54 protein-coding genes and 1 pseudogene (1 of these 55 running past the window's edge) are annotated in these 54866 nt (G+C 67.0%); 35 read left to right on the plus strand and 20 right to left on the minus strand.

Annotated features, from left to right (window positions below; all coding sequences use genetic code 11):
* Positions 1 to 175: 175 nt before the first annotated feature.
* Positions 176 to 550, plus strand: coding sequence for a VOC family protein (locus AC1Q7H_RS33375; RefSeq protein WP_013952250.1), 375 nt, complete (start codon positions 176 to 178; stop codon positions 548 to 550).
* A 19-nt stretch (positions 551 to 569) separates the two neighbouring features.
* On the opposite strand, the gene AC1Q7H_RS33380 is transcribed toward AC1Q7H_RS33375, so the two are convergent.
* Positions 570 to 1280: a DUF899 domain-containing protein gene (locus AC1Q7H_RS33380; protein ID WP_013952251.1), complete on the minus strand. Its 711-nt coding sequence runs from the start codon at positions 1278 to 1280 to the stop codon at positions 570 to 572.
* 341 nt (positions 1281 to 1621) lie between these two features.
* Here AC1Q7H_RS33380 and AC1Q7H_RS33385 point away from each other — a divergent pair, with 341 nt between their 5' ends.
* Both AC1Q7H_RS33385 and AC1Q7H_RS33390 read left to right on the plus strand, forming a co-directional pair.
* Positions 1622 to 2578: a D-2-hydroxyacid dehydrogenase gene (locus tag AC1Q7H_RS33385; RefSeq protein ID WP_013952252.1), complete on the plus strand. Its 957-nt coding sequence runs from the start codon at positions 1622 to 1624 to the stop codon at positions 2576 to 2578.
* A 31-nt stretch (positions 2579 to 2609) separates the two neighbouring features.
* Positions 2610 to 3764 carry a glycerate kinase gene (locus AC1Q7H_RS33390; RefSeq protein WP_211979682.1) on the plus strand — a complete coding sequence of 385 codons (1155 nt, stop codon included), beginning with the start codon at positions 2610 to 2612 and terminating at the stop codon, positions 3762 to 3764.
* Between the two features lie 47 nt (positions 3765 to 3811).
* On the opposite strand, the gene AC1Q7H_RS33395 is transcribed toward AC1Q7H_RS33390, so the two are convergent.
* The 4 genes from AC1Q7H_RS33395 to AC1Q7H_RS33410 are packed head-to-tail and all read right to left on the minus strand — an operon-like array spanning position 3812 to position 7394.
* On the minus strand, positions 3812 to 4780 hold the full coding sequence (locus AC1Q7H_RS33395) for a Bug family tripartite tricarboxylate transporter substrate binding protein (protein ID WP_013952255.1): 969 nt from the start codon (positions 4778 to 4780) through the stop codon (positions 3812 to 3814).
* Between the two features lie 38 nt (positions 4781 to 4818).
* Positions 4819 to 5205 carry a VOC family protein gene (locus tag AC1Q7H_RS33400; RefSeq protein WP_153953858.1) on the minus strand — a complete coding sequence of 129 codons (387 nt, stop codon included), beginning with the start codon at positions 5203 to 5205 and terminating at the stop codon, positions 4819 to 4821.
* Positions 5206 to 5224: 19 nt separating this feature from the next.
* Entirely contained in the window at positions 5225 to 6178 is a 954-nt protein-coding gene (locus AC1Q7H_RS33405; RefSeq protein WP_013952257.1) for a hydroxymethylglutaryl-CoA lyase, read from the minus strand.
* A gap of 13 nt (positions 6179 to 6191) precedes the next feature.
* Positions 6192 to 7394 carry a CaiB/BaiF CoA transferase family protein gene (locus tag AC1Q7H_RS33410; protein WP_013952258.1) on the minus strand — a complete coding sequence of 401 codons (1203 nt, stop codon included), beginning with the start codon at positions 7392 to 7394 and terminating at the stop codon, positions 6192 to 6194.
* Positions 7395 to 7673: 279 nt separating this feature from the next.
* Here AC1Q7H_RS33410 and AC1Q7H_RS33415 point away from each other — a divergent pair, with 279 nt between their 5' ends.
* A complete protein-coding gene (locus AC1Q7H_RS33415; protein WP_492382194.1) occupies positions 7674 to 8591 on the plus strand; it encodes a LysR family transcriptional regulator in 918 nt (305 codons plus the stop codon).
* A gap of 98 nt (positions 8592 to 8689) precedes the next feature.
* Here AC1Q7H_RS33415 and AC1Q7H_RS33420 read toward each other — a convergent pair whose 3' ends face one another.
* Positions 8690 to 9601, minus strand: coding sequence for a LysR family transcriptional regulator (locus AC1Q7H_RS33420; RefSeq protein ID WP_013952260.1), 912 nt, complete (start codon positions 9599 to 9601; stop codon positions 8690 to 8692).
* A 57-nt stretch (positions 9602 to 9658) separates the two neighbouring features.
* Here AC1Q7H_RS33420 and AC1Q7H_RS33425 point away from each other — a divergent pair, with 57 nt between their 5' ends.
* A complete protein-coding gene (locus tag AC1Q7H_RS33425; RefSeq protein ID WP_492382195.1) occupies positions 9659 to 10714 on the plus strand; it encodes a Bug family tripartite tricarboxylate transporter substrate binding protein in 1056 nt (351 codons plus the stop codon).
* A gap of 7 nt (positions 10715 to 10721) precedes the next feature.
* Complete coding sequence (locus AC1Q7H_RS33430) at positions 10722 to 11897, plus strand: M20 aminoacylase family protein (RefSeq protein ID WP_013952262.1); 1176 nt, start codon at positions 10722 to 10724, stop codon at positions 11895 to 11897.
* Positions 11898 to 11976: 79 nt separating this feature from the next.
* Here the strand turns inward: AC1Q7H_RS33430 and glnA are convergent, their stop codons facing one another.
* A complete protein-coding gene (gene glnA, locus AC1Q7H_RS33435; protein ID WP_013952263.1) occupies positions 11977 to 13452 on the minus strand; it encodes a type I glutamate--ammonia ligase in 1476 nt (491 codons plus the stop codon).
* Between the two features lie 150 nt (positions 13453 to 13602).
* Positions 13603 to 14082 (minus strand): PaaI family thioesterase, encoded by a 480-nt coding sequence (locus AC1Q7H_RS33440; protein ID WP_041228554.1) that lies wholly within the window; start codon positions 14080 to 14082, stop codon positions 13603 to 13605.
* Positions 14083 to 14150: 68 nt separating this feature from the next.
* Here AC1Q7H_RS33440 and AC1Q7H_RS33445 point away from each other — a divergent pair, with 68 nt between their 5' ends.
* Together AC1Q7H_RS33445 and AC1Q7H_RS33450 are read left to right on the plus strand one after the other, a co-directional pair.
* Positions 14151 to 14609 (plus strand): MarR family winged helix-turn-helix transcriptional regulator, encoded by a 459-nt coding sequence (locus AC1Q7H_RS33445; RefSeq protein ID WP_211979685.1) that lies wholly within the window; start codon positions 14151 to 14153, stop codon positions 14607 to 14609.
* A 79-nt stretch (positions 14610 to 14688) separates the two neighbouring features.
* Positions 14689 to 14979, plus strand: coding sequence for an excalibur calcium-binding domain-containing protein (locus AC1Q7H_RS33450; protein ID WP_041228555.1), 291 nt, complete (start codon positions 14689 to 14691; stop codon positions 14977 to 14979).
* Positions 14980 to 15074: 95 nt separating this feature from the next.
* On the opposite strand, the gene AC1Q7H_RS33455 is transcribed toward AC1Q7H_RS33450, so the two are convergent.
* On the minus strand, positions 15075 to 16043 hold the full coding sequence (locus AC1Q7H_RS33455; protein ID WP_013952265.1) for a bifunctional helix-turn-helix transcriptional regulator/GNAT family N-acetyltransferase: 969 nt from the start codon (positions 16041 to 16043) through the stop codon (positions 15075 to 15077).
* A gap of 227 nt (positions 16044 to 16270) precedes the next feature.
* On the opposite strand from AC1Q7H_RS33455, the gene AC1Q7H_RS33460 reads away from it, so the two are divergent.
* The gene (locus tag AC1Q7H_RS33460) at positions 16271 to 16873 is read left to right on the plus strand and encodes a cysteine hydrolase family protein (RefSeq protein WP_041228556.1); all 603 of its coding nucleotides are present in this window, start codon (positions 16271 to 16273) and stop codon (positions 16871 to 16873) included.
* A 45-nt stretch (positions 16874 to 16918) separates the two neighbouring features.
* Here the strand turns inward: AC1Q7H_RS33460 and AC1Q7H_RS33465 are convergent, their stop codons facing one another.
* From AC1Q7H_RS33465 to cysD, 4 genes are all read right to left on the minus strand, one after another.
* The gene (locus AC1Q7H_RS33465; RefSeq protein WP_013952267.1) at positions 16919 to 17359 is read right to left on the minus strand and encodes a nuclear transport factor 2 family protein; all 441 of its coding nucleotides are present in this window, start codon (positions 17357 to 17359) and stop codon (positions 16919 to 16921) included.
* Positions 17360 to 17437: 78 nt separating this feature from the next.
* Positions 17438 to 18577: a helix-turn-helix transcriptional regulator gene (locus AC1Q7H_RS33470; RefSeq protein WP_041228557.1), complete on the minus strand. Its 1140-nt coding sequence runs from the start codon at positions 18575 to 18577 to the stop codon at positions 17438 to 17440.
* Between the two features lie 253 nt (positions 18578 to 18830).
* Entirely contained in the window at positions 18831 to 20765 is a 1935-nt protein-coding gene (cysN, locus tag AC1Q7H_RS33475; protein WP_013952269.1) for a sulfate adenylyltransferase subunit CysN, read from the minus strand.
* Positions 20765 to 21661, minus strand: coding sequence for a sulfate adenylyltransferase subunit CysD (gene cysD, locus AC1Q7H_RS33480; protein WP_010814009.1), 897 nt, complete (start codon positions 21659 to 21661; stop codon positions 20765 to 20767). Before cysD ends, cysN begins: the two co-directional genes overlap by 1 nt.
* Before the next feature lie 212 nt (positions 21662 to 21873).
* Here cysD and AC1Q7H_RS33485 point away from each other — a divergent pair, with 212 nt between their 5' ends.
* The 4 genes from AC1Q7H_RS33485 to AC1Q7H_RS33500 are packed head-to-tail and all read left to right on the plus strand — an operon-like array spanning position 21874 to position 25991.
* Complete coding sequence (locus AC1Q7H_RS33485; RefSeq protein ID WP_211979686.1) at positions 21874 to 22992, plus strand: DUF1214 domain-containing protein; 1119 nt, start codon at positions 21874 to 21876, stop codon at positions 22990 to 22992.
* Entirely contained in the window at positions 22989 to 24182 is a 1194-nt protein-coding gene (locus tag AC1Q7H_RS33490) for a sulfotransferase family protein (protein WP_492382196.1), read from the plus strand. Before AC1Q7H_RS33485 ends, AC1Q7H_RS33490 begins: the two co-directional genes overlap by 4 nt.
* Positions 24183 to 24215: 33 nt before the next feature.
* Positions 24216 to 25007, plus strand: a complete 792-nt coding sequence (locus AC1Q7H_RS33495) for an SDR family oxidoreductase (protein WP_153953847.1) — start codon at positions 24216 to 24218, stop codon at positions 25005 to 25007.
* An 18-nt stretch (positions 25008 to 25025) separates the two neighbouring features.
* The gene (locus AC1Q7H_RS33500; RefSeq protein WP_013952273.1) at positions 25026 to 25991 is read left to right on the plus strand and encodes a hypothetical protein; all 966 of its coding nucleotides are present in this window, start codon (positions 25026 to 25028) and stop codon (positions 25989 to 25991) included.
* A gap of 4 nt (positions 25992 to 25995) precedes the next feature.
* On the opposite strand, the gene AC1Q7H_RS33505 is transcribed toward AC1Q7H_RS33500, so the two are convergent.
* The 3 genes and pseudogenes from AC1Q7H_RS33505 to AC1Q7H_RS33515 form a co-directional block, all read right to left on the minus strand.
* Complete coding sequence (locus AC1Q7H_RS33505; protein ID WP_153953845.1) at positions 25996 to 27096, minus strand: 3,4-dihydroxy-2-butanone-4-phosphate synthase; 1101 nt, start codon at positions 27094 to 27096, stop codon at positions 25996 to 25998.
* 15 nt (positions 27097 to 27111) lie between these two features.
* Positions 27112 to 28044: pseudogene (gene lipP1, locus AC1Q7H_RS33510) on the minus strand (LipP1 family hormone-sensitive lipase); the annotation flags it as partial.
* Positions 28045 to 28077: 33 nt separating this feature from the next.
* Positions 28078 to 28887 (minus strand): SDR family NAD(P)-dependent oxidoreductase, encoded by an 810-nt coding sequence (locus AC1Q7H_RS33515; protein ID WP_041228802.1) that lies wholly within the window; start codon positions 28885 to 28887, stop codon positions 28078 to 28080.
* Between the two features lie 399 nt (positions 28888 to 29286).
* On the opposite strand from AC1Q7H_RS33515, the gene AC1Q7H_RS33520 reads away from it, so the two are divergent.
* Complete coding sequence (locus tag AC1Q7H_RS33520) at positions 29287 to 30471, plus strand: helix-turn-helix transcriptional regulator (protein ID WP_153953843.1); 1185 nt, start codon at positions 29287 to 29289, stop codon at positions 30469 to 30471.
* A gap of 15 nt (positions 30472 to 30486) precedes the next feature.
* On the opposite strand, the gene AC1Q7H_RS33525 is transcribed toward AC1Q7H_RS33520, so the two are convergent.
* Complete coding sequence (locus tag AC1Q7H_RS33525; RefSeq protein WP_211979688.1) at positions 30487 to 30831, minus strand: VOC family protein; 345 nt, start codon at positions 30829 to 30831, stop codon at positions 30487 to 30489.
* A gap of 211 nt (positions 30832 to 31042) precedes the next feature.
* Between AC1Q7H_RS33525 and AC1Q7H_RS33530 the strand changes: the two genes are divergently transcribed.
* The 9 genes from AC1Q7H_RS33530 to AC1Q7H_RS33570 all read left to right on the plus strand — a co-directional run bounded on the left by AC1Q7H_RS33530 (position 31043) and on the right by AC1Q7H_RS33570 (position 41634).
* On the plus strand, positions 31043 to 32194 hold the full coding sequence (locus AC1Q7H_RS33530; protein WP_013952279.1) for an LLM class flavin-dependent oxidoreductase: 1152 nt from the start codon (positions 31043 to 31045) through the stop codon (positions 32192 to 32194).
* A gap of 275 nt (positions 32195 to 32469) precedes the next feature.
* Positions 32470 to 33663: an acyl-CoA dehydrogenase family protein gene (locus AC1Q7H_RS33535; RefSeq protein ID WP_211979689.1), complete on the plus strand. Its 1194-nt coding sequence runs from the start codon at positions 32470 to 32472 to the stop codon at positions 33661 to 33663.
* A 26-nt stretch (positions 33664 to 33689) separates the two neighbouring features.
* Complete coding sequence (locus AC1Q7H_RS33540; RefSeq protein ID WP_013952281.1) at positions 33690 to 35444, plus strand: FAD-dependent oxidoreductase; 1755 nt, start codon at positions 33690 to 33692, stop codon at positions 35442 to 35444.
* Entirely contained in the window at positions 35441 to 35965 is a 525-nt protein-coding gene (locus AC1Q7H_RS33545) for a flavin reductase family protein (protein ID WP_013952282.1), read from the plus strand. The genes AC1Q7H_RS33540 and AC1Q7H_RS33545 overlap by 4 nt, the downstream gene beginning before the upstream one ends.
* Positions 35966 to 35984: 19 nt before the next feature.
* A complete protein-coding gene (locus AC1Q7H_RS33550; protein ID WP_211979690.1) occupies positions 35985 to 37691 on the plus strand; it encodes an FAD-binding protein in 1707 nt (568 codons plus the stop codon).
* On the plus strand, positions 37675 to 38439 hold the full coding sequence (locus AC1Q7H_RS33555; RefSeq protein ID WP_211979691.1) for an SDR family oxidoreductase: 765 nt from the start codon (positions 37675 to 37677) through the stop codon (positions 38437 to 38439). The genes AC1Q7H_RS33550 and AC1Q7H_RS33555 overlap by 17 nt, the downstream gene beginning before the upstream one ends.
* A gap of 27 nt (positions 38440 to 38466) precedes the next feature.
* On the plus strand, positions 38467 to 39534 hold the full coding sequence (locus AC1Q7H_RS33560) for a ferredoxin--NADP reductase (protein WP_211979692.1): 1068 nt from the start codon (positions 38467 to 38469) through the stop codon (positions 39532 to 39534).
* A 1-nt stretch (position 39535) separates the two neighbouring features.
* Positions 39536 to 41170 (plus strand): FadD3 family acyl-CoA ligase, encoded by a 1635-nt coding sequence (locus tag AC1Q7H_RS33565; protein WP_492382197.1) that lies wholly within the window; start codon positions 39536 to 39538, stop codon positions 41168 to 41170.
* Entirely contained in the window at positions 41170 to 41634 is a 465-nt protein-coding gene (locus AC1Q7H_RS33570; protein WP_013952287.1) for a nuclear transport factor 2 family protein, read from the plus strand. Before AC1Q7H_RS33565 ends, AC1Q7H_RS33570 begins: the two co-directional genes overlap by 1 nt.
* 97 nt (positions 41635 to 41731) lie before the next feature.
* Here the strand turns inward: AC1Q7H_RS33570 and AC1Q7H_RS33575 are convergent, their stop codons facing one another.
* Positions 41732 to 42598: an SDR family NAD(P)-dependent oxidoreductase gene (locus AC1Q7H_RS33575; RefSeq protein ID WP_211979694.1), complete on the minus strand. Its 867-nt coding sequence runs from the start codon at positions 42596 to 42598 to the stop codon at positions 41732 to 41734.
* 208 nt (positions 42599 to 42806) lie between these two features.
* Here AC1Q7H_RS33575 and AC1Q7H_RS33580 point away from each other — a divergent pair, with 208 nt between their 5' ends.
* From AC1Q7H_RS33580 to AC1Q7H_RS33590, 3 genes are read left to right on the plus strand one after another with little or no spacing between them, the layout of a single operon-like run.
* A complete protein-coding gene (locus tag AC1Q7H_RS33580; protein ID WP_013952288.1) occupies positions 42807 to 43226 on the plus strand; it encodes a nuclear transport factor 2 family protein in 420 nt (139 codons plus the stop codon).
* On the plus strand, positions 43223 to 44077 hold the full coding sequence (locus tag AC1Q7H_RS33585) for an SDR family NAD(P)-dependent oxidoreductase (RefSeq protein ID WP_371827368.1): 855 nt from the start codon (positions 43223 to 43225) through the stop codon (positions 44075 to 44077). Before AC1Q7H_RS33580 ends, AC1Q7H_RS33585 begins: the two co-directional genes overlap by 4 nt.
* 25 nt (positions 44078 to 44102) lie before the next feature.
* Positions 44103 to 44861: an SDR family oxidoreductase gene (locus tag AC1Q7H_RS33590; RefSeq protein WP_153953835.1), complete on the plus strand. Its 759-nt coding sequence runs from the start codon at positions 44103 to 44105 to the stop codon at positions 44859 to 44861.
* A 45-nt stretch (positions 44862 to 44906) separates the two neighbouring features.
* Here AC1Q7H_RS33590 and AC1Q7H_RS33595 read toward each other — a convergent pair whose 3' ends face one another.
* A complete protein-coding gene (locus tag AC1Q7H_RS33595) occupies positions 44907 to 45806 on the minus strand; it encodes an NAD-dependent epimerase/dehydratase family protein (RefSeq protein ID WP_013952292.1) in 900 nt (299 codons plus the stop codon).
* A 43-nt stretch (positions 45807 to 45849) separates the two neighbouring features.
* Positions 45850 to 46680, minus strand: coding sequence for an SDR family NAD(P)-dependent oxidoreductase (locus AC1Q7H_RS33600; protein WP_492378311.1), 831 nt, complete (start codon positions 46678 to 46680; stop codon positions 45850 to 45852).
* Between the two features lie 232 nt (positions 46681 to 46912).
* Here AC1Q7H_RS33600 and AC1Q7H_RS33605 point away from each other — a divergent pair, with 232 nt between their 5' ends.
* The 9 genes from AC1Q7H_RS33605 to AC1Q7H_RS33645 all read left to right on the plus strand — a co-directional run.
* Positions 46913 to 48100: a helix-turn-helix transcriptional regulator gene (locus AC1Q7H_RS33605; RefSeq protein WP_013952294.1), complete on the plus strand. Its 1188-nt coding sequence runs from the start codon at positions 46913 to 46915 to the stop codon at positions 48098 to 48100.
* A gap of 256 nt (positions 48101 to 48356) precedes the next feature.
* Positions 48357 to 49073, plus strand: coding sequence for an EthD domain-containing protein (locus AC1Q7H_RS33610; RefSeq protein WP_013952295.1), 717 nt, complete (start codon positions 48357 to 48359; stop codon positions 49071 to 49073).
* Between the two features lie 105 nt (positions 49074 to 49178).
* Positions 49179 to 50075: a VOC family protein gene (locus AC1Q7H_RS33615; RefSeq protein ID WP_013952296.1), complete on the plus strand. Its 897-nt coding sequence runs from the start codon at positions 49179 to 49181 to the stop codon at positions 50073 to 50075.
* A 7-nt stretch (positions 50076 to 50082) separates the two neighbouring features.
* Positions 50083 to 50973: a CoA transferase subunit A gene (locus AC1Q7H_RS33620; RefSeq protein WP_492382198.1), complete on the plus strand. Its 891-nt coding sequence runs from the start codon at positions 50083 to 50085 to the stop codon at positions 50971 to 50973.
* A gap of 23 nt (positions 50974 to 50996) precedes the next feature.
* A complete protein-coding gene (locus tag AC1Q7H_RS33625) occupies positions 50997 to 51797 on the plus strand; it encodes a CoA-transferase subunit beta (RefSeq protein ID WP_013952298.1) in 801 nt (266 codons plus the stop codon).
* A 7-nt stretch (positions 51798 to 51804) separates the two neighbouring features.
* Positions 51805 to 52695: an enoyl-CoA hydratase gene (locus AC1Q7H_RS33630; protein WP_013952299.1), complete on the plus strand. Its 891-nt coding sequence runs from the start codon at positions 51805 to 51807 to the stop codon at positions 52693 to 52695.
* Positions 52692 to 53774 (plus strand): NAD(P)H-dependent flavin oxidoreductase, encoded by a 1083-nt coding sequence (locus AC1Q7H_RS33635; protein WP_013952300.1) that lies wholly within the window; start codon positions 52692 to 52694, stop codon positions 53772 to 53774. The genes AC1Q7H_RS33630 and AC1Q7H_RS33635 overlap by 4 nt, the downstream gene beginning before the upstream one ends.
* A 19-nt stretch (positions 53775 to 53793) precedes the next feature.
* Complete coding sequence (locus tag AC1Q7H_RS33640) at positions 53794 to 54585, plus strand: enoyl-CoA hydratase family protein (RefSeq protein ID WP_013952301.1); 792 nt, start codon at positions 53794 to 53796, stop codon at positions 54583 to 54585.
* Positions 54575 to 54866, plus strand: partial view of an acyl-CoA dehydrogenase family protein gene (locus tag AC1Q7H_RS33645; protein ID WP_013952302.1) — the beginning only. The gene runs 875 nt beyond the window's last position; the window shows 292 of its 1167 coding nt (coding positions 1–292); its start codon is at positions 54575 to 54577; its stop codon lies off the right edge, out of view. Before AC1Q7H_RS33640 ends, AC1Q7H_RS33645 begins: the two co-directional genes overlap by 11 nt.

Here is a 54866-nt window from a genome sequence, read left to right on the forward strand (position 1 = left end):
CATGAACCGCCGTATGCGGAACCGCACGTACGGTGGTGTGAGAGGGCTGAGGGGGTGACCCCTCACCCTACTCGATTTCAACGCCAAACTCCGGGGTGGCGGCGCGGACCTTGAGGAAGAGCAGTCTCTCGCAAACGTCGGGCCGCGCGCAGGCCTACATACTTCAGGAGAACTCATGTTTGACCACGTCAAATTCGGAGTCAGCGACTATGCAGCGAGCAAGGCGTTCTTCCTCAAGGCACTCGAACCGCTCGGCGTAGCTGTTGCCTCGGAGGGGCCGCCAACGTATGGTGTCGAGCTTTGCCCAAAGGGGAAGGCTTCATTGTGCTTGTTCCAGACCGAGGAGAAGCCGGCGCATCTACACCTGGCGTTCACGGCCGAGAATCGCCAGCAAGTCGAAGCTTTCCATCGCGCGGCCCTGGAGGCGGGTGCCAAAGACAATGGTGCGCCTGGTCTGCGCCCGCACTACCACGCCAACTACTACGCAGCGTTCGTCATTGGTCCGGACGGGCACAACATCGAAGTGGTTTGCCACCAACCCGAAGCCTGACCCTTCCATCGAGGGACGATTATTTCCCTTCCGGGTATCCCAGCTTCGGATACCAGTCCGCCCCCCGGCCTTCCGGCGTGGTGTCCAGCAGGGTCCACAGCGGATCCAGGTCCGGCGCGCCGCGCGGGTCCTGACCCGGGTCGGCCGAGAGGGCGTACATCTCGCTGCTCCAGAAATGGCGGATCTTGCCGTCCCGGCGCGTAAAGACCGAGTAGGCGGGGACGTCGGCATCCTCGGCGCTGACATAGTCGCGGGTGAAATCGCCATCCACGTCCGCATAGACCTTCAGCTTGGTCCAGCCTCGTGCCTTCTTGGCGGCGACAAGGCGATCGATGGGTGAGCGGGCGATCATCGCCAGCGCCACGCGCTGCTCGATGTCCGGAACCTTGTGATCCCACGACGCCATCACCGATGTGCACATGGGGCAAGGCTGTTCCCGCTGCGGTCCGAACATATAGCTGTAGATGACCAGGGTGTCCTTGTCGCCGAACAGTTCGGCCAGCGTGACCGGACCGCGTTCTCCCTGGAAGGTATAGCGCTTTGCGACCTCGCCGCCCGCGGGCAGGCCGCGGCGCTGTTCGGCCACGCGCTCGATGTGGCGCCGCAGCTCGATCTCCTCCGCAAGCAACGCATTGCGCGCCTTGCGGTACTCCGCGCTTTCATTGGGAAACCGGACGGGGTTTTGTTGCGCCAGCTCTGTTGAGGGAATGAGTTTTGCAGTGGTGTTCATTTCGGTCCCCCTGCCAGGATAGCTACCGCGAATGGCCAGGAAATGTGATGCCGTCGCGCTGCTACGACATTTCCGCGGCCCTCTCGTAGTTCGTGTCAGCCCGGGCCGAAATGTTCCGCGCCATGCAGGGCCGATGCTGCCTGTCCCTTTCCATTTGAGAAAGGACGGTGGAGAAAGCCGCGATTCCAGCCCGGCCTGCCTTCCCCTCATCATGTCTGTGGCGCAATAGCGCGGCAGATGCCTGCCGCCCTTCGACCGCAGCCCGTCCTTACGCGCCAGTGCGATGAGCCGTGCCTCACATCGGCACGCTGCGGCCGACCCGCAAACCTGGAAGCCATGCAATGAAGATCGTATTCCTGGACCGTTCCACCATCTCGCCGCAGACCACGCTGCGAGCGCTGCCGTTCCCGCATGAGCTTGAACTCTACGGGGAAACGGCTGACGAGGACGTCGCCGCGCGCATTGCCGCCGCGGACGTGGTCATCATCAACAAGGTGAAGCTGGATGCCCGGCAGCTTGAGCAGGCACCGAACCTGAAGCTCATCGCCATCGCGGCAACCGGCACCGATGTCGTCGACCTGCAAGCCTGTGCCGCCCGCGGCATCGTCGTCTCCAACATCCGCAACTATGCCGTCCATACGGTGCCGGAACATACCTTTGCCCTGATCTTCGCGCTGCGGCGAAGCCTGGCCGCCTACCACGATGCGGTCCGGCGCGGCCGCTGGCAGGAATCCGGATCCTTCTGCTTCTTTGACTACACGATCAAGGACTTGCACGGGTCGGTGCTTGGCATCATCGGCGACGGCGTGCTCGGCCAATCGGTGGCCAGGATGGCGAGTGCGCTGGGCATGCGACCGCTGTTTGCGGCCCACAAGGGACGCGAGGGCATGGGCCCGCTCTACACGCCTTTCGACGAGGTGCTGCGTCGTAGCGACATCATCACCTTGCATTGCCCGCTGGTGGCGCAGACACGCAACCTGATCGACGCCGCTGAGTTCTCGAAGATGGAACGGCGTCCGTTGCTGATCAACACCGCCCGAGGCGGGCTGGTCAATGAAGCGGCGCTGGTGGAAGCGCTGCAATCCGGAATGGTGGCCGGGGCCGGCTTTGACGTTGCGACGCAGGAGCCGCCCGGCGCGGAACACCCGTTCCATCAGTTGAAGGATGCGCCGAACTTCATCCTGACCCCGCACGTTGCATGGGCCAGCGACGAGGCCGTGCAAGGCCTGGCCGACCAGCTTATCGACAATATCTGTGCCTTCGCGCAAGGAGCGCCCAGGAACGTGGTGGGCGGATGAGGTGCCCCGCCAACGATGGATGGAGCCCAAAATGAAATCAGCAGGACTCAAGGTGCTGGTTGCGCCTGACTCGTTCAAAGGCAGCCTCTGCGCGACTGAGGTGGCGGATTGCATCCGCGCCGGCATCCGGCGCGCGGTGCCTGGTGCGGATGTCACCGTGGCACCGATTGCCGATGGCGGCGAAGGGACCGCCGAAGTCCTGGCGGCCTCGCTTGTGGGCGTGTGGCAGGAGGTGGTTGCCACCGATGCCAATGGCGTGCCAAAGCCGGTGCGGTACTTCCGCGGCCGGACGCAGGAGTTTGGCGAGCTCGCGATCGTCGAGGTGGCTGAGATTGTCGGCCTTCCGCACGCCCTGGTGGCGCCGGGGCAACGCACGACCAGGGGAATCGGTCATGTCATCCGCGCGATCGCTGAGCAGGGTGTCGATACCATCGTGATCGGACTGGGCGGATCTTCCACCAATGACGCAGGGGCCGGCCTGCTGGCGGAAACCGGTTTTTGCTTTACCGATGCGCAGGGCAACGCATTGTGGCCAACCCTGGATACGCTGGACGCGATCTGCGCCGCAACGTATCTGCAGCCTGCGCAGCTTGGCCGAGTCCGGCTGCTGGGCCTGTCCGACGTCAACAATCCGCTCTGCGGGCCAAACGGTGCGACCTTTGTCTTCGGCCCGCAGAAGGGCGTGCAAGACCTGGCCGCTGCGGATGCCCGGCTGGAGCGGTTTGCAAAGCGATGTGCGGCCGTCGTCGGGCAGGATGTTGCCGATGCGCAAGGCAGCGGCGCTGCCGGCGGCATCGGCTTTTCGTTGCGCCTGCTCGGCGCCGAGATCGTTCCCGGCGCGGACTTTGTGCTGGGAGCTGCCGGCCTCGATGCCGGACTCGGCGCCTTCGACTGGGTCATTACCGGCGAGGGACGGTCCGATGCGCAGACCATGATGGGAAAAGGTCCTGCCATGATCGCGCGCATGGCGCGCCAGGCGGGTGTGCCGGTGACGCTGCTCTCGGGGGCCGTCGAGCCCGATGCCGGGCTGGCCGACGCCTTCGACGGGTGCATCTCGATCCAGCAGGGGCCGGTATCGATCCGCTTTGCGATGGAGCATGCGGCGGCATTGCTTGAGGATGCTGCGTGCCAGCTTGCCCGCCTTTACCTCGCGGCCAGCCGCCAGGAAAACCGCCCGGGCGTATAGCAAAAAAGTCTCCCCACCTGGGGAGACCTTCCACGCATCGACGATACTTAGTCCGCGCGAATATTCGATGCCTTGACCACACGCGACCAGGATGCCAGTTCCTGATCGATGAACTTGCCCAGCTCCTGCGGCCCCATGTAGGCAGCGAAGGCGCCTTGTTCCTCGATCTTCTTCCTGTACGTGTCGCTGGCCACGATCTTCTTCACCTCCTGGGACAAGCGCTCGACGATGGCCGGCGGGGTATTCGCCGGCGCAAACAGTGCAAACCAGGACTCCACCTCATACCCTGGCAGGCCAGCCTCCGCGGTGGTCGGCACATTGGGCATGGAGGGATGGCGCTTCGGTCCGGCATAGGCAAGCGCCTTGATCTTGCCCGCTTGCACATGCCCGATCACGCTGGGCGGGGTCGTGATGAACATGTCGACCTGCCCGCTGATCAGGTCGGTGATCACGGGCCCGGCGCCCTTGTACGGTACGTGCGTCATCGGCACCCTGGTCTGCCGCGCCAGCATCTCGCCGGCGATATGCTGGATCGAACCATTGCCGGACGAGGCATAGAACAGGCCTTTGCCATTGCTTTTGCCGTAGGCGACCAGTTCGGCTATCGATGTCACGGGCAGCTTGCCGCTGACGGCGATGACGTGCGGCGCGCGCATGACCAGCGCCACCGGGACGAAGTTGGACGGCTTCCAGCGGATCTGCGGGAACAGCGCCGGATTGCCGACGTGGTAGCCGGAATACTGGAGCAGCAGCGTATAGCCGTCCGGCGCGGCCCGCGCCACGGCTTCGGTGCCGATATTGCCGCTGGCACCGGGCTTGTTGTCCACCACCACGGGTTGGCCAAGTGCGGCCTGCAGTTGTTCGCCAACCAGGCGGGCCACGATATCGGTGGATCCGGCCGGTGCGCTGGGCACCACCAGGGTGACCGGCTTGCTGGGGTAGGCGTTGGCGCTATGGGCCGGGGCGGCCGCAGCCAGGGCTGCCAGGGCGGCCGCGGCGATCGTCATGCGTTTCATGGGGGTCTCCTCCATCGATTTGTCGGGTTGGCCGATCTTCAGTCGACCAGTTCTGATATCTCGATCAGGTTCAGGTCCGGATCGCGCACGTAGACCGAGCGGATCTTCTGCGTGGCGCCGGTGCGCGCCACAGGTCCTTCGACAATGGGCCACTGGCATCGCTGAAGATGGGCGATGACGCCGTCGAGCGGGACCGAAGCGATAAAGCAGAGATCGAGTGCGCCGGGAACGGGCAGGTGTGCCTTGGGCTCGAACTCGGCGCCGCGCTGGTGGAGATTGATCTTCTGGTTGCCGAAGCGGAAAGCCAGGCGACCGTTGCCGAAGGTTTCAGGCTGCATCTGCATGACTTCGGTATAGAAGTGCCGCGTGGCTTCGAGGTCAACACAGGTGAGCACCAGATGGTCAAGATGATCGATCAGGGACATGATGGTTTCCAGGCAGGTGTCAGGGTTGGAAAGCCCGCTGTTCGGGGATCGCGTCGGCGGCAGGCATCGGATGCAGGTCGAGGCGGCGGCCGGCCTTCAGCAGCTGGCTTGGGACGTCATGGCCGATCAGGCCTGGCAAGCGCGCGGCGGCATCGAGGATGGCCGCCAGGTCGACGCCGGTGTCATAGCCGTCCAGTTCAAGCATATGGACGAGTTCTTCGGTGCAGACATTGCCGGTCGCGCCCGGCGCATACGGGCAGCCACCGAGGCCGCCCAGCGAAGCGTCGAAGCGGTCGATGCCCTGGTCCAGCGCGGCGAGCGTGTTGGCCAGCGCCAGGCCCCGGGTATTGTGGAAATGCAGGGTCAGCGCCAGGCTGGGGAACTGCCGCCGCGCGGCTTCGCACAGCCTGGCGACCTGGGACGGAAACGCCATGCCGGTGGTGTCGCACAGCGTCACGCCGTGAGCCCCCAGGTCAGCGAAGCGCTGCATCCAGCCCAGCACGTTTTCCAGCGGCACGTCGCCTTCCATCGGGCAACCCATTGCGGTCGACAGCGAGATGTTGATCGCGGTCGGCGTCTCCCTCACCACGCGGATGACGTCGGCAAGCTGGGCAAACGATTGCTCGCGCGACATGCGCAGGTTGGTGCGGTTGTGGCTTTCGCTGACCGACATCACCAGGTTGACCTCGTCCACCTGGCAGGAAAGCGCGCGCTCGGCGCCGCGCACATTCGGCACCAGCACCGTGTAGACCACACCCTCGCGCCGCGCGATGCGATGCATCACCGCTTCTGCGTCGCGCAGCGCGGGAATCGCCCTAGGCGAGGTGAAGGAAGTCACCTCGATCCTGGCATAGCCGCATGCGCTCAGGGCGTCGATCAGGGCGACCTTGTCATCGGTCTCGACAAAGCGGGCCTCGTTCTGGAAGCCGTCTCGCGTGGCGACTTCATGTATGTAAACCTTTCTGGCAGTCATGCCGGTCTCCTTGTCAGATAATCCCTGCCGCGCGCCATGCCTCGCGCTGCGCCGCGCCGATGCCAAGGCCTTCCAGCACCGCGTCGGTATGCTGGCCAAGCGCGGGGGCGGGGTTGGGCAGTGCGCCGGGGGTGGCGCTCAGCTTCGGTACGATGCCGGGCAACTGGACGGGTGTGCCGTCCGGCAATTGCGCGTCCAGGATCATGTCGCGCGCGCGGTAGTGCGGATCGCTGGCGATATCGGCGATGTCGTAGATCTTGCCCGCGGGGATGCGGGCGCCATTGAGGGCGTCGAGGGCCGCTTCGAGGCTGCGCTGTGCCGCCCATTCGCCAATGGCGGCGTCGAGCATCGCAACCTGGCTGACCCGGCCGTCGTTGTGGGCCAGGGCCGGGTCGTCGCGCAGGTCGGGGCGCTCGATCATATCCATCAGCCGCCTGAAGATGCCATCGCCATTGCCGGCGATCAGCACGTACTTGCCGTCGGCACAGCGGTACGCATTGGTGGGCGCGATGCCGGGAAGACTGCTGCCGGCCGCTTGCCGCACGGTGCCGAACACCGAGTATTCCGGCAACAGGCTCTCCATCATGCTGAACACCGACTCGTACAAGGCCACATCCACGACCTGGCCCTGGCCGCCGTTCTGCTCCCGGTGCCGCAACGCCAGCAGGATGCCGATCACACCGTGCAGGGCGGACAGGGAGTCGCCGATCGATACCCCCACGCGCACCGGGGTGCGGCCCGGCTCGCCGCTCAGGTGGCGCAAGCCGCCCATCGCTTCGCCAATGACGCCGAAGCCCGGCCGGTCGCGATAGGGCCCGGTCTGGCCATAGCCGGACACGCGCAGCATCACCAGCCCGGGGTTGGCCGCCCGCAGGCTGTCCCAGCCCAGGCCCCAGTTTTCCAGCGTGCCCGGGCGGAAGTTCTCGATCAGCACGTCGCTTTGCGCGGCCAGCTTGCGCACGACTTCCTGGCCTTGCGCCGTGCGCAGGTCCAGCGTGACGGACTGCTTGTCGCGGGACTGTGCCTCCCACCAGACCGAGGTGCCTTCATGCAACAGCCGCCACTTGCGCAGCGGATCGCCCGTGCCGGGCGGCTCGACCTTGATGACTTCCGCGCCGAACGCCGCCAGCATGCGCGCGGCAAACGGCCCGGCGATCAGTTGCCCCAGTTCCAGGACGCGTACGCCGGCAAGGGGCTTTGACTTGCTTGTTTCCATCTCCATAGCTCCTGCTGTGTGCTGGAGATAGTGGGTCAAAAGCCGTTGCCTGGTAATCGATGGATTCTCAACCGTCCTTTCCTTGCAGGAAAAGGTGGCCCGTGTTGCCGCTAGGGAGCCCCGCGACCGGCACAACCCGCCGCTTTGCCAGCTATCCCAGGCGGATCAAGGCTTGCATTGAGATGCCGGGGGGCGGGCGTGCCATTTGACAAGGCGCGATCGGCTTACTAGCCTTTCCTGACTTTCAACCCGGTCAGCGCGCTTCGCCAGTGCAATACGATGATCAATCCTGCCCATTTCGATCTCCAGTCCCTGCGTGTCTTCCAGCTGGTAGCCCAGTGCGGCGGGCTGACGCAGGCGGCGAACAAGTCACACATGACGCTCTCGGCCCTGAGCAAACGGATCGCGGACCTTGAGCGCACGGTGGGATGCGCACTGTTCCTGCGCGTTCGGCGTCGGCTTGAGCTGACGCCCGCTGGCCATGAGCTGGTCCAGCATGCGCGCATGGTGCTCGACAAGGTCAACCAGATGGCGGGCGAGATGAGCGACTTCGCCACCGGCGTGCGCGGACACGTCAAGGTCTGGGCCAATACGTCAGCCGTGATCCAGTTTCTTCCGCACGACCTGGCAAGCTTCCTCGTCTCGCAGCCGCTGATCAGGATCAGCCTGGAGGAGCGCCTGAGCCAGGACGTGGTGGTGGCGCTACTGTCCGGTGAAACCGATATCGGCGTGTTCGCCGACAACGTGCCGGCTTATGACATCAGGAAGTCCGTCTATCGGCGCGACCGCCTGGTCGTCCTGGTGCCTGCCGGACATCCGCTGGCCGGGCGCTCGGAAGTGAGTTTCGACGAAACCCTGGAGTACGACTTTGTCGGCCTCAACCAGGGCAGCTCGCTGCTGCAGCGTCTGACCGCCGCTGCATCGGCACTGGACAAGGTCGTGCGGCTGAGGATCCAGGTCAGCAGCTTCGATGCGATCTGCCGGATGATCGAGGCGGGGTTGGGCATCGGCGTCCTGCCAGATGGCGCGGTCCGGCCCGAACTGCTGGGTGCCGGGCTGCATGCCGTCTACCTGTCCGACGCCTGGGCATCACGCATTCTCTGGCTGGGCGTGAGGGACGAAGCGGGTCTCCTGCCGGAGGCAAGGACGCTCCTGGAGCATCTGCGCGCAGCGGGGTCGGCCAGCGCGAGTTGTTGATGACATGGATGTGCCGTGATGCCGGTCACCGACGGCCCACAGGACGCATTTCACCGTCAGCACGGCCTGCCAGGAGATGACGGTGCGCCTAGCGGCGGCTAGTCACGCAAATGCTCGTCCATGAATTTCCGGAATATTTCCATGCTCGGTGCCTCGGTTCGCCCCGCCAGGGTGAAAAAGGCATAGCGGGGGCCGTCATCGACCGCTGGGGTAGTGTCCAGTTCGCATAGTTTTCCTGCGGCAATCTCCGCACGCACTGCCGCGACGATGCTGAACAGTATCGCGTCGGAATCCAGCACAGCTTCGACCAGGCTCCGGACATTCTCGCACCTGAGGCTCAGGCAATGCTCCGGATCGGCGCGCGGTCCGAAGCGCTTCACGAGGTTGCGCGCGACTTCCGTGCTGAGCGGGGCGGAAGCCAGCGGATAACGCATGACATCGTCAAACGTCACAGCGTCTCCGCCGGCGGCCTGTTGCACAAGCGGATGTCCTGTGCGGCAGATAAAGCGACCCTGCAACGCGTTCAGCAACTCGTGGCGAAGGTCCGTTGCTGGCGCCACGCTGCTCACCTCCACGACGACTGCATCAAGCGATCGCTGACGCAGTTGGATCATCAGCGCATCGGAAGTACCAAGCGACACGCTGACCTGTATGCCGGGATGGTGCCTGGCCATGAATCGCAGAAACGGCGTCGCCAGCACTGCGCCCGGCCCGGCGCCCAGGCCGACGCGGATGGCACCCAGGTGGTGGTGGTGGAACAGTTCGACGCTGCGATGCAGTTCCGCTTCCTCGAACACGATGCGCCGGGCCCGGTTGGCAATCAGCTCCCCCAATGGGGTCAGCACATTGCGCTTGCCGTGCCGGTCGATCAGGCGGCCTCCCAGTTCATCCTCCAACGTCTGGATGCTCCGGCTCAGCGCGGACTGGGTCAGGTGCAGGCGTTGCGCCGCCTGGCTGAAGGATGCCATATCCGCCACCATCAGCAGATGCTTGAGATGTTTGAGATGCATTGCGCACTTTGTAATGAGATTTTTGAATAAATTTTAGACTGATAATGCATTGGACGCATGATGGATGGCACTTTACGATCCGATTCCACAAGAACACGGATTGAGGAGACAGCCATGACCCGATTCAAGAACGTCGGCCGCCGTTGGCTCGGCGGCTTGGTTGCAGCACTGCTTTTTGCCGGCCTGGCGCCGGCACACGGCTTTCCTGACCGGCCGGTAACGCTGATGGTGCCGTTCCCGGCGGGCGGCCTCTCCGACGTTGTTGCCCGGAACCTGAACGGGCCCCTCGCCCGGCAGTTCGGGCAGCCGGTCATCGTCGAAAACCTCGGGGGAGCTGGTGGAGCAATTGCCGCGCAGAAGGTCCTTCACGCACCGGCCGACGGCCATTTGCTATTGCAGGCAGGGCCCGGCGAACTCATCACTACGCCGCTGGCCAATGCCGCAATCAAATTCAGGAGCGAGGATTTCCGGCTGGTGCATATGGTCGGCGCTGTCGATCTTGCCATCCTGGTGCGCAGGGACCTGCCGGTAAAGGATGTCGACGAACTGGCCGCCTATGCCGCGCAGGCAGCCAAGGCCGGCAAACCACTGACGTACGCGAGCGTCGGCATCGGCTCGCTCTATCACCTCCTGGGGGCGCATATGTCCCAAACCATCGGAGCGCCGATGACTCACGTGCCATACAAGGGCGGCGCGCCCGTGATCCAGGACCTCGTTGGCGGAATCGTCGATATCTTTATCTCGCCGTTTGGCAAGCCTGATATCGAACGCATGCGCACCGGCCAGGTCAGGATGCCGGCGGTCCTGTCGCCCACACGCGTGGATGCAGTGAAGTCGGTGCCCAGCGTCAATGAAAGCAAGGCGCTGCGGGGCTTCAACTATTCAACCTGGGCCGGGATCTTCGTGAAGAAGGACACTGCCGAGCCGGTTGTGCAAGCAGTGCACAACGCGATTGTGCATACGCTGGCCGACCCCTCGGTGCGTGCCAGCCTGGATACCGCGAACCTGCCTGCGTCCAAGCCGGTGTCGCTTGCAGAAAGTCAGAAGGCCTATCAGCAGAGCATCGAACAATACCGCGGCATTGCCCGCGCCATCGGCTTGCAGCCGCAATAAGGACGCCATGCATCCCATCCTGGCCGCGCTGCGGGACAGCGCCGAAGAGTTCGTAGCAGTTCGCCGTGACCTGCACCGGCATCCGGAACTCGGCTTCGAGGAACATCGCACCAGCGACATCGTGGCCAGCCTGCTCGCCGAATGGGGCTATGAGGTCGAGCGCGGGCTGGGGACAACGGGTGTCGTCGCCCGCCTTCGACGCGGTACGGGCAACCGCAGCCTTGGCATCCGCGCCGACATGGATGCCTTGCCGATAGAAGAGGCCACAGGGCTCCCCTATGCCAGTTGCCATCCCGGCGTAATGCACGCCTGCGGGCATGATGGGCATACCACCATGATACTTTGCGCAGCAAAGTATCTCGCCCGGCGCGGCGGTTTCAGTGGAACCCTGAACCTTATCTTCCAGCCGGCAGAGGAGGGGTTGGGCGGTGCAAAGAAGATGATGGAGGACGGACTGTTCAGGAAGTACCCTTGCGATGCCGTCTTCGCCATGCACAATGTACCGGGCACCGCATCGGGCCGTCTGCTCTTGCGTGAGGGCGCGGCGCAGGCTTCGGCCGACAACGTGACCATTACGCTGGAAGGCGTCGGTGGCCATGCAGCGATCCCACACCACGCGGCCGATCCTGTCGTGGCCGGCGCCTCCATCGTGATGGCCTTGCAGACCATCGTGGCGCGCAATGTCGATCCGCTGCAAGCGGCGGTCATTACCGTGGGCGCGTTCCAGGCCGGTACCGTCTCCAATATCATTCCCTCGCATGCCGTGCTCAGGCTGAGTGTCCGCGCACTGGACCGCGATGTGCGAGAGCAGATCGAACAGCGTGTCAGGGATCTGGTATCGGCGCAGGCGCAGAGCTATGGCGTCACGGCGCAGGTCGATTATCAGCGCGGGTACCCAGTCCTGGTGAATACGCCGGCTGAAACGGCGTTCGCGAGCCAGGTCGCCCTGGAGTTACTGGGCCCGAGCCACGTCAATTGCCAGGCGTCGCCCATTGCCGCCAGTGAGGACTTTGCCTTCATGCTGGATGCCGTGCCCGGCTGCTACCTGTGGATTGGAAACGGCGAAGGCGGAAAGGTCGGAGGCTGCTCGGTCCACAATCCCGGCTACGACTTCAATGACGGGAACATTGCTGTCGGTGCGGCGTATTGGGCCCTGCTATGCGAACGTTTCCTCGTGGACTAACGATCGGCCGGCGGGATGCACAGTCTTCCATCACCGGCTGGGCCGCCAGCGTTCGTCGTCCCAGCGCCACCTACGGTGATCAAATGTCGAAGTAGAGTTGGAATTCCCACGGGTGCGGCCGCACCTTCAATGTATCGATCTCGCGCGTGCGCTTGTAGTCAATCCAGGTGCTGATCAGGTCTTCAGTGAAAACATCACCTTTTCGCAGGAACGCTGAGTCGGCTTCCAGCGCACAAAGCGACTCTTCGAGGGAGCCTGGTACCTGCCGGATGCGGGCGGCTTCCTCCGGTGGCAGATCATAGATGTTCTTGTCGAGCGGGTCGCCGGGGTCCGTCTGGTTTTCAATGCCGTCCAGGCCGGCGAGCAGCATTGCCGAGAAGGCGAGGTAGGCATTGGCCGACGGGTCAGGACAGCGAAATTCAACGCGCCTGGCGCTCGGGGAATCCGAAACCATTGGAATCCTGGCCGCGGCGGATCGGTTGCGCTGCGACATGGCCAGATTGACAGGCGCCTCGTATCCGGGCACCAGTCGCTTATAGGAGTTTGTGCTCGGTGCGCAGAAAGCCATCAGCGCGGGGGCGTGGCTGAGCAAGCCGCCTATATACCAACGGCACATCTGGGACGTCTGCGCCCAACCGTTCTTGTCATAGAAGAGGTTCTCGGCGTCGCGCCAGAGGCTCTGGTGGCAATGCATGCCGCTCGCGTTGTCGGCAAACAGGGGCTTGGGCATGAAGGTGGCGACCTTGCCGTGGCGGCGCGCAACGTTCTTGCAGATGTACTTGTACATCATCACGTTGTCTGCCATGCGCATCAGTGGCGCAAAGCGCATGTCGATTTCGTTCTGGCCGGCCGTGGCGACCTCATGGTGATGCACCTCGACCTGGATGCCGGCCTGCATCAGCGCGAGCACGATTTCGGAGCGGATGTCCTGCAGCGTATCGCTCGGCGGCACGGGAAAATACCCTCCCTTGTAGCGCTGCTTGTAGCCGAGATTGCCGCCACCATAGGCGCCTTCGTCACGGCCCGAGGTCCATTCGCCTTCGGCGGATTCGACATGGTAGTAGCCAGAGTGCTGGTCCTGTCCGAAGCGGATGGAGTCGAAAATAAAGAATTCCAGTTCGGGGCCAAGGTAGCAAACCGTGGCAAGACCGGTTTGCCGGAGATACAACTCTGCCTTGCGTGCGATGTGGCGCGGATCGCGTGAGTACGGCTGGTGCAGGACAGGGTCCAGCACGTCGCAGATCAGCGCCAGCGTTGGTGCTGCGCAAAACGGATCGATGAATGCCGTGGCCGGGTCAGGCCTGACTAGCATGTCGGACTCATGGATTTCCTGGAACCCGCGAATGGAAGACCCGTCGAAGCCGATGCCGGCCGAGAACAAGTCGTCGTTGACTTCCGGCAGCGTGATCGAGAAGTGCTGCCACACGCCGGGCAAGTCGGTGAACCTGAGGTCAACGACCTGGATTGCGTGCGTCCGGATCAGATCGATGACTTCGCCGGGATTTTGCGGCGGCGCAACGTGATAGCTGCCGGGTTCTATTGAGACCATGCCCATATCCGCCTCCATCGTCCGCCAGCAACATCATTCAACATTAGCCTGTCAGATTCCGAATGGAAAGCGCCTCACCAACCTGCAGCCATTGCCGAATGGCTGTGGTCGCCAGCCTGACTCAAGCCGGCTTCCCCAGACTTTCGTTTGGTTCGCCTATTGTTCCCGCGCAGGCGATAGCACGAGTAGCGTAGACGTGCCATGGGCCAGGACGCGCCCGTCCCTCGCAAGCACGCGAGCTTCCGCGGTAATGATTTGACGGCCGTGGCTGACAACGCGGCCTTCGACACGGACCCTGCCTGTATCAGGCTTGATCGGCCGGGAGAAATTTCCCTTGGTTTCGACAGTGGTGTAACCAGTGCCGGCGGGAAGAAGGGAGTTGGCTGCGCACGCGGCTGCGCTGTCAATCAGCGTCAGAGGCCATCCGCCGTGCACCGAACCCATTGGATTGAGCAGTCTGGACGACGGCTCGCCTTCGAACGCGGCGAATCCGTCGCCGACCTCAACTAACCAGAAGTCGAGGACCTGTGAGATAGGCGGCTGTGGCAGGTGACCGTCCACAATGGCTTGAAGAATTGCCCGGCCGTTCATGTTTGCGACGTCGGCGGGTGAGGCAAGGCCATATCGATATTCCATCTCGTCAGATCTCCTCTTCGTTGGTATTATATGCAGATACAAACAATGCATCTGCATATAGTATCGACATGGAAAAGCGAAGGCAAGGAGCCAGGAGCCTGCGCGCAGACGCCGCTGCGGTTCTCGATGTCGATCTCGGCTGGTGGTCGCGCCTGTTGGCGCGCAGAATTACAGCGGAGCTGGATGAGGCCCTGGCTTCGTCTGGCCTGTCCAGCACGCAATTTGGATTGATGTGCCTGATCGCGTCAGCAACAGACGACACCCTTGGCTCGTTGGCGCAACGAGCCGGACTGAATCAATCGACAATGTCGAGGAATGTGGATCAGCTTGTCAGCACGGGGCTGGTGGAAGTCGTCACGTCCGAAGCGGATCGCCGCCGCCGCGCGGTGTGGTTGACAGAGGCCGGCGCCTTTAAGTTGCAGCAGGCTCTGGCGCTGTGGCAGCCCGCCCACCGCGCGTTGCAGCAAAAGCTGGGCTCAGAGTTGCACGACATGGTAGGCGAGGTCGCGGCAAGGCTGGCAGAGTAGCGGCAGGGCGCCTGACCGACAACGACGCTGTTGTGGCATCCTTCCATTTCCAAAAAGAAAAAGAAGGATAGGGGTCAACATGTATAAGGGCTTGCTGGTAGTTGCGACCGTCGCGGCCGCCTTCATCTATTACAAAACGCACGCGCCTCTGGTAAATCCCGTTGCCCAGGCCGAGCCACAGCAGATCGAGGTTTCAGCCGTGGCAGCCACGGCGGAACCGGCATTTCGCTGCGAGGGCAAACAGCACTGCAGCCAGATGGCATCCTGCGCGGAAGCGCGCTTCTATCTGAAAAACTGCCCGGCGGTAAAGATGGATGGGGATGGCGACGGTATTCCATGTGAGACGCCACCCCTCCAGTGTATGTTTTGACGCGCCGTTGCCGGGCCACGCTCTGCGGCTCACGCCTGCACGGCGACATTACTCATGAAGACAAGGGCAGGTCAGCGGTCGCATCAAGGCTGGGCTCATGCCAGGCAACGGCTAAACCGTTGCTCGGTGACCCGGGTTCCCCATTGCGTCCCCTCGGATTCGTCCACCAATTGAAAACCAAATGACTCGTATAGATGGCGTGCCGCATCCAATCCCTTGAACGTCCATAGGTAGGTCTCGCGATATCGCTCGTCGACAAATTTCATCGCGTGTGACATCAGTTGCCGTCCGACACCGGAACCACGCAATGTGTCATCCACAATGAACCAGCGCAAATGGGCGATGCCCTGTTCATCATCCCCGTCGATTGCGAGCGAGGCGAGCGACCGGCCGTTTTCGGCGTAGAGCCACAGGGCCTTATCATCGGCTGGCATCTTGCCGATAAACTCGGCAAGCTCTGTCGCTACCTTCTTTTCGAAGAACGCGCCGAAGCCCCAATGCTCCGAGTAAAACCGGGCGTGCAAGCTTGCCACGTCACCAATGCAGCCGGGTTGGTAGCCCTCCAGGATCCGTCCGGGCACGGCATCTGCGGGGGCGGTCTTGACCGCGTTGCCTTGCGTAAGTGCGTCGGCGTACAGCGCGAGAGAGCGGACCAGGGCCTGCTGGTCAGCCGGAACCATCCGCCGAAGCGCGTTGGACACCTGATCCGTTGCGAAGCGGTCGATCTTCTTTCTAAGCTTCTGCCCGGCCTCGGTCAGGTACAGCTCGGATGAACGTGCATCTTCGCTTGCGGTCTTGCGCTCCACGAGTCCGCCAGCCTCCAGCCTTGCGACCTGCCTGCTCGTGTTCGATTTGTCCAGGCGCAGGATGTTGCCCAAATCCTTTGCGCTGATCCCTGGCTGCGCCCCGATTTCCATGATCGCGTGAACCGCCGACGGGGCAAGGTCGCTATCGGCCAGGGTGGCTCGCATGAAACCGAGCTCGCGAACCAGTCTTCGGGAAAAGTCGCGAAGTTCGAGAATCGTCGCTTCTCGAGACTTGGCTGGAATATCGACAAGGTCCACCGGCGCCCTCCTATGAGTTGCGTTTCGCAACCAATATAGTTGTGAGTCGCAACTTAATCAAGGTCTTGGCTTGCCCGATCATCGATCACCTGCTGGAGCGCTTCAGGGAGACCCGGAACGGCCAACCGATTGGTCGTGGTAGAGTCGATCATCATTCCTTATCGCGCAGCCATATGTCGCCACCCGTTGAACATGGACCCGTCGGTTCAGCAGGCCATCAACAGGGCATGGAAAGCGCCGCTGATGCGCACAGCGTGACCATGCAGATTCCGGCAATCGTTCCAGCGAAAACTGCGCTGGTGGTCATGCATTACCAGACCGACATCCTGGCGTTATTTCCCTCGGTCGCGCCCGCTTTGCTCTCCAATACGCGCAAGCTGTGTGACGCTGCACGTGCCCGGGGCGTCAGCGTCTATTTCGCCAAGATCCACTTTGCTCCAGGCTATCCGGAAGTCAGTCCGTTGAACAGGAACGGGCAGGGAATCAAGCAGCTTGGTCTTTTCGTCGACGACCAGATCTCGCCGGAACTCGGCCAGCAGGCCACTGAGCCGCTCATCATCGCGCATCGTGCCAGCGTGTTCTTTGGTACCGACCTGCAGGTGCGGCTTTCCGCGCAGGGTATCGATACCCTGCTTATGGTGGGCATTGCGTCGACCGGTGTGGTGCTGTCGTCGGTCGCGTACGCGAGCGATGCGGACTTCCGTTTATTCACGGTCAAGGATTGCTGCTCCGACCCGGATCAGGTCGTGCACGATCATCTCTTTTCAACCGCGTTCGATTCGCGCACAACGGTGCTCTCGCTCGCTGATGCCTTGCGGTTGCTTGCCTAGCATTTGCTGGCATTTCGTCCTGCCCGGAATGCCGCCGTGCATCCCTCAGGCGGACGGCACGAGCAGATGATCGGTCAGGTTACCCCTCAGATCGAGCACCGCATAATTGCGGCGACTGAAGCGCCAGCGTCCCTCGACCTTTTCGAAGGCGTCATGATAGCGACCGGCCGCGATCACCTGCAGCGCGATACGGTCGGTTGCCTGAAGGACCGTATAGTACGATCTGACGGTCGCTGTCAGGCGGTCCGGAGCAATCTCAATGATCGGATTGCTGATGACATGCCTGGTTCTGGGCGTTCCATCTGCGTGCAATTTCACATAGGCTTGCCAGAGCTTCAGCATGGCCGCGGAACCTCGCTGCACGGCATCTCCGGTTTCGATCTCTGCGTGTTCGAACAGTGCAGCGACCCCGGGCAGATCACCGGCGTCCATGCGCTCGGCATAGATGTAGAGGAGATTGGCAAGCTGCACTGCATCGTCGGTCATCGACTTGTCTCCGGTAGATTGGGAGAATTAAAGCAGTCCGGCGATATTCCGGCATCGTCCGCTTGGAGTAAGAAGCCCTCACCCCATCCCCACCACACTGGACAGCAACATCTTCACCAGCACCGCCTGCCGCGTTGCCCCGGTCTTGGCAAAGATGCCCCGCAGGTGTGCCCGCGCCGTGTTCTTCTTGACGCCAAGCCGCATCGCGGCTTCATCCAGCGTTAGCCCGTCGACCATCAGTAAAGCCAGTTCGATCTCGGTCGGGGTCAGGTGGAACAGCTTGCGCAGGTTGGCGTGGGTGTTGCGCGGCGATCCTGCCGGGTCGCGGATGAACACCGCCACTGCGGGTCGGCGTGACTTGTCTTCGCTGCGATAGCTGAGCGGGATCGGCCGCACCAGCACGCTCAGGGGCGTGGGCGCGGCGGGCCGGCTCAGCGTGGTGACTTCGCTGCGCGGTGCGGCCAGCGCGTGGGCCTGGGCAGCGCCTTCCAGGATCTTGCGGAACCTGCGGTTTTCCACCGGGCAGTGCGCGTGCAGCGCGCCGTCTGACAGGTAGAGGCCGTCGCGCGCCTGCAGCAGGCGGCCGGCGACGTCGTTGGTCCGGATGGTCCTGCCGTGCTCGTCCAGGATCACAGTGCCGACCTGCAGCCGGTCGACGGCATCCGCGTACAGGGACCGTTCAGAAGCAAGAACGTCGAGCGCGGCATGCAGGTCCACTGCGCGCTTCAGGTGCGGCAGCAGGCCGTGCAGCAGTGCCTTGTCGGCCTCGCCGAAGTCCTGTCCCGCGTCGGTGCGGCTGATGAACAGCGCGCACTCCACGCCGTCGGGCGTGACCAGGTTGGCCGCCAGGATATAGCGCAGGCCCAGTGGTTGAAGGTATTGAGTGTAGAACGGATGCGCCAGCCAGCCGGCTTCGCCAAACAGTTCGTCGGCGCTGAAGAGCCGGTCCGGGTGCAGGTCCAGGAAGGGGCACAGCGCGTAGTACTGCTCGCTGTATGAGGGCTCGCCCGGCAGGTGCGGGCCGTAGTCGGAGGCATTGACGATCAGGCCCGGCCGGTCGGTGGCCGGGTGGCGCAGCACCAGCGTGACGAAGGTGGCGCCCAGGCGCTGGCGCACGCTTTCCAGGAAGCCGGCCCAGGGCACGGCTTCGGTCGGGCCCTGGTAGAGCTGGGCGAGCAGGGCGCTCAGCTCGGCGGCCGGCAGGGGGTCTGGCAGCATGATGGCGGTGCGACGGTTTGCTCCCCTCTCCCGCATGCGGGAGAGGGGCAGGGGGTGAGGGCCGGCGGTGGCATACCACCAGCCCGATCGTGGACATTCCCGCCCTCACCCCAACCCTCTCCCGCAAACGGGAGAGGGAGCATCCAATCGGTCATGCAAAGGCAATGACTTGCGCCAGACGTGGCGGCAGTCCAGGGCAGGAATCCCTGTCCCATCGTACCGACCCCGTCCGTCGCCTCATCGTCCGTTCGGCCTAGGGTTTCTCCCGCAGCCACGCCACGATCCGCTCCGCCGCCTGCTCCGCCGTGTCGACGGTGGTGTCGATGCGGATCTCGGGCCGCTCGGGCGGCTGGTACGGCGAGTCGATGCCGGTGAAGTTCTTCAGCTCGCCGCGCCGCGCCTTGCGATACAGGCCCTTGGGGTCGCGTTGCTCAGCCACCGCCAGCGGCGTGTCGATGAAGACTTCGACGAAATCGCCGTTGCCGGCGAGCGCGCGCGCCATGTCGCGCTCCGAGCGGAACGGCGAGATGAAGGACACCAGCACGATCAGGCCCGCATCGAGCATCAGCCTTGCCACTTCCGCCACGCGCCGGATATTCTCGACGCGGTCGGCCTCGGCGAAGCCCAGGTCCTTGTTCAGGCCGTGGCGCACGTTGTCGCCGTCGAGCAGGTAGGTGTGGTGGCCCAGCGTGTGCAGGCGCTTTTCCACCAGGTTGGCGATGGTGGACTTGCCTGCGCCGGAGAGCCCGGTGAACCAGACGATGCGCGGCGACTGGTGCTTGAGCGCGGCATGGGCGCGGCGGTCCACGTCGATGGCCTGCCAGTGCACGTTCTGCGCCCTGCGCAGCGCAAAGCGCAGCATGCCGGCGCCGACCGTGTTGTTGCTGAGGCGGTCGATGATGATGAAGCCGCCCAGCTCGCGGTTGCGCGCGTAGGGATCGAAGGCCACCGGCTGGTCCAGATGCAGGTTGCACACGCCGATCTCGTTCAGCTCCAGCGTGCGCGCGGCCAGGTGTTCGAGCGTGTTGACATTGACCTTGTACTTGGGCTGCGCCACGGTCACGCCCACGGTGCGTGTGCCGAGCTTGAGCAGGTAGGGGCGCCCGGGCAGCATGGCGTCCTCGTTCATCCACACCAGCGTGGCCTCGAACTGGTCGGCCACCGCCGGCGGGTCTTCCGGGCAGGCCAGCACGTCGCCGCGGCTGATGTCGATCTCGTCCTCCAGCGTCAGCGTCACCGCCTGGCCGCGCATGGCGTGCTCGCACGCGCCGGCGGCGCCAACGATGCCGGCCACGCGGCTCTCGCGGCCCGAGGGCAGCGCGCGCACGCGGTCGCCGCGGCGGATCTCGCCGGCGCTGACGGTGCCGGCAAAACCGCGGAAGTCCAGGTTGGGCCGGTTGACCCACTGCACCGGCAGCCGGAACGATTCGCCCTGCACGGGCGCATTGTCGATCGGCACGTTCTCCAGGTGGGCCATCAGCGTCGGGCCGTGGTACCACGGGGTATTGGCGCTGGGCTCGGTGATGTTGTCGCCGCGCAGGGCCGACATCGGAATGCAGGTGATATCGGTCAGGCCGATCTGCCGGGCAAACTCCCGGTACTCGTTCTCGATGCGCGTATGGACCTCGCGCGAGTAGTCGACCATGTCCAGCTTGTTGACCGCCAGCACCACGCGGCGGATGCCAAGCGTCGCCACCAGGTAGCTGTGGCGGCGCGTCTGGGTCTGCACTCCGCGGCGCGCATCCACCAGCAGGATGGCCAGGTCGGCGGTGGAAGCGCCGGTGACCATGTTGCGCGTGTACTGTTCGTGCCCCGGCGTGTCGGCCACGATGAACTTGCGCTTGTCGGTGGCGAAGAAGCGGTAGGCCACGTCGATGGTGATGCCTTGTTCGCGCTCCGCGGCCAGGCCGTCCACCAGCAGCGCGAAGTCGAGGTTCTGGCCCTGCGTGCCCATCTTCTTCGAGTCGGCTTCCAGCTGGGCGAGCTGGTCTTCGAACAGCATCTTCGATTCATACAGCAGCCGGCCGATCAGCGTGCTCTTGCCGTCGTCGACGCTGCCGCAGGTGATGAAGCGCAGCAGGCTCTTGCTTTGCTGGGCGCGCAGGTAGTGGGCGATCTCGCCCGAGGTGCCGGTGGCTTGCGCGGCGTCTTGCGCAAGCGCGGGCGCGGTGTCGATCAGGGTTTCCATCAGAAGTATCCCTCCTGCTTCTTCTTTTCCATCGAACCGGCTGAGTCGCTGTCGATCAACCGTCCCTGGCGCTCCGAGGTGGTCGCCAGCAGCATTTCCTGGATGATGCCGCCGAGGGTGTCGGCCTCGCTCTCGATCGCGCCGGTGAGCGGGTAGCAGCCCAGCGTGCGGAAGCGCACCTTGCGCAGCTGCGGCGTTTCTCCGGGGCGCAGCGGCAGGCGCTCATCGTCGACCATGATCAGCGTGCCGTCGCGCTCCACCACCGGGCGCTCCTTGGCGTAGTAGAGCGGCACGATGGGAATGTCGTTCAGGTAGATGTATTGCCAGATGTCCAGCTCGGTCCAGTTGGACAGCGGGAACACGCGCAGGCTTTCGCCCTTGCGCTTGCGGGTGTTGTACTGGCGCCAGAGCTCGGGCCGCTGCATCTTCGGGTCCCAGCGGTGCTGGGCGGTGCGTACCGAGAACACGCGCTCCTTGGCACGCGACTTTTCCTCGTCGCGGCGCGCGCCGCCGAAGGCGGCGTCAAAGCCGTAGTGGTCCAGCGCCTGCTTCAGGCCCTGGGTCTTCCACACGTCGGTATGGACGGCGGAGCCGTGCTCGTGCGGGCTGATATTGCGTGCCAGCCCCTCGGGGTTGACATGCACGCGCAGGTCCAGGCCAAGGCGCGCGGCGGTCTGGTCGCGGAATGCGATCATCTCGCCGAACTTCCACGTGGTATCGACGTGCAGCAGCGGGAACGGCGGCCGCGCGGGGTGGAAGGCCTTCATGGCAAGGTGCAGCATCACGGCGCTGTCCTTGCCGATGGAATAGAGCATGACGGGGTTTTCGCATTCCGCCACCACCTCCCGCATGATGTGGATGCTCTCCGCCTCCAGTTGCTCCAGGTGGGTCAACATCGGGATCTCCTCTTGGTTTGCCGGCGCCGTGCAGGGATGTCGCGGCGGTCAGGCATGGACACAAGGTAGCGAGCCGGGGCCCTTCGCCACTTCGTCCGGGCGGACTAAGAAATGGCGGGACACGGCGCGCATTTCCTAGTCCACCCGGACGAGGCTGGGGCGGCCCCGCGCTGGGTATCGTTGCTTCGCCGACGAACCACGGGAGCAGGCAGATGGCGAACTCCGCCGAAGAACAATTGCTGTGCGGCCAGACCTGGGCCGAGTTTTGCGAGGTCCTTAAGCGCAGCGGGCGGCAGATCCTGCGCCCGGAGGCGCCGGCGGACGCGCTCACGCGCGCCGAGGGCTTCCGCTACCTGAGCCGCCTGCTGCGCATTGCGCTGGAGATGCATGTGGAATTCGCCGATCCGGCGTTTCCCGACTTCTTCTCACCGTCGCACGAAACCGCCAAGATCGGCGCGGACAATCCGGACAATCTCTATCGCTACGCACGCCTGGACGGCGGTGCCGAGTACCGCATCCGCGGCCGGCGCGGCACGGTGGCCTACCTGAGTTTCGGTACGCAGAAGGGCGGCTACGAAACCGACGGGCGCATGGTCCAGACCGGCTTTCTCGACAGCAACAAGCTGGCAGTGGCGGCGGATGGCAGTTTCGAAATCGTCCTCAGCGCGCGCCAGCACGAAGGCAACTGGGTGCGCATGGAGCCGGGCACCAATGCGCTGGTGGTGCGGCAGACCTTTATGGACCGCAAGGCTGAGACCCCGGCCGAACTGCACATCGAGCGCCTCAGTGGCAGCGACAAGCCGCCCGTGCTCGATGCCGAGCGCCTGCACGGCGGCCTGCTGCGCGCCGCGGGCTTTGTCGAGGGCACCGCGCGCATCTTCGCCGACTGGGCGCAGGGCTATGGCGGCCATGTCAACGCACTGCCGCCCGCCGATCAGGCCGTATGCCAGGCCGCAGGCGGCGATCCCAACATCTTCTACTACCACTCCTGCTGGGCGCTGGCGGACGACGAAGCGCTGGTGGTCGAGGTGGACCGGGTGCCGGCCTGCGATTTCTGGAATTTCCAGATCAACAACTACTGGATGGAGTCGCTCGACTACCGCTACCACGACATCTGCCTGAACAAGCACAGTGCCCGGCTGGATGCCAGCGGCGGCGTCACCGTCATCCTCAGCGCGCGCGATCCTGGCCTGCCCAACTGGCTGGAGACCGCGGGCCACCGCAACGGCACCATGTGCTGGCGCTGGGTGGGGGCGGCGCAGCCGGTGCATCCACGCACGCGCGTGGTCAAGCTTGAATCGCTCAGGAATGAATGCAGGGAGAACGTATGAACACCATCGCATCCGAACACACCACGGTGCTTGACGTGGAGCGCTTGCTGGCACAGGCCAGCGAACAGGCCGGCGGACTGACTGACTTTGGCCCGGGCGACTACCGCGAGGCGCTGGAGGTGCTGTCCGACTCGCTTGCACGCGAAGCCGGGCTGTCGCCGCAGGGCGCGCAGATGCTGCAAGGCAAGCTGCAGGCGCAACTGGTGAACCGGCTGGTGATCCAGGACTACTGCCGGCGCCATCCCGAGATCCTGGAAGAGGGCGTCGACGATCCGCTGGTGATCGTCGGCCTGCCGCGCACCGGCACCACGCTGCTGCAGCGCATGCTGGCCACGGACGCGCGCTTCCACTCGGCGGCGTGGTGGGAAACGCGCTACCCGGCGCCGCTGCCCGGCGAGGACGTGCGCGACGCCGGCCGGCGCATCGGGCTGGCGCGCGAGGAAGTGGCGCAGATGATCCGCTTTATCCCGGACATCCTCGCCATCCATCCGCTCGACGCCATGGCGGCCGACGAGGAATTCATGCTGATGGAGCATTCCTTCCTGTGCGCGATGGATTCCTACGCCAACGTGCCGTCCTATACCGACTGGCTGGCGCGGCAGGACCGCACCCAGGTCTATGCCTACCTGAAGACCATGCTGCAGTTCCTGCAGTGGCAGAAGCGGCAGCGCGGCGAGGCGCCGGCGCAGCGGTGGGTGCTGAAGACGCCGCAGCACCTGCATACGCTGGAAATCCTGTTCCGGGTCTTCCCCGGCGCGCAGGTCGTGCTGACCCATCGCGACCCCGCCCAGACCATTCCGTCGATGGCCAGCATGGCGCATACGCTGTGGAAGCTATACGCCGATGCGCCCGACGCCGTCACGGTGGGGCGGCAGTGGGGCGGGCAGATGCAGCGCGCCACCGCCCATGCCATGACGGTGCGCGACAGTCTGCCTGCCGACCGCTTCCTCGACGTGCGCTTCGAGGATACGGTGAGCGATCCCTTCGGCGTGGCGCAGGCGGTCTACCGCTTTGCCGGCATGCCGCTGACCGAGTCCGCCCGCGCCGGCATCTGGGCATGGATGGAGGGCAACCCGCGCAACCAGCGCGCGGCGCACGCTTATACGCTGGAGCAGTTCGGCCTGAGCCAGGAACAACTGGAACGCGATTTCGCCGGCTACCGCGCGCGGCACATCCTGAAGCAAAACTAAGACAGCGCACTGCGCATCACAGGAGACAACACCATGCTGTTGAAGGACAAGATCGTCATCGTATCCGGCATCGGCCCCGGGCTGGGCGTCAAGCTGGCCGTGGAGGCGGCGCGCGAAGGCGCCCGCGCCGTTGCCATCGCCGCGCGCACCGCGGCGAAACTGGACGACGCCCAGGCCCGCATCGACGCACTGGGCGCCGACTGCGAAGTGCTCAAGGTGGTGACCGACATCACCGACCGGGCCCAGTCCCGGCATCTGGCCGGCGAGACCATGCGCCGCTTCGGCCGCATCGACGCGCTGGTCAACAGCGCCTTCCAGCACGGCAACTTCCCCGAGCCGGTGGAAGCGGCCGACCTGGATGTCTGGCGCCAGGTGTTCGACACCAACGTGTTCGGCACCATGACCCTGACGCAGGAGGTGGCGGCGCTGATGAAGCCGCAGGGCGGCGGCGCCATTGTCATGATCAACACCCAGGCCACGCGCAAGCCGATGCCCGGCGAATCGGGCTACGCGGCGTCCAAGGGCGCGCTGGCAGTGGCGGTCAAGTACCTGGCGCGCGAACTGGGCCCGCATGGCATCCGCGCCAACAGCATCTTCATGGGCTGGATGTGGGGGGAGCCGGTGCAGGGCTATGTGCGCCACGCCGCGGCCGAGCAGGGCGTGAGCGAGGACACCGTGATCGCGCCGGTGGCCGCGCAGATTGCGCTGGGCCGCATGCCGACCGACGACGACTGCGCGCGCGCGGCGCTGTTTCTCGTGTCAGACTACGCTAGGGCCATCACCGGCGCTTCGCTGGATGCCAACGGCGGCGATTTCATGCCCTGAGTCCTGACCACACCTGCCATGACACGCTACTTTGCCTTCAACGGCGATGCCGACGGCCTGTGCGCCCTGCAGCAGCTGCGCCTGGCGGATGCCGGCGACGCCACGCTGGTCACCGGCGTCAAGCGCGATATCCGGCTGCTCGAGCGCATCGACGCCGGGCCGGGCGACACCGTGACCGCGCTGGACATCTCGCTCGAGCAGAACCGCGATGGCCTGATGCGGCTGCTCGGCGCCGGTGCGCGGGTGGACTACTTCGACCACCACCATGCCGGCGAACTGCCCGGGCATGCCGGCCTGCGCGCGCATATCGACGAGGGGCCGGAGGTCTGCACCAGTATCCTGGTCGACCGCCACCTGGACGGCTGCCACCGGCGCTGGGCGATCACCGCCGCGTTCGGCGACAACCTGGGCGGCGTGGCGCGCGCGCTGGCGGCGCAGGCGGGGTTGGGCGAGTGCGAAACCGCGGTGCTGGAACAGCTGGGCACGTGCCTGAACTACAACGCCTATGGCGAGTGCGTGGCGGACCTGCATTTCGATCCCGCCGAGCTGGCGCGGCACATGCTGCCGTTTGCCGACCCGCTGGCGTTCGCCGCGCAATGCGGGGCCTATGCGGTGCTGTGCGAGGGCTATGAGGACGACATGGCCCGCGGGCGCTGCCTGGCGCCCGCGCACGAAGTGCCCGGCGCCGCGCTGCTGGTGCTGCCGGACGCGCCGTGGGCGCGGCGCGCGATCGGCGTGCTGGCCAATGAACTGGTGCGCGGCCGGCCCGGCGACGCCATCGGCCTGCTCTCGCCGAAGTCCGGCGGCGGCTTTGCCGTCAGCGTGCGGGTGCCCGCGCACAGCGCCACCGGGGCGGCCGATTTCTGCCGCGGCTTCGAGACCGGCGGCGGCCGGCGCCTGGCAGGCGGCATCAACCACCTGCCAGACGCCGAAGTGGAGCGCTTCACGCGCAGCTTTGCCGATTGCTTCGGCTGCCGTTCCTGACAGTTCAGCACGGCGGCACGAACTCGGTGACCTCCAGGTCGAAGCCGGTGACGGCGCGATACGGCACCGGATGGCTGAGCAGGCGCAGCTTGTGCGCCCCCACATCGCGCAGGATCTGCGCCCCGACCCCCAGCGCGCGTTGCGCGAAGGCCGGCGCCGGCGAGGCGGCGGCCGGCGCTGCCAGCCGGTCCAGCCGCTGCTGCGGCGATTCACGTTCATCCAGCAGCACCAGCACCCCGCAACCTTCGGCGCCGATGCGCGCGAGCGAGCGCTCCAGGTTCCACGCGGGCTGGGCCGGCGTGCCGAAGCCCAGCACGTCGCGCTGCATTTCCACGGTCTGAACGCGTGTCAGCACCGGCTGCCCAGGATCGGGCTGGCCCAGCACCAGCGCCAGATGGAGCGCATCGACCGGCGTGTCATGGTAGGCGTGCACGGTGAAGCATCCGTAGGGCGTGGCCAGTTCCGTCGAATGCGTGCGGCGCAGTGCGCTTTCGGTCAGCAGCCGGTGGTGGATCAGCCCGCTGATCGAAACCGCCGGCAGGCCATGGTGCCGCGCGAAGGCTAGCAGCGCGGGGCCGCGCAGCAGGTCGCCATCGTCATCGAGCAGCATCGCATAGGCGCCGGCGGCGACGCGCCCGGCCAGCGCCGGCAGGTCGGAGCAGGCCTCGGCAAAGCCCGCGCGGCGCAGCACGCCGTCGGGCTGCGCCACCACCGGGAAGATGTGGCCGGGCTGGACCAGGTCATGCGGCTGCGCGCGCGCTGCCGCCGCCACGCGCAGCGTGAGCGCGCGGTCGGCGGCGGAAATGCCGGTGCTGACGCCGCTGGCCGCTTCGATCGACACCGTGTAGCGCTCGCGCTGGCGGTGGTTTGCGGCCATCGGCGGCAACTGCAGCAGCGCGCGGCGCGCCTCGGTGATCGCCATGCAGACCAGGCCGCGCGCCTCGGCGGCCATGAAGTTGACATCGGCCTCGCTGGCGCGTTCCGCGGCAACCAGGACGCAGCCAGTGGCTTCGTCGGTCTCGTCTTCGATCACCAGCACACGCTGGCCCGCGACCAGCGCCGCGAGCACGTCGGCCATCGGCGGCAGGGGGGTGGCGGGGCTCATGCTGCCTCCTGTCGGGCCACCAAAGGCCTGGCGCAGCGACGTAGCGGCCGCATCCAGCGCATCGCTGGCGGCATCGATCATCCCTTGCATGCTGATAAAACCGTGGAACTGGCCCGGCCAGCGGCGCACGGCGCCGCCGCCGCCCGCGCGCTGCAGGGCCTCGCCATAGGCCTCGCCCTGGTCGCGCAGCGGGTCGTATTCCGCGGTGATGATGGTGGCCGGCGGCAGGCCATGCAGCTCGCGCTGGTGCAGCGGGCTGGCGCGCACATCGGTGGCGTCGGCCGGATTGGCCAAGTACTGGGCGCGATACCAGTCAAGTTCCGCGGCGCCGAGGAAGTAGCCCTGCGCGCATTCGCGATAGCTGGCGCTGGCGGCCGCGGCGTCGCTGCAGTCCAGGTAGGGGTAGAGCAGCAGCTGGTGCCGCAGCGCGATGCCGCTGCCGCGCAACTGCTGGCAGGCCACGGCGGCAAGGTTGCCGCCGGCACTGTCGCCAGCCACAGCCAGCCGGGCCGGGTCGGCGCCCAGTTGCGCCGCATGCGCGGCGGCCCAGCGCACGGCCGCGACGGCGTCGTCGGCGGCGGCGGGGAAGCGTGCTTCCGGCGCGAGCCGGTAGTCGACCGACAGCACCAGCGCGACGCTGCGGCGCGCCAGGCTGCGGCAGATGTTGTCGTGCGAATCGAGGCCGCAGAGGACAAAGCCGCCGCCATGGAAATAGACCACGAGCGGCAGTGCCGTGCTGTCGTCGGGCCGGTACAGGCGGGCCTGCAGCGGGCCTGCGGCGCCAACGATGGTGAGGTCCTGCTGCGTGGCGACGGTGTCGCCGGGCGCGAACGCGGGCATGGCCGCCAGCGCGGCGCGGTAGTCGGCGGCGCGCAGGGTGGAAAAGTCGGGGCTGGGCATGGCGGCCATGGCTTCAAGCACGGCGCGGGCCTGGGGATCGAGCGGCATGGGGTCTCCTGGATTGCAGTGGGGAAATCGGTGTCAGAGCGCGAACGCCGGCGGGGTGCCGGCGGCAATGCCTTGCGCGCGCGCCAGCGCCGCTTGCACGGCCTGCTCGTGCGGCAGGATCCAGAACCGGCCGGCCGAGACCCCGTCCAGAATGTAGCGCGCGACCGCGTCCGGCGTCATGCCGGCGGCAATGCCGCTGCGCAGCGCGCCGTTCATCTGGTCCACCTCCTGCGGCCCGCCGCCGTCCAGGCCGGCCGCGATGCCGGTGGCCACCGGACCGGGGCAGACCACGGACACGCCCAGCGGCAGGCCCGCAGCCTGCAGCTCCAGCGCGAGCCCTTCGCTGAGCGCCACCACCGCTTGCTTGGACAGCGTGTAGGGGGCCAGCCAAGGCCCCACGGCGAGGCCGGCCATCGAGGCCACGTTGACGATATGGCCGGCGCCTTGCGCCGCCATGCGCGGCACGAAGCAGCGCAGCGCGTGCAGCACGCTCCACAGGTTGACGCGCATCACGTGGTCGAACACCTCCGGCGGCAGCTCCCAGCAGCGGCCGGTGGCGAGCACGCCGGCGTTGTTGACCAGCAGGTCGACACGGCCCAGGCGCAGGAAACTTTCCTCGCACAGGTGCTCGATCTGCCGCACGTCGCAGACATCGGTAGGCACGGCGATGACGTTTGCCCCCTGGCCGGCAAGCGTCTCGCGCACCGCTTCAAGCGCGCGGGCGTCGATATCGGCCAGCGCCAGCGCGTAGCCTTGCGCTGCCAGGGCCTGCGCGAGCGCGCGGCCGATGCCGCTGGCCGCTCCGGTGATCACTGCGGCCTGCTGCCGCGGGTCTGCCGCCATGGTCATGGTTCTCCGTGAAAAGAAGGCGGCGGGGATCGCCGCGCATGGCTGACTTGTAGCGGCAGCGCGGCGGCACGGCATCGTCTGTTTGGGTAGGAGGGCGGCGTCACATGGTGTCTAGGGGTTTGCCCTTGAACGCCCTGGATGGGTCTGTCCTTAGTCTGTTTGGAGTATGTGTTCGGCCCGCCGGCGCGTGAGGATTGGCCTGTCCCGCAAGACTAGTCCGGCCAGCGTTTGTAGCCGGTCTTGACTAGGGCAAACCATGAAGGCGGGGGCAAGCCGCGACCCCTATGCCGTCCCTATAATCAGGGCACAAAAAAGGGCCACAGAGCCCGTAGCAGGCCAGCGCCGACCCGGCAAGTCCGAAGCGCTGAGCACGCCACAATGGAGACAGAGGAAATGCTGATGGAGGTTAGCCAGAACCAGGCGACCGCACACCTGTTCGCACAGGCAACGGTGTCGCTGTCGGAGTTCAGCACATTGCTGGGCAATATCTACCAGGGCCCGATGGAGCAGGTGCCCTGGGGCAAGGCACTGGAACAGATCCGCCGCCAGCTCAACGCCAACTATTGCACCCTGATCCTGCGCTCGCCGGCCACGGACCGGCCCGGGCTGATGGTCAATGCGTCCGAACATGGCTCGACCTTGCCCGGCGAGACCTCCTACAACAACTACTACTACGCGCTCGACCCGTTCATCGGCCTGCCGTCGGACCGGGTGGTGACCATCGATGAACATCTCGGGCCCGGCGCCTGGTGCCAGAGCGAGCTCTACCAGCAGTTCCTCAAGGACATCGGCATCCGCTACATCCTTGGCGCAGACCTGCGTACCGATGACGGCGTCGAATGCCGCTTCCGCGTGTGCCGCGAGCATGACGGGCGTGACTTCTCCGCCGCCGACAAGGCGCTGTGCACCGCGCTGCTGCCGCACCTGAAGCGCGCGGTGGACCTGCACTCGCGCATCGACGTGGTTGAATCGGAACGCACGGTGTATGCCAGCGCCATCGACCGCATGCTGGTCGGGATGGTGATCCTGGACGAGTCCGGCGCCATCATCAAGACCAATGCCGCCGCCGATGAAATCCTTGGCGCCAAGGATGGCATCCGCGTCGCCAAAGGCGGGCTGGACGTGGAATACGGCCAGGAGAACCGCAAGTTCCAGCGCCTGCTGCGCCAGGCCATGATGGGCCACCTCGGCACCACGCCGGCGCTGATGGAGGCGATGTCGATCACGCGCCCGTCCGGCAGCGCCAGGCTGGGCGTGCTGATCCGCACCATCCCGCTCAGCGAGTGGTCCGAGGACAACCGCAAGCGCCCCGCCTGCGTGGTGTTCATCCGCGACCCGGAGCGGCGCTCGCAGGCCTCGCACGAGGTGGTGCGCCAGCTCTTTGACTTCACGCCGGCGGAGACGCAGCTGGCGCTCCAGCTGGCCAACGGGCTCACGCTCGATGAGGCCGCGGACGAGCTCGGCATCAGCAAGAACACGGCGCGCGCGCACCTGCGGGCGATTTTCTCCAAGACCGGCGTGACCCGGCAGGCCACGCTGGTGCGTATGCTGCTGAGCAGCGTGATTTCGCTGGGCTAAGCGACGTAACGCACGTCAAGGCTTTGCGCTGAGCACCAGCGCAAAGCCTTCCGGCGTTTCCAGCACCGCGCGCGTCTCATGCGGCCCCTGCGCCGCGGGCAGCGTCACGCTGGCGCCGGCACCCACCAGCCGCGCCATCGCCGCGGCGATATCGTCACCCTCATCCACCTTGAAGGCCAGCGCGGGCTGGTCCACCAGGCGTTCCTCGCCGGCCACCAGCGCCAGCGTCAGCGCGCCCGCGTCGAGCGCGCAATAGCGGCTTCCGTCGCGAAATTTCACCGGTAGTCCAAGTCCTTCCGTGAAGAACGGCAGCGCGGTGTCGATGTCCGCGACGGGGTAAAGCAGCAGCCTGGCTTGCATGATGTCCTGATCCTCCTGGTGAAAGCGGGCGTGATGCCCGTGGCCAATGATAGGGATGCTCCATGTCCTGCTCATAATCCAATCAGACGATGTTGCAACGCCTTGCGCCGACCACACTGCGATCACACAGGCCGCTTCGGGCCGGTGGCGCGGCAACCGGCGGCGCCCCGGCGGCGGTCCTGAACCATCAATGCCAGAGAAGGGGACTGCAATGCGTTTTTCACTGATCTATGAAGCCCAGACCGTCGATGCCTCGCGTGCCGGCGACCACAAGGTGTTCGATGAAATCATGGAACAGGTGGTGCTGGCCGAGGACATGGGCTTTGACGTGGTCTGGGCGGTCGAGCACACCGCACTGACCAACTATGCGCACATGAGCGCGCCGGAGACCTTCCTGGCCTTCGTTGCCGGGCGCACGCAGCGCATCGGCATCGGCCACGGCGTGGTGTGCCTGCCGCCGGCGATGAACCATCCGGTCAAGGTGGCCGAGCGCATCGCCACGCTGGACATCCTGTCCGGCGGCCGCGTGCACTTCGGCGTGGGCAAGGGCGGCACCCAGCAGGAGGCCGGCACCTTCGGCTACGACCTGAACAGCCTGCACCCGATGATCGACGAATCGATGTACCTGATCCCGAAGATCATGACGCAGGACGAGATCGAGCACGACGGCGAGTTCATCAAGATCCCGCGCCGCCCGATCCACCCCAAGCCGCGCCAGGACCCGCACCCGCTGATGTACCTGGCCTGCACCAATGCCGACACGCTGCAGCGCGCCGGCGCGCGCGGCATGGGCGCGCTGGTGCTCGGCTTTGGCGGCCCCGAGGATGTTGCCAGGAAGAACGAAATCTACCGTACCGCGTGGGAGACCCGCAAGCCGGAGGACCAGGTGGGCTTCCGCCCGCACCAGCACCTGGCCGCGCTGTGCCCGACCATCGTGCTGGAAGACGGCCTGGCCGCGCGCAAGATCGGCATCAAGGGCCAGCGCTATTTCATGGAGTCGCTGTCGTACTGGTATGCCGGCGGCGAGCGGCCGGACCCGTCCACCTGGGACGACGAGCATGTCACCGCCACGGACGCGCAGGGCAAGGCCGTCATCAACACGAAGTTCGCCTCCGAGAAGGTCTCGGTGGATTTCAGCGACCCGTCGATGATGATGCTCAACCCCAACCATGCCTACGGCACCGTCGAGGACTGCATCGGCTACGTGCAGCGCCTGATCGATTCCGGCGCCGACGAGATCCTATTCATCTGCCAGATGGGCACGGTGCCGCAATGGGCGCAGCTGGAAACCATCCGCAATATCGGCGAGCACGTGATCCCGCACTTCCGCAAGCAGGGTCGGAAGCTGCGCGCGCTGGCTTGATCACGGCTACGTCACGCTGCGGTTTTCTCCCCTCTCCCGCTTGCGGGAGAGGGGCAGGGGGTGAGGGTAGGCGGTGGCATACCGCAGGCCTTACTTCGCAGGACACGCCCGCCCTCACCCCAACCCTCTCCCGCAAGCGGGAGAGGGAGCACGCAAGCGGAAGCTGAAGGGCCTGAAGCACATAGCTAGTCCCAACAGACGATGGCACCCCGCCCCGCCGGTGCAAACATCGATGCCAGCCCAAGACAAAGCGACATAGCAACAAGGAGACCGCGGTGCATCACGACAACAATCCCAAGGAACTGGCGGAACGGCTGATCGCGCGTGCCGAACAGATGATTCCGGTGCTGGCCCAGCGCGCCGCGCAGGCCGAGGCCGAAGCGCGCATTCCCGCCGAGACCATTGCCGACATGCAGGCCGCGGGCTTCTTCAAGGTGCTGCAGCCCCGCCGCCACGGCGGCTACGAGCTCGATCCGCAGACCTTCTTCCGCATCCAGATGGCGCTGGCCAAGGGCTGCATGTCGACCGCCTGGGTCTATGGCGTGGTCGGTGTGCACAACTGGCAGCTGGCGCTATTCGACGAGCGCGCGCAGCAGGAAGTGTGGGGCAGCAACCCTGCCACGCTGATCGCCTCGACCTATATGCCGGTGGGCAAGGTCACGCCGGTCGAAGGCGGCTATCGCTTCTCCGGCCACTGGAAGTTCTCCAGCGGCAGCGAGCTGTGCGACTGGATCTTCCTGGGCGGGCTGGTGCCGCCGGCCGAGCCGGGCGGCGCCTATGACTACCGCACCTTCCTGCTGCCGCGCTCCGACTACAAGATCGTGCGCAACTGGGATGTGCTGGGCCTGCGTGCGACCGGCAGCCACGATATCGTGGTCGAGGACGTGTTCGTGCCCGATTACCGCACCCACCGCGCCGTCGATGGCGCCATGGGCACCAGCCCGGGGCTGGCGGTCAATGACGCGCCGCTGTACCGGCTGCCGTTCGCGCAGATCTTTGTGCGCGCGGTGTGCACCGCCTGCATCGGGGCGCTGGAAGGCACGCTCGATGACTTTGTCGCCTATGCCGACGGCCGCGTCAGCAGCAACGGTGGCGGCAAGACTGCGGAAGACGGCGGCGCGCAGATGGCTTGCGCCAACGCGCAGGTGGCCATCGACGAGATGCGAACCATCCTTGAACGCAACTTCGACGAGCTGCTGGCCGTTGCGCGTGAAGGCGGCCAGGTGCAGACCCCGCGCCGCCTGCATTTCCGCTACCAGTCCGCGCAAGTGGCCGAGCGCTGCGCGCAACTGGCCAACGGCCTGCTGCGCTATGCCGGCGGCAACGGCATCTACCGCAGCAACCCGATGGTGCGCCGTTTCCTCGACCTGCATGCGGCCCGCGCCCACTACGCCAACAACCTGGACCGCTTCGGCCAGAACCTGGGCGGCGTGATGATGGGCCGCGCCAACACTGACTTCTTCATCTGAGCCGCGCGCCGGCACGGAGACCCAATATGAGCCAGAGCAGAGCGCGCATGCAGCCCAGCGAGTTTGACGTGGTGGTGGTCGGCTCGGGCGCCGGCGGCATGCTGGCCGCCTGCCGCGCCGCGGACCGCGGACTGTCGGTGGTGGTGCTGGAAAAGAGCAGCCAGTACGGCGGCACCTCGGCGGTGTCCGGCGGCGGCATCTGGATTCCGCTCAACCACCATATCGCGCCGGCAGGTGGGCGCGACGACTACGCCACGGCGCTGGAATACATCCTGGCGTGCGCCGGCGAGCACGGCGATCCGCAGCGCGTGCGCGCCTATCTTGAGCAGGCGCCCCGCATGCTCCAGTACCTGGAGCAGCAGGCCGGCGTGCGCTACTACACGCTGCCGCGCTACGCGGACTACTTCCAGAAGGTTCCGGGTGCGATGCCGGGTTACCGCGCGCTCGACCCGATGCCGTTCGACGGCGCGCAGCTGCGCGAGGAATTCTCGCGGCTGCGGCCGCCGTCGCCAGGCACGCTGGTGGGCGGGCGCGTGGCCGTGACCTCGGCCGAGGCGCATGCGCTGCTGTGCCGCGCGCCCGGCTGGCTGGGCCTGGCGGCGCGCCAGTTTTCCCGCTACTGGCTCGACCTGGGCTGGCGCCGCAAGACCCGGCGCGACCGCCGGCTCACGCTCGGCAACAGCCTGGTCGGTGGCCTGCGGCGGGCCATGATGGACCGCGCGATCCCGCTGTGGCTCGATACCGCGCTGCAGGACCTGATCGTCGAGGACGGCACCGTCCGCGGCGTGCGCGCGGTGCAGGACGGGCGCGTGGTGGAGATCCGCGCGCTGCGCGGCGTGATCCTGGCCGCCGGCGGCTTCGAGCGCAACCAGGCCATGCGCGAACAGTACCTGCCGCAACCGACCCAGGCCGCCTGGAGCGCGACGCCGCCCAACAACACCGGCGACGGCATCCGCGCCGCCCAGGCCGCCGGCGCCGGCGTGGCGCTGATGTCCCACGTCTGGGGCGCACCCACCGTGCATGTGCAGGGCGAGGAAAAGCAGCGCGCGCTCTTTATCGAGCGCGCCATGCCCGGCTGCCTGGTGGTGAACGGGCAGGGCCGGCGCTTCGTCAACGAGGCCGCGCCGTATTCCGAGTTCGTGCCCGCCATGTACCGCGACCACGAGAAGACCGGCAGCAGCGTGCCGGCGTGGATGGTGTTCGACGCCACCTTCCGCCACAAATACCCGTGCGGGCCGATCCTGCCCGGCTCGGTCATGCCGGACCGCAGCATTCCGGCAAGCCTGTCCGGCATCCTGGTGCGCGCCGACTCGCTGGCACAGCTGGCGCAGCGGATCGGTGTCGATGCCGGCGGCCTGGCCGACAGCGTGGCGCGCATGAACCGCTACGCGGCCACCGGCGTGGACGAGGAGTTCGGCAAGGGCGACAACCTGTTCGATACCTACTACAGCGACCCGGCAGTGCAGCCCAACCCGTGCCTGGCGCCGATCGGCAAGGCGCCGTTCTACGCCGTGCGGCTCGATGCCGGCGACATCGGCACCAAGGGCGGCCTGGTGACGGACGCCAGCGCGCGCGTGCTGCGCGACGACGGCACCGCCATTGCCGGGCTCTTCGCCATCGGCAATACCAGTGCCTCGATGATGGGCACCAGCTATCCCGGCGCGGGCTCCACCCTGGGCCCGGCCATGACCTTCGGCTTTATTGCTGCCGACGTGCTCTCCCAGAACGCGCGCCAGCCTGCCGCCGCGCCCCATGCTCAAACCGTACAGGAGGCCTTATGAGCGCCAACCTCGAACCCAGCACCGCGCTGCGCGATGACATGCTGATGGCGATGCGCCGCATGGCGCGCTCGGTGGCGGTGATCAGCTGCCGCCATGGCGAGCGCCGCTATTCGATGTCCGTGACCGCGGTCGATTCGCTGTCCGCGGACCCGCCTTCGCTGCTGATCTGCATCAACCGCAATTCGTCGATCTACCCGCCGCTGGACGCCGGCGCGGACTTCTGCATCAACCTGCTGGCAGCCGACCACCGCGATATCGCGGTGGATTGCAGCGGCCGGCTCAAGGGCGAGGAACGCTTCACCAGTGGCGAGTGGGAGGACGACCTGCTTGGCGTGCCGTGCCTGCGCGACGCGCAGGCGAATCTGGTGTGCCAGCAGGATGGCCGCTTCGACTACGGCACGCACGCAGTCTTCATCGGACGACTGCGCGAGGTAAAGCTGGCTGGCGAGGTGTCGCCGCTGGTCTATGTCGACGGTGCCTATACCACGTCCGCGCCGCTTGGCGCACTGTGTTCGGCCTAAACCGGGAGCGCAAGCCAGCATGTACCCTCCGACCGATTCCGCCACGCCGGTCCACGCGCCGCTGCGCCTGGACGATCCGGCCGCACACCCGTGGCAGGCCGCCTGCGATGCCGTGGTGGTGGGCTTCGGCGCTGCCGGGGCCTGCGCCGCGCTGGAAGCCGCGCATGGCGGCGCGCGCGTGATCGTTGCGGAACGCTTCGAAGGCGGAGGCGCCAGCGCCAGGAGCGGCGGGGTGGTCTACGCCGGCGGCGGCACGCGCTACCAGTCCGCCGCGGGCTATGCCGATACACCGCAGGCGATGGCGGACTACCTGCGCCAGGAGACGGGCGGGGTCGTCAGCGATGCCACGCTGCAGGCGTTCTGCCAGCGCAGCCGCGAGATGATCGGCTGGCTGGAAGGCCTGGGCGTGCGCTTTGCCGCCACCGTGCCGCCGCGCAAGACCTCGTATCCGGCGCAGCCCTATTACCTCTACTACTCCGGCAACGAAGCGGTTACCGGGTATGCGCAGCATGCCGCGCCCGCGCCGCGCGGCCACCGCGTGAAAGGCCCCGGCATGTCCGGCCGCATGCTGTATGGCGTGCTGCGCGCCGCCGTGCAGGCCCGGCCGGAGGTGACGGTGATGCGCCAGACCGCGGCACGGCGGCTGATTCTCGACCAGGACGGCGCGGTCGTCGGCATCGAGCTGTGGCAGCTGCCGCCGGGCCGCCACCAGAAGCGCCACGCCCGCCTGGCGCGCCTGGCCGAGCGCCTGCACAACGCAGCGCCTGCGCTGGCCGACCTGCTGCGCGAGCGCGTGCTGCAACTGGAACTGCGCCATGCGCGCCCGGTTGCGGTGCGCACCGGCGCGGTGGTGCTGGCCGCCGGGGGCTTTATCTTCAACCGCGCCATGGTGGCGCGCCACGCCGGCAAGTATCTGCAGACCTGGCGCCTTGGCGCGACCGGCTGCGACGGCAGCGGCATCCGCCTCGGCGAGTCGGCGGGCGCGGCCACGCGGCACCTGGAGCGGGTCTCGGCATGGCGCTTCATCAATCCGCCGTTCGACTGGGCGCGCGGCTGCGTGGTCGATGCGCAGGGTGCGCGCATCGGCAACGAGGAAACCTACGGCGCCACCCTTGGTCACGCCATCTGCGAACGGCACGGCGGGCGGGCCTGGCTGGTCCTGAACCGCGAACTGGCGCGCGCCGCTCTGCGCGAATGCCTGGGCGGCCGGCTGTGGGCCTTCCAGGCCTTGCCCGCGGCGCTGCTGATGTTGGCGGGGTCGCGGCGCGCCGCCAGCCTCGAGGCGCTTGCCAGCAAACTGGGCATGCCCGGCGCGGCGCTGCGGGCCACTGTCGATGCCTATAACGCCGCGGCCCGCGGCGAGATCCCCGATCCGGCCGGCAAGTCGGCGCCGATGTGCGCGTCGCTCGAAACCGGGCCGTGGCTTGCCATCGACATCTCGGCCAACAGCCGCGTCTTTCCGTGTCCTGCCATCACGCTGGGCGGCTTGTCAGTGGAAGAGTCCAGCGGCCGTGTATTGGCTGCCGCTGGCGGGGCACCCATTCCAGGGCTTTATGCCGTGGGCCGTACTGCCGTCGGCATCGCATCCAACCATTACGTAAGCGGCCTGTCGCTTGCCGACTGCATCTGGTCGGGGCGCAACGCGGGCCGCCACCTGACACGACAGCCTGCCGGCGACCGGCAGGCACACACCAACGAGGAGACTACCCATGAGCCAACGTACTGAAGGAAAGATCGCCATCATCACCGGGGCCGCCAGCGGCGTCGGCAAGGAAGACGCACTGCTGCTGGCGCGCGAAGGCGCGCGCGTGGTGCTGACCGACCTCAACGAGGAAGCGGGCCATGCCCTGGCGCGCGAGATCGGCGAGACCGCGCTGTTCGTGCCGCATGACATCGCCAGCGAAGCGGGCTGGCAGCAGGTGATGGCGCGCACCGAAAAGCAATTCGGCGCGCCCAGCGTGCTGGTCAACAATGCCGCCATCCTGATGCTGGGTTCGGTCGAGGACGCCACGCTGGAGCAATGGCAGCGCGTGATGCGCATCAATGCCGACGGCTACTTCCTCGGCTGCAAGTACGGCGTGGCCGCGATGAAGGCGGGCGGCGGCAGCATCGTCAATATGTCGTCGGTGGCGGCGCTGGGCGGCATGGGTGCGTTCTGCGCCTACAGCGCCAGCAAGGGCGCGGTGGCCGCGCTGACGCGCGCGGTGGCGGGACACTGCAAGCAGAGCGGCTACCGGATCCGCTGCAACTCGATCCACCCGGACGGCATCCTCACGCCGATGACCGCGGCCTTCCTGCCGGGCGGTGCCACGGCCCTGCCGGAGGAGGTGGGCGGCGCCGAGCCGATGCAGCGCATGTGCCATCCGCGCGACGTGGCCAACCTGGTGCTGTTCCTGGCCTCCGACGAATCGCGCTTTATCAACGGTGCGGAACTGCGCATCGACAACGCGCAGACCATCATGGGCGTGGCCTGACCCCGCCCCGAGCAAGAGAAGGACATCATGGCGCCAGTGCAATTCCACCGGCTGCAGATCGCCGAAGTCGTCACGGAAACGGACCAGGCGCATTCGCTGGTATTCGCGCTGCCGGACGGCCTGCGCGATGCGTTTGCCTACCGTCCCGGGCAGTTCCTGACCCTGCGCGTGCCCGTGGACGGCGTGCCGCTGCAGCGCTGCTATTCGCTGTCGAGCACGCCTGAGGTGGACAACGCCCTGCGCGTGACGATCAAGCGCGTGCAGAGCGGGCGCGTGTCCAACTGGATCTGCGACCATCTGGGCGCGGGCGATACGGTCGAGGTGATGCCGCCCGCCGGGGTGTTCACCCCGCCTGCGCTGCATGGCGATTTCCTGCTGCTGGCCGGCGGCAGCGGCATCACCCCGGTGCTGTCGATCGCCAAGGCGGCGCTGCGCCACGGGCGCGGCGCGGTCACGCTGGTCTATGCCAACCGCGACGAACGCTCCATCATCTTCCGCGAGGCGCTTGCCGAACTGGCGCGCAGCCACCCAGGCCGGATGCTCGTGATCCACTGGCTCGACAGCGTGCAGGGGCCGCCGACGCAGCGCCAGATCGAGGAACTGGTGCGGCCGTGGAGTGTGGCACAGTGCTTTGTCTGCGGACCCGGCCCGTTCATGGACGGCGCCCAGGCCGCGCTGCAAGCACTGGGCGTGCCGCGCGGGCAGCTGCATGTGGAGCGCTTCGTGTCCTTGCCCGATGTGCCGGTGGCAAAGGCGCCGGCAAGCGGGGCCGCCAGCGCGGGGGACACCCCCCCGGCGTCCCCCGCGCCCGCGATGCGCGGTGCCGCACTGACCGTGCAGCTCGACGGCGAGACCCACCATGTCAGCGTGGCGCCGGACGAAACCGTGCTCGACGCGCTGCAGCGCGCCGGCGTGGCCGCGCCCAACTCCTGCCGCGCCGGGCTGTGCGGCGCCTGCATGTGCCAGGTGACGCAGGGCGACGTGACGCTCGGCGAGAACCATGTGCTCGACCGCGCCGACCTGGAGGCGGGCTGGACCCTGGCTTGCCAGGCCCGCCCGTCCAGCGGCGAAATCCACCTGAAGTTCCCGGATTGACATGACCCCATCTGACATCATCGACGCCATTGCGGCACCGGCCGGCCTCGACCTCGCCGTCGCCAACGACGACATTGCCGCGACCATTCCCGAGCTGGTGCGGCGCGCGGCCAGGCGCCACGGCGAGCGCATCGCCATCCAGGAAGACGGGCTGCGCCTCACCTACGCCGCGCTCGACGCCAGCCGGATACAGGCGGCCAGGGCGCTGATGGCGCTGGGCGTGCAGCCCTGCGACCGCGTTGCCGTCTGGGCGCCAAACTTCTCCGAATGGATCATCGCTGCGCTGGCCACGCACAGCATAGGCGCGGCGCTGGTGCCGCTCAACACGCGCATGAAGGGGGCCGAAGCCGGTGCCGTGCTGGCCGACAGCGGCGCGCGCCTGCTGTTCTGCGTCGACGGTTTCCTCGGCGAAAGCTATCCGCAGATGCTGGCGCCGCACCGCCCCGCCACGCTGGAACGGCTGGTGATCCTGCGCCCCGGGCAGGGCCGGGCGCCGGGCCCCGACGAGCTGGCATGGGAGGCCTTCCTCGCGCTGGCGCCACAGGCGGACATGGCGGCGTTCGCCAAGCGCGAGGAAGGCGTGCGCGGCGACACGCTGATGGACATCATGTTCACCTCGGGCACCACCGGGCGCCCCAAGGGCGTGATGACCGCCCACGCGCAGAACCTGCGCGCCGTCGACGGCTGGGCCGCCATCACCGGGGTGCGGCCGGGCGACCGCTACCTGATCGTCAATCCGTTCTTCCATACCTTCGGCTACAAGGCCGGATGGCTCGCCGCGCTGTCGCGCGGGGCCACGGTGCTGCCCCACCTGGTGTTCGACGCCGAGGCCGTGATGACGCGCGTGGAGAACGAACGCATCACGGTGCTGCCCGGGCCGCCGACGCTCTACCAGACCCTGCTCAACGCGCCGCGCCTGCGTGAGTTCGACCTGTCATCACTGCGTGTCGCGGTGACCGGCGCCTCGGCGATTGCGCCCGCGCTGATCCAGCGCATGCGCGACGAACTGGGCTTCGACACCATCATCACCGGCTACGGCCTGACCGAGTCGTGCGGCTTTGCCACGCTGACCCGCGCCGGCGACGACGCCGAAACCGTCGCTGCCACCTCCGGCCGCGCCATGCGGGGCATCGAGATCCGCTGCATTGACGGGCAGGGGCAGCCGGTCGCCACCGGCGAGCCGGGCGAGGTGCTGGTGCGGGGCTACAACGTGATGCAGGGCTACTTCGGCCTGCCCGAAGCCACCGCCGAAGCTATCGACAGCGACGGCTGGCTGCATACCGGCGATGTCGGCACGCTCGATGCGCGCGGCTACCTGCGCATCACCGACCGCATCAAGGACATGTTTATCGTGGGCGGCTTCAACTGCTACCCGGCGGAGGTGGAGAAGCTGCTGGTGGCGCATCCGGCCGTGGCCCAGGTGGCGGTGGTGGGCATGCCGCACGAGCGGCTGGGTGAAGTGGGGCGTGCCTACGTGGTGCTGCGCCACGGCGCGCGCGTGGACGCCGAAACCCTGATCGCCTGGGCGCGCCGGCACATGGCCAACTACAAGGTGCCGCGCGAGGTGCTGTTCGTGACGTCGCTGCCGGTCAGCGCGGCAGGCAAGGTGCTGAAGTACCAGTTGCGCGAAGCCTGATGAACAAGGAACCGATCATGACCGACATTGCTGCCATTGCCGACCGCGTCGCGCGGCTTGAAGCCGCGGAGGCGATCCGCGCGCTCAAGCTACGCTACCTGCGCGCTTGCGATGACAAGGACCCGGACGCGATGCGTGCCTGCTTCGTGCCGGACAACGCGCATATCCACTATGACCGGATCGGCAGCTTTGCCGGCCGCGAGGCGCTGGTGCAGTGCTTTGCGGAGCTGGCGTGCCGGCCGACGTTGCGGGAGATGCATTTTGCGGGGCAGGCGGATATCCGTGTGCTGGATGACAACACGGCGCAGGGTAGCTGGGATCTGGCCTACCTGGCGCTGGATGATGCCAGTGGTTCGCGTACCTTCCTGACCGGGCGCTATGCGGATGAGTATGTGCGGGTTGATGGTGCCTGGCTGATCCGGTCGACGGGGTTCACGACGGGGTTGTTGTCGCAGGGAGGGTAGGAGGGCCGCGCTTGTTTGCTCCCCTCTCCCGCTTGCGGGAGAGGGGAGCGCATGCAAGAGGTGGTGGCAAGTTCCAACGCTCGCGCGCGCCCAATTCCTATTCCACAATCGCCGGATGCACCGGTGGCGGCCCGCCCAGTGCCTGCCGGTACGACGGCGGCTGCACCCCTTCGGCATCGACGATGCCATAGGCCAGCGCCGCCTCGGCGCCGATCAGCACGCGGCCGGATTTGTCCATCAACGCGGGATCGCGATACAGCGCATCGATAATGCGGCCCGTGAACTCCGGCGTCTCCGCCACCGGCGCGAAGCCCGCGTACTTGTCCGGATGCTTCTCCCATACCCGCAGCGTGCGGGCCGTGCGCAGTGGCCCCATCCACAGCGACACCGCCGCGACGCCGCAGGGCCGCAGGTCGACCGCCATGTCGTGCGCGAACTTGTCGATGCCCGCTTTTTGCGCCCCATAGGCCGGACCGTGCATATAGCAGTTGGCGCCGAATGACGAGGTGAACACGATCAGCCCGCGGCCCTGCGCGGCCATGATGGGCGCGGCATGCCAGCTGGCGACGTAGCCTGAGCGCAGGCCCACGTCGAGGATGCCGGCCATCTCCAGCGGCTTCTGCCAGAACGGCCCCGGCATGATGAGCTCGTCGTGCAGGAAGGTCGCATTGTTGACCAGGATGTCGATCCGACCGGATTCCTCGCCCACACGCCCGAACAGGCGCGCCACCTGCGCATCGTCGCGATGGTCGCACGCGACCGCGATGCCGCGCCCGCCCAGCGCATCGATCTCGCGCGCCGTGGCGTGGATGGTGCCGGGCAGCGGCGCGCTGCCTTCCTGCTCGGTGCGTCCGGTCACGTACACCGTAGCGCCTGCCGCGCCGAGCGCCAGCGCGATGCCCTTGCCGGCACCGCGCGAGCCGCCCGTGATGACGGCGACGATGGCCTGTTCCGCCTGCTTCATGTGTGTCTCCTGTGTCATTGATGTCATCGAAGCTTGGGGCGGGCGCGGCGTCGTTACATCCTTCGTTCGGACTACTCGGTACCCGGTCCGGATACTCCACGCGGACGATGGCCCCCGGCCCGGCAAGACCGACGATAGTCCCCATCCCAACGACTGCCCGCGCGGCGTATCGCGGCGCTGGCGGTCACAACAAGGAGTGAGACTGGCCATGTCCGAACTGGAGTGCAAAGAAGCCATCCATGCCCTGACCTGCCGCTATGCGCAGGCGGTGGACCGGCGCGATTTCCCGAAACTAGCAGCGCTGTTCACGGCGGACGCATGGCTGAGCGGGCCGGGCTTCCGCATGGACGGACCGCAGGCGATTGCTGACGGCATGGCATCGCTCGGGCAGTACAGCGCCACGCAGCATCACGTGCACCAGCAACTGGTCGAAGTCGATGGCGATACCGCGACCGGCGAGACCTATTGCGTGGCCAACCACCTGTACGAGCAGGACTGCGTGCCGCGCAAGCTGGACTGGGGCATCCGCTACCAGGACCGCTTCGTGCGGCGCGACGGCCAGTGGCGCATTGCCGCGCGCGAGCTGTTGGTGGACTGGACGCAGGACCTGCCGCTGCGGGGGGCATGATGACGACCCGTGTACTGGAAGGCAAGACGGCCCTCGTCACCGGCGGCGCCGGCGGCATCGGCGCGGCCAGCGCGCTGGCGCTGCTGCGCGACGGCGCGGCGGTGGTCCTCATGGGGCGGCGGCGCGAAGCGCTGGAGGCGGCACGGCGCAGCCTGCGCGCGCAGGTGGCCGGCGCCACCGTGGCAATCAGCGTCGGCGACGCTTGCCGCGAGGATGACGTGCAGGCCGCGCTGCAGCAGGCCTGGGAGCTGGAGCGGTGCCTCGACATCGTGGTCGCGACCGTTGGCGGCGGCGGTTTCCGTCCGCTGCTGATGCATGACGCGGCCTCGCTGATGGCGGAGCTGGAGCTGAACATCGCCAGCGCGTTCCTGGCGGTGCGCCACGCGTCGCCGCTGATGGCACCGCGTGGCGGCGCGATCGTCTGTATCTCGTCGAACGCGGCGCGCATGACCTGCCGCTGGCTGTCGGCATACTGCGCCGCCAAGGCGGGGCTGGAAGCGTTCGTGCGCGCCGCGGCCGAGGAGCTGGCGGGATGCGGCATCCGCGTCAATGCGGTGCGGCCGGGGCTCACCCGCTCCGGCGCGACCGGACCGATGTTCGACAACCCGGCCATCCTCGACAAGTTCGTCGCGCAGATGCCGCTGGGCCGCGCCGGCGAACCGGACGACATTGCCAGCGCGGTGCGCTACCTGGCGGGGCCGGAATCGGGCTGGGTGACCGGACAGAGCATCGCCGTGGACGGCGGCAGCGAGCTGCGCGGCAATCCCATCCTCGATGAAACCGTGGCGGCGGTGTATGGCGAAGCCGCGCTGCAGGCCGTGCTAGCCGGCAGGATTCCCGAAGCCGGCTGAAGCCGGCAACCCAAGGAGATAAGCAATGAATCAAGTCAGGGACAAGGTTGCGCTGGTCACCGGCGCGGCCAGCGGGGTAGGGCGCGCCGACGCGCTGCTGCTGGCGGCCGAAGGCGCGCGCGTGGTCATCAGCGATGTCAACCAGGAGGCCGGGCAGGCACTGGCCCGCGAGATCGGGGATGCGGCCATGTTCGTGCGCCACGACATTGCCAGCGAAGAGGACTGGCGCAAGGCCATGGCCGCCACACAGGACCGCTTCGGCCGGCTCGACGTGCTGGTCAACAATGCGGCCATCTGTCCGCTCGGGTCGATCGAGGAAACCTCGCTCGACAGCTGGCGGCAGGTCATGCGCGTCAATGCCGACGGCTATTTCCTGGGCTGCAGGTTCGGTGTGCAGGCAATGAAGGGCAACCCCGCCGGGGGCTCCATCGTGGTGATGTCGTCGGTGGCGGCGCTGGGCGGGCTGCCGATGATGTGCGCATACAGCGGCGCCAAGGGCGCCGTTACCGCGCTGACGCGCAGCGTCGCCGTGCACTGCAAGCAAAGCGGCTACCGGATCCGCTGCAACTCGATCCATCCCGATGGCGTCTGGACGCCGATGACGCAGGCGCTGGTGCCGGACCTGGATCCGGCCGCGCTCGGCATCGGCACCGACCCGATGGCACGCATGTGCCAGCCGGAGGATGTGGCCAACCTAGTCCTGTTCCTGGCTTCGGACGCGTCGCGCTTTATCAATGGCGCCGAATTGCGCATCGATAACGCGCAGTTGATCTCGGGGCTGTAAGAGCCGCTGCGGCGGCCGGCGCAAGCAGGCCGCCGCAGCGCCGAGCTAGCTGTACTGCGCCACGATCTCGCCGACCGTGCGCAGGATGTCGCGGCGCCGATAGCCGAGCAGGGCGGTCTCGGCCGCATCCGGCTCGTAGTAGAGGGTGTTGCCCCTGCCGAAGCAGATGGCCGAGTCCGGCAGCAACGGGTGCTCCTGGTCGATGACAGGCGGCACCGGGCGGCCCGCGTCGCGGAAGAAGGCGCCGAAATAATCCTGGAACGACAGGTTCTCGTCACCTACCAGGTAAGCCTTGCCGTTTTCACCGCGCAACAGCGCGCCTTCGATCGCTTCCGAGAGCGAAGTGGCCGAGATGAAATTGACGCCGCCGGGCGGCGCGAAATCCGGCATCGGCGCAAAGTTGCCGCGGGCGTAGTCGGTATAGGCCTTGAACATCGGGACCATCAGGCCCGGCACCGTGCCCACGACGAATGGCGCGTTCACGCTGCTCACGCGGAAGGCATCGGTGGCCAGCGCGCGCACGCCTTCATCGGCCAGCTTGCGCGAGCGGATATAGGCGTTGTCCTCGGCCAGCTGCGGCTGCGCCTGCGGGTAGAAGCTGCCGACGTAGACGGCGACCCGGATCCCGGCAGCGCGCGCCGCGCGCAGGAAACGCGGCACGCCCTCGATGTTGGCGCGTTCCCAGTGTGCGGCTTCGTCGCCGCCAGGCGGCACGTGGCGCACGTCGTTGCCGGCGGCGAAGACCAGCGCGTCGAAGGCGCCGAGCTGCGCGGCCGGCACGTCGTTGGCGATGTAGTCGCAGCGCAGGAAGTCCAGCCCGCCCAGCGCCGTGCCAGCCGCGGGGCGGTTGCGCCCCGCGATGGTGACCTCGTGCCCGCGGCTGCGCAGGTGCAGGGCCGCGTGGCCCCCGATCATGCCGGTGCCGCCGACGATCAGTATCTTCATGCTTGTCTCCTTGGTGGGGTGGTGTGGCCGCGGTGCGCGGCCATCAGAGGTTCATGCCGTTGCCGGCGATGACCGGCATGTTGGTCCACGCGCCCTTGGGGTCGCGATACCAGCCGGCCGCGGCCAGCGCGCCGCCATTGACATGCAGCGCCGTGCCGGTGATCCAGGCCGCGCGCGGGCTGGCCAGGAACAGGATGCCGTCGGCAATGTCGCGCGGCGTGCCGAAGCGGCCCAGCGGAATCCAGCGCGGGATATGGTGCTGGTGTTCCGCCGCGACCATCTGCGACACCGGAACCTGCGGCGTTTCGGTGGTCTCGGGGGCGATCAGGTTGACGCGGATGCCCGCCGGCGCCAGCTCCAACGCCAGGCTCTGCGTGAAGCCGGTGATGGCAGCCTTGAAGGCGCCGTAGACGCTGCAGTACGGAATGCCGCGGAAGGCCTCGATCGACGACACCGTGACGATGCTGCCGGCAGCACTGCGCCGCAGCAGTGGCAGCATGGCGCGCGTGACGGTGAAGACGTGGCCCAGGTTGGCGGCGTAGAGGCTGGCGATCTCGTCGTCGGCATAGAGCTCGAACGGCTTGGCGATGCGCAGGAAATCGCCGACGTTGTTGACCAGCACGTCCAGCACTCCGAAACGCTGTTCGACCTGCGCAGCCAGTTCGCGCACGATGCCGGCATCGGTGGCATCGCCCTGTACCACCAGCATTTCCGTGCCGGGCTTGTTCAGCAACTCCCGGGCCTGCTCGGCGCGCTGTTCGTCGATCTCGATCAGCGCCACGCGCGCACCCTGTTCCAGGAAGGCTTGCGCGGCGGCGAGCCCGATGCCGGCGCCGCCGCCGGTGACCAGCACGGTCTTGTCGGTGAAATCCATCTGAGTCGTTCTCCTTCGGTTGCACTGTGGTGTGCGGCCATTTGATCGGCGGCAGGCGCGATGGGCATCGTCCGATTGCAGGTCAGGGAAAACACTTAGATGGCGCGAACCAGGGCAAACAAGAGCGCCGCGTGACGGACATCGGCAGGCAGCCTCCCTATAATCTGCGCTGCCCAGGTGCCGCAGAGCACCGGTCAGTCCACGCATGGGGTGTGGAAACAGGAGACAGACAATGTTGATGGCGACCGTTGAGGCGCAAGGGGTGGCGTCGCCCTGGTTTGCGCAGTCCGGACTGAGCCTGCCGCATTTCAGCGCGCTGCTGGCGGCGGTCTATGAAGGGCCGATGGAACCCGTGCCCTGGGGCCGCGCGCTGGAAATGCTGCGCAAGCAACTTGGTGCCAGCTATGTGAGCTTCATCCTGCGCTCGCCCGCGAGCGACCGCAGTGGCATCGCGGTGCACGCGTCGCAGCACGGCACTTCGCTGGAGGCCGAGGCGTCGTACAACACCTACTACTACGCCATCGATCCCTTTATCAACCTGCCTACCGACCGGGCCGTGACGGTCGACGAAGCGATGGGCCCCGGCAACTGGTGCCGCAGCGAGATCTACCGGCAGTTCCTGCAGCCGCTTGGCGTGCGCTACCTGCTGGGCGCGGACATCCGCACCGAAGACGGGGTCGAGTGCCGGCTGCGCGTCTGCCGCCAGCACGACGCGCAGGACTTCTCCGAGGTGGACAAGGCGGCCTGCGCCACCATCCTGCCGCACCTGAGGCGCGCGGTCCGGCTGCATTCCAGGCTGGATGTGGTCGAATCGGAGCGCAGCCTCTATGCGGGCGCGATCGACCGCATGCTGGTGGGCATGGTCATCCTCGACGCAGCCGGCGCAATCCTGAAGAAAAATGCGGAAGCCGATGAGATCCTGGCGGAGAACGACGGCATCCGCCTCAATGGCGGCAACTTCGAGATCGCCTACGCACAGGAAAGCCGCAAGTTCCAGTACCTGCTGCGCCGCGCCCAGATGGGGCACCACGGCAGCGCGCCGGCGCTGGCCGAAGCCATGTCGATCACCCGCCCCTCGGGGCGCGGCAAGCTGGGCGTGCTGATCCGCACCATTCCGCTCAGCGAATGGTCGGAAGACCACCGGCATCGCCCGGCCTGCGCTGTCTTTATCCGCGATCCCGAGCGCAAGTCGCGCGCCTCGCACGAGGTGGTGCGCAAGCTGTTCGACCTCACGCCCGCCGAGACCGCACTGGCACTGGTGCTTGCCGACGGCATGACGCTTGACGAAGCCGCCGAGGCGCTGGGCACCAGCAAGAACACGGCGCGCGCCCACCTGCGCGCGATTTTCTCCAAGACCGGGGTCACGCGGCAGGCCACGCTGGTGCGCATGCTGCTGAGCAGCGTCGTGACGCTCGGCTGAGCGCCATGGCTTGATCCACGCACGCGTGTTCCAGGACGCGCGTAATGCCCTTATGGCCCGATGATCGGTCCTCCTAGTCCGAATGGAGGATGAGACCCGCCATCCGCGCCCCTAGCATGCATCCGACAAGCGGGCGCGGCACACGGACGGCACCTCAGACGGACGCAGCGGCGCGTGCTGTCCACGCCCGGTCCTGTTCTGCGCACGCATCAACCTGTCCGGCCCCGGCCGGCACCAGTACCAGGGAGCGTGGAGCATGGAAAAAGTCATCTATATCGTCTGGCGCGAATCTCAGACCGAGCCGGGGGAGTTCGCGCGCCGGCTGCGCACGACGCTTGCGGACAAGCTATTGGCGCTGGGCGCGCGCGGACTGCAGGTGAACGTGGCCGATGACGCGGTGTTGCCGGCCGCGGGCCTGCGCCAGGCGAATACCCGCCCGCAGATGGATGGGCTGGTCTCGGTCTGGATGGACAGCGCCATCGACTGCCTGCGGCAGCCGTTCGACCAGGCGATCGAGGCCGCCGTGGGCCGCATGGCCGGCTACCTTGTGACGGAGTCCCAGCCCATCCGCAATACACGTTTCCCGGCCGCGCCGGGCGAACGCACGCCCGGCTTCGCGCAGCTTGCCTTCCTTACCCGGCCGCCCCGGCTTACGCCGCAGGCCTGGCTGGACATCTGGCACAACCACCACACGCCAGTGGCGGTCGAGACCCAGGACAACTTCCTCTACGTGCAGAACGTGGTGGTGCGGCCGGTCACCTACGCCGCGCCGCACTACGACGCCATTGTCGAAGAGGGCTTCCCCGATGCGGCGATGACCGACCCGCAGGCGTTCTTCGACGCGGCCGGCGACGAAGGCAAGTTCCAGCGCAACCTGCAGGCCATGATGGAAAGCTGCCAGCGCTTCATCGACTTCGACAAGATCGACGTGATTCCCACCAGCCAGTACCTCGTGCGCCCGGCGGCGGCCTGACGCCCGCGCCGGACCGGCTAGTCCCACTGGACGATGTGCCGGGCCGCAGCGCACGGAAGAATGGTCCCATCAGCCAACAGTGGCAACGAACCTGAGGAGACCGGCATGTTGGATATCCGTGCGCTAGGCTACATCGTAGTCGAGTCCACCGACCTGGGGCAATGGCGGCACTATGCCGAACAGGTGCTGGGCATGGCCTGTTCCGGCGCCCCCGGCGGTGCGCTGTACGTGAAGATGGACGAGCGCGACTACCGCTACCTGGTGGTGCCGGGCGCGCGTGACCGCTACCTGGCATCGGGCTGGGAGCTGGCCGACGAGTCGGCCTACCGCCATGCGCTCGACACGCTGCGCCAGGCCAAGGTGGAGGTCGTGCACGCCAGCGCCGCGGAACTGGCACAGCGCCGCGTGCAGGCCATGGCCTGGTTTTCCGATCCCTCGGGCAACCGCCATGAGATCTCCTGGGGCATGCGCTCGGACTTCCTGCGCTTTGTCTCGCCGCTGGGCGTGCCGCGCTTCATCACGGACCCGATGGGGGCGGGCCATGCGGTCCTGCCCGCGCCGGCCTTCGACGAGACCTATGCCTTCCTGTGCGAGGTGATGGGTTTCGGCCTGTCCGACATCTTCCGCGTGCGCTTTACCAACGACCCGGCCGAACCGGAAAAGCGCATCCACTTCCTGCATTGCGGCAACGCCCGCCACCACAGTCTGGCGATCTTCGAGATGCCGTCGGAATCCGGCTGCATCCACGTGATGGCCGAGGTCCCCGACATGGCCGAGGTGGGCCGCGCGCTGGACCGCGTGCAGCAGCACGGCGTGACGCTCTCGGCCACGCTGGGCCAGCACTGCAATGACCGCATGACTTCCTTCTACATGAAGACCCCCGGCGGCTTCGACCTCGAATTCGGCCACGGCGGCCTGGTGGTGGACTGGAGCCACCACGCGGCCTACGAGGCCACGCGCGTCAGCCTGTGGGGACACGACTTCAGCATCGGATACCGCTAAACACACCATGACCAAGACAAACGACAAGACCATGAGCGCGGCCGACGTGGTCGGCCGGCTCGCCGATGGCATGACCATCGGCATCGGCGGCTGGGGCCCGCGCCGCAAGCCGATGGCGCTGGTGCGCGAGATCCTGCGCTCGCCGCTGAAGGACCTGAGCGTGGTCGCCTACGGCGGCCCCGAGGTGGGCATGCTGTGCGCGGCCGGCAAGGTGCGCCGGCTGGTGTTCGGCTTCGTCTCGCTCGACGTGATTCCGCTCGAGCCCTACTTCCGCCAGGCGCGCGAGCGCGGCGTGCTGGAAGTGACGGAGCTGGATGAAGGCATGCTGCAGTTGGGCCTGCGCGCGGCGGCCGCGCGCCTGCCGTTCCTGCCGACGCGCGCCGCGCTGGGCACCGACGTGCTGGACATGAACCCCCAGCTGAAGACGGTGCGCTCGCCCTATGCCGACGGCGAAGTGCTGGTGGCGATGCCGGCAATCAAGCTCGATGCCGCGCTGTTGCACGTGAACGACAGCGATGTGCTCGGCAACACCCGCATCGACGGGCCCGATCCGTTCTTCGATGAATGGTTCGCACGCGCCGCGCACCGCTGCTATGTGAGCTGCGAAACGCTGCACCCGCGCCTTGAGGATGAAGACCTGGCGCGCGCGCGCAACAACGCCTTCGAGCGCTCGCTGGTAAGCGGCGTGGTGCACGTGCCCGGCGGCGCCCATCCCACTTCCTGTGCGCCGGCCTACGGCTGGGACCTGCCCGCGCTGAAGGCGTACTGCGCCAGCGCCGAGGCCGAGGACGGCTTCCGCGCCTACCGCGACGAGGTGGTGGGCGCGAGCGAAGCGGCCTACCTGGAGCGCATCGGCGGCCTTGGCCATGTGCACGACCTGCCGCTGCCGGTACTTTGAACCCGCCAACCCAAGGAGCGACCGTGAGCGCCACTTATGAATTCACCCGCGCCGAGCTGATGATTGCCGCCGCCGCCCGCGAATGGCGCGACGACGGCGAGGTGCTGGCCACCGGCATCGGCACCGGCCCGCGCATCGCCGCCGGCCTGGCGCGGCTTGCGCACAATCCGGGCCTGCTGCTGACCGACGGCGAGGCCTACCTGGTGGAAACGCCGGTGCCGCTGGGCCCGCGCGAGCCGGGCTACAAGGTGCGCGCCAGCGGCTGGATGGGCTACTCGCGCGTGTTCGACTGCCTGTGGGGCGGGCGGCGCCACGCGCTGGTGATGCCGACGCAGATCGACCGCTTCGGCCAAACCAATATTTCCTGCTTGGGCGGCACGCATGCGCAGCCCAAGACCCAGCTGCTGGGCGCACGCGGCTTTCCCGGCAACAGCATCCACCACGCCAATTCCTTCTTCGTGCCGGCCCACGGCACGCGCGCGTTCGTCGCCGGTGAAGTCGACATGGTCTGCAGTGCCGGCTACAACCCGGCCCGCCAGTTGGAGGGCATGCGCAGCTTCGTTGACCTGCGCGTGATCGTCACCGACCTGTGCGTGATGGATTTCGGGGGGGCTGACCATGCTATCCGCGTGCGCTCGCTGCACCCGGGCGCGAGCTTTGACCAGGTGCAGGCGGCCACGGGCTTTGCGCTGGCGAATACACCCGGCGAGGCCCTGCCGGAGACGGCGCCGCCGACACCGGAAGAGCTGCGGCTGATCGCCCAGCTTGATCCGCACAACCTGCGCGCGGCAATCGTGCGCGGCAATCCTTCCGGACGCGTGTGAGGCCGACATGACAACGCCAGCTTTCGAAGCCATCAGTCTTGGCCCCAATGCCGAGGTGCTCTACCAGGTCGCGGACGGCATTGCCACCGTGACCATGAACCGGCCGCAGTTCCACAACGCGCAGAACTCCAAGATGACCTACGCGCTGGACGAGGCCTACCGGCGCGCCGCCGCGGACGACGCGGTCAAGGTGATCGTGCTGCGCGGGGCCGGCAAGCATTTTTCGGCCGGGCACGACATCGGCACGCCGGGACGCGACATCAATGTGTCGTTCGAGCGTGCCTCGCTCTGGTATGACCATGTCAACAAGCCGGGCGGCGAGTTCCTCTATGCCCGCGAGCAGGAGGTCTACCTGGGCATGTGCCGGCGCTGGCGCGAACTGCCCAAGCCGACCATCGCCATGGTGCATGGCGCCTGCATTGCCGGCGGGTTGATGCTGGCGTGGGTGTGCGACCTGATCGTGGCGTCGGACGATGCCTTCTTTGCCGATCCGGTGGTGCGCATGGGCATTCCCGGCGTGGAATACTTCGCGCATCCCTACGAGCTGCATCCGCGCATCGCCAAGGAGTTCCTGTTCCTGGGCGAGCGCATGGGCGCCGAACGCGCCGAGCGCATGGGCATGGTCAACCGCGTGGTGCCGCGTGACGCGCTGGAAGACACCGTCTACGGCATGGCCGCCAAGGTCGCGCAGATGCCGCGGCTGGGCCTGACGCTGACCAAGCAGGCGGTCAACCATGTGGAAGACCTGCAGGGCAAGCGCACCGCGATGGATGCCGTCTTTGCCTGGCACCACTTCGCCCATGCGCACAATGAACTGGTCAGCGGCGACAAGCTCGGCGGCTATGACGCGCGCGCCATGGCCGCTTCGCAACGCACCGGCGGCGAGGACAAGGCATGAGCACCGCGAGCCTGCACACCGTGCTGTGCGACCTGCTGGGCTGCCGCTACCCCATCGTGCAGACGGCGATGGGCTGGGTGGCGGATGCGAAGCTGGTGGCGGCCAGCGGCAATGCCGGGGCCTTCGGCTTCCTGGCCGGCGCCACCATTCCGCCCGGCGAAGTCGAGCGCGAGATCCTGCGCGTGAAGGCGCTCAGCGACCGGCCCTTCGGCATCAACTTCCACATGTTCCAGCCCAACGCGGATGAAGTGATCGAGATGGCGATCCGCCATCGCTTGCGCGCCGTCAGCTACGGGCGCGGCCCGGACGCGAAGATGATCGGCAAGCTCAAGGCGGCTGGGGTGGTCTGCATGCCGACCGTCGGCGCGGCCAAGCATGCGGCCAAGGCCGTGGCACTGGGCGCGGACGTGGTCACCGTGCAGGGCGGCGAGGGCGGCGGCCATACCGGCGGCACGCCGACGACGCTGCTGCTGCCGCAGGTGCTGGACAGCGTGAGCGTGCCGGTGGTGGCCGCCGGCGGCTTCTTCGACGGCCGCGGACTGGCTGCGGCACTGGCCTACGGCGCGGCCGGCGTGGCCATGGGCACGCGCTTCCTGATGTCGGCCGAATCGCCGGTGCCGGCGCCAACGCTGGAGCGCTACGTCAAGGTGCGCGACCCGGCCAGCATCCGCGTATCGCTGGCCATTGACGGCCTGCCGCAGCGAATGATCGACAACGACCTGCTGCTGGCGCTGGAGAAGGCCGGTCCGCTGCGGCGCACCTGGCTGGCGCTGGCGGCCGCGCGCAAATGGCAGGCGCGTACCGGCATGCGCAGCGCGCAGATGCTGGCCACCGCCTGGCGCGCGATGCGCGAGCAGGACTACAGCGCCGCCCAGACCCTGATGGCCGCCAACGCGCCGGTGCTGATCCAGCGCGCCATGGTGGAGGGATGCCCCGATGAAGGCGTGCTGCCCAGCGGCCAGGCAGCCGCGGCGATCCGGGCCATCGAATCCTGCGAGCAGATCGTGGCCGGCATGGCCGCGCAGGCGCAGGCGCGCCTTGCGGCGCTGGCTGGCGCCGCACTGGCTGCAGCGGCCTGACCCACAGACAGAGGAAACCATGCAAACGAACAAAAAGACCGGGCCGTTCCGCATCGACACCGCCGACGGCATCGCCGAACTGGTGATCGACCATGCGCCCGTCAATGCGCTCGACAGCGCCGGCTGGCATGCGCTGGCCGCCGCGATCGACCAACTCGGCACCGATCCCGCCGTGCGCGTGATCGTGCTGCGCGGCGAAGGCCGCGGCTTCTGCGCCGGCGTCGACATCAAGGAGCTGGCCGCGCACCCGCAGCGCATCGTCGATGTCAACGCCGGCAACTACGCCACCTTCCGCGCCGTGCACCGCAATCCCAAGCCGGTCATCGTGGCCGTGCACGGCTTCGTGCTGGGCGGCGGCATCGGCATCTGCGGCGCGGCCGACATCATCGTGGCCGCGGATTGCGCGCGCTTTGGCGTGCCGGAGATCGACCGCGGTGCCATGGGTGGCGGCGCCCACCTGCAGCGCATGTTCGGCGTGCAGAAGGTCAGGGCGATGTACTTCACGGGCGAGATGATCGATGCCGCCGAGGCGTACCGGCTGGGCGCGGTCGAGCGCGTGGTGCCGCGCAGCGAGTTGCGCGACGCCGCCATGACGCTGGCCCGCCAGATCGCCGCCAAGAGCCCGGCCATGCTGCAGCTGGCCAAGGAAGCGCTCAATGGCGTGGAAGACGGCAACCTGGAGGACAAGTACCGCTGGGAACAGGGTTTCACGCTGCAGGCCTATATGAGCGCCGATTCCGGCGAGGCGCGTGCCGCCTTCGTCGAAGGCCGCGAAGCCCGCTTTGCGCAGGGGGAGCGCGATGCAGCTTGAATACACCGACGCCCAGCGCGCCTTCCGCGCCGAGGTGCGCGACTGGATGGCCGCGCACGTGCCGCGCACGCCGCTGGCGAGCTTCGATACCGAAGCGGGCTTCGCCCAGCACCGCGCCTGGGAAGCCACGCTCAACCAGGGCCGCTGGAGCATGGTCACGTGGCCGGCCGAACTGGGCGGGCGCGGCTGCGACCTGATCGAGTGGCTGATCTTCGAGGAAGAGTACTGGCGTGCCGGCGCGCCGATGCGCGTCAACCAGAACGGCATCTTCCTGCTCGGGC

It is taken from the genome of Cupriavidus sp. GW823-FHT06D04 (assembly GCF_058795055.1).

Excerpts from the sequence above, each read along its gene's own strand:
- AC1Q7H_RS33555 (WP_211979691.1), top strand. The coding sequence starts at position 37,675 with ATGAGCCAACGTACTGAAGGAAAGATCGCCATCATCACCGGGGCCGCC.
- AC1Q7H_RS33495 (WP_153953847.1), top strand. The coding sequence starts at position 24,216 with ATGCTGTTGAAGGACAAGATCGTCATCGTATCCGGCATCGGCCCCGGG.
- AC1Q7H_RS33390 (WP_211979682.1), top strand. The coding sequence starts at position 2,610 with ATGAAATCAGCAGGACTCAAGGTGCTGGTTGCGCCTGACTCGTTCAAA.
- AC1Q7H_RS33615 (WP_013952296.1), top strand. The coding sequence starts at position 49,179 with ATGTTGGATATCCGTGCGCTAGGCTACATCGTAGTCGAGTCCACCGAC.
- AC1Q7H_RS33420 (WP_013952260.1), bottom strand. The coding sequence starts at position 9,601 with ATGCATCTCAAACATCTCAAGCATCTGCTGATGGTGGCGGATATGGCA.
- AC1Q7H_RS33560 (WP_211979692.1), top strand. The coding sequence starts at position 38,467 with ATGGCGCCAGTGCAATTCCACCGGCTGCAGATCGCCGAAGTCGTCACG.
- AC1Q7H_RS33450 (WP_041228555.1), top strand. The coding sequence starts at position 14,689 with ATGTATAAGGGCTTGCTGGTAGTTGCGACCGTCGCGGCCGCCTTCATC.
- AC1Q7H_RS33545 (WP_013952282.1), top strand. The coding sequence starts at position 35,441 with ATGAGCGCCAACCTCGAACCCAGCACCGCGCTGCGCGATGACATGCTG.
- AC1Q7H_RS33580 (WP_013952288.1), top strand. The coding sequence starts at position 42,807 with ATGTCCGAACTGGAGTGCAAAGAAGCCATCCATGCCCTGACCTGCCGC.
- AC1Q7H_RS33575 (WP_211979694.1), bottom strand. The coding sequence starts at position 42,598 with ATGAAGCAGGCGGAACAGGCCATCGTCGCCGTCATCACGGGCGGCTCG.
- AC1Q7H_RS33385 (WP_013952252.1), top strand. The coding sequence starts at position 1,622 with ATGAAGATCGTATTCCTGGACCGTTCCACCATCTCGCCGCAGACCACG.
- AC1Q7H_RS33570 (WP_013952287.1), top strand. The coding sequence starts at position 41,170 with ATGAACAAGGAACCGATCATGACCGACATTGCTGCCATTGCCGACCGC.
- AC1Q7H_RS33595 (WP_013952292.1), bottom strand. The coding sequence starts at position 45,806 with ATGAAGATACTGATCGTCGGCGGCACCGGCATGATCGGGGGCCACGCG.
- glnA (WP_013952263.1), bottom strand. The coding sequence starts at position 13,452 with ATGGGCATGGTCTCAATAGAACCCGGCAGCTATCACGTTGCGCCGCCG.
- AC1Q7H_RS33540 (WP_013952281.1), top strand. The coding sequence starts at position 33,690 with ATGAGCCAGAGCAGAGCGCGCATGCAGCCCAGCGAGTTTGACGTGGTG.
- AC1Q7H_RS33605 (WP_013952294.1), top strand. The coding sequence starts at position 46,913 with ATGTTGATGGCGACCGTTGAGGCGCAAGGGGTGGCGTCGCCCTGGTTT.
- cysD (WP_010814009.1), bottom strand. The coding sequence starts at position 21,661 with ATGTTGACCCACCTGGAGCAACTGGAGGCGGAGAGCATCCACATCATG.
- AC1Q7H_RS33440 (WP_041228554.1), bottom strand. The coding sequence starts at position 14,082 with ATGGAATATCGATATGGCCTTGCCTCACCCGCCGACGTCGCAAACATG.
- AC1Q7H_RS33635 (WP_013952300.1), top strand. The coding sequence starts at position 52,692 with ATGAGCACCGCGAGCCTGCACACCGTGCTGTGCGACCTGCTGGGCTGC.
- AC1Q7H_RS33400 (WP_153953858.1), bottom strand. The coding sequence starts at position 5,205 with ATGTCCCTGATCGATCATCTTGACCATCTGGTGCTCACCTGTGTTGAC.
- AC1Q7H_RS33375 (WP_013952250.1), top strand. The coding sequence starts at position 176 with ATGTTTGACCACGTCAAATTCGGAGTCAGCGACTATGCAGCGAGCAAG.
- AC1Q7H_RS33470 (WP_041228557.1), bottom strand. The coding sequence starts at position 18,577 with ATGCTGCCAGACCCCCTGCCGGCCGCCGAGCTGAGCGCCCTGCTCGCC.
- AC1Q7H_RS33430 (WP_013952262.1), top strand. The coding sequence starts at position 10,722 with ATGCATCCCATCCTGGCCGCGCTGCGGGACAGCGCCGAAGAGTTCGTA.
- AC1Q7H_RS33620 (WP_492382198.1), top strand. The coding sequence starts at position 50,083 with ATGACCAAGACAAACGACAAGACCATGAGCGCGGCCGACGTGGTCGGC.
- AC1Q7H_RS33485 (WP_211979686.1), top strand. The coding sequence starts at position 21,874 with ATGGCGAACTCCGCCGAAGAACAATTGCTGTGCGGCCAGACCTGGGCC.
- AC1Q7H_RS33500 (WP_013952273.1), top strand. The coding sequence starts at position 25,026 with ATGACACGCTACTTTGCCTTCAACGGCGATGCCGACGGCCTGTGCGCC.
- AC1Q7H_RS33520 (WP_153953843.1), top strand. The coding sequence starts at position 29,287 with ATGCTGATGGAGGTTAGCCAGAACCAGGCGACCGCACACCTGTTCGCA.
- AC1Q7H_RS33415 (WP_492382194.1), top strand. The coding sequence starts at position 7,674 with ATGATCAATCCTGCCCATTTCGATCTCCAGTCCCTGCGTGTCTTCCAG.
- AC1Q7H_RS33565 (WP_492382197.1), top strand. The coding sequence starts at position 39,536 with ATGACCCCATCTGACATCATCGACGCCATTGCGGCACCGGCCGGCCTC.
- AC1Q7H_RS33395 (WP_013952255.1), bottom strand. The coding sequence starts at position 4,780 with ATGAAACGCATGACGATCGCCGCGGCCGCCCTGGCAGCCCTGGCTGCG.
- AC1Q7H_RS33585 (WP_371827368.1), top strand. The coding sequence starts at position 43,223 with ATGATGACGACCCGTGTACTGGAAGGCAAGACGGCCCTCGTCACCGGC.
- AC1Q7H_RS33425 (WP_492382195.1), top strand. The coding sequence starts at position 9,659 with ATGATGGATGGCACTTTACGATCCGATTCCACAAGAACACGGATTGAG.
- AC1Q7H_RS33490 (WP_492382196.1), top strand. The coding sequence starts at position 22,989 with ATGAACACCATCGCATCCGAACACACCACGGTGCTTGACGTGGAGCGC.
- AC1Q7H_RS33515 (WP_041228802.1), bottom strand. The coding sequence starts at position 28,887 with ATGGCGGCAGACCCGCGGCAGCAGGCCGCAGTGATCACCGGAGCGGCC.
- AC1Q7H_RS33610 (WP_013952295.1), top strand. The coding sequence starts at position 48,357 with ATGGAAAAAGTCATCTATATCGTCTGGCGCGAATCTCAGACCGAGCCG.
- AC1Q7H_RS33460 (WP_041228556.1), top strand. The coding sequence starts at position 16,271 with ATGGAAAGCGCCGCTGATGCGCACAGCGTGACCATGCAGATTCCGGCA.
- AC1Q7H_RS33550 (WP_211979690.1), top strand. The coding sequence starts at position 35,985 with ATGTACCCTCCGACCGATTCCGCCACGCCGGTCCACGCGCCGCTGCGC.
- cysN (WP_013952269.1), bottom strand. The coding sequence starts at position 20,765 with ATGGAAACCCTGATCGACACCGCGCCCGCGCTTGCGCAAGACGCCGCG.
- AC1Q7H_RS33640 (WP_013952301.1), top strand. The coding sequence starts at position 53,794 with ATGCAAACGAACAAAAAGACCGGGCCGTTCCGCATCGACACCGCCGAC.
- AC1Q7H_RS33465 (WP_013952267.1), bottom strand. The coding sequence starts at position 17,359 with ATGACCGACGATGCAGTGCAGCTTGCCAATCTCCTCTACATCTATGCC.
- AC1Q7H_RS33630 (WP_013952299.1), top strand. The coding sequence starts at position 51,805 with ATGACAACGCCAGCTTTCGAAGCCATCAGTCTTGGCCCCAATGCCGAG.
- AC1Q7H_RS33445 (WP_211979685.1), top strand. The coding sequence starts at position 14,151 with ATGGAAAAGCGAAGGCAAGGAGCCAGGAGCCTGCGCGCAGACGCCGCT.
- AC1Q7H_RS33410 (WP_013952258.1), bottom strand. The coding sequence starts at position 7,394 with ATGGAAACAAGCAAGTCAAAGCCCCTTGCCGGCGTACGCGTCCTGGAA.
- AC1Q7H_RS33525 (WP_211979688.1), bottom strand. The coding sequence starts at position 30,831 with ATGCAAGCCAGGCTGCTGCTTTACCCCGTCGCGGACATCGACACCGCG.
- AC1Q7H_RS33600 (WP_492378311.1), bottom strand. The coding sequence starts at position 46,680 with ATGGATTTCACCGACAAGACCGTGCTGGTCACCGGCGGCGGCGCCGGC.
- AC1Q7H_RS33380 (WP_013952251.1), bottom strand. The coding sequence starts at position 1,280 with ATGAACACCACTGCAAAACTCATTCCCTCAACAGAGCTGGCGCAACAA.
- AC1Q7H_RS33590 (WP_153953835.1), top strand. The coding sequence starts at position 44,103 with ATGAATCAAGTCAGGGACAAGGTTGCGCTGGTCACCGGCGCGGCCAGC.
- AC1Q7H_RS33530 (WP_013952279.1), top strand. The coding sequence starts at position 31,043 with ATGCGTTTTTCACTGATCTATGAAGCCCAGACCGTCGATGCCTCGCGT.
- AC1Q7H_RS33405 (WP_013952257.1), bottom strand. The coding sequence starts at position 6,178 with ATGACTGCCAGAAAGGTTTACATACATGAAGTCGCCACGCGAGACGGC.
- AC1Q7H_RS33505 (WP_153953845.1), bottom strand. The coding sequence starts at position 27,096 with ATGAGCCCCGCCACCCCCCTGCCGCCGATGGCCGACGTGCTCGCGGCG.